The sequence below is a fragment of the Streptomyces angustmyceticus genome, from assembly GCF_040701845.1.
Classification (GTDB): Bacteria; Actinomycetota; Actinomycetes; order Streptomycetales; family Streptomycetaceae; genus Streptomyces; species Streptomyces angustmyceticus_A.
Map to the genome: position 1 here is coordinate 57,672 of NZ_JBFBHQ010000015.1, position 55,841 is coordinate 113,512.

Below are 55,841 nucleotides of genomic sequence, written 5' to 3' on the forward strand. Positions count from 1 at the left end.
CGGGCGGCAGCTCCCGGCGCTTGAGGGAGGGGTAATGGGCGGGGACGAAGAACTGGGATCCGAGCGCATCACCCACGGAGAGGCCGCGCAGGCTCGCCAGAGCTCGCGCACAGCGGGCTGCGTCACGGTGGTCGGGGGTCATCGCTGTGCACTCTAACCGGTGACGCCATAAGACTCGGGTACACACCAGCGCTCGAAGGGGCGGTCGAGGGTGTAGCGGCCGTCCGGGCCGAGCAGGAGGGTGCGCCGCTCCGCATTGCCGGGATTGGACAGCGACTCGAAGTCGGCCACCGTCCAGTGGAACCACCGCATACAGAACAGCCGCATGGTGAGACCGTGCGTGACGATGAGGACGTTCGGCGGGTGGCCCGGGTCCTCGAAGCTGCGCCACAGGCTTTCCAGGAACGCCCCGACCCGGTCGTAGACATCTGCCCCGGACTCGCCCTGGGCGAAGCGGTAGAAGAAGTGGCCGTAGGCGTCGCGGTAGGCCTTCTGCCGTCGCACGTCGTCGCGGTCCTGCCAGTTTCCCCAGTCCTGCTCGCGCAGCCGGGGCTCCTCGCGCACCCGGACCCTGGCGGGGTCGAGGCCGAGCGCGCGGAAGGTCTGGTGGGTGCGGCGGTAGGGCGAGACATAGGCGGAGATCCGCTCCTCGCCGAACATCTCGCGCAGCGGCCCGCCGGCCTCGTTCGCCTGCCGCAGCCCGGTCTCGGTGAGGGCGAGTGCATGATCCGGCTCCCGCTCGTACACGGTGTCGTCGACATTGCCCACCGACTCTCCATGGCGGATGAGGACGATGCGTCGGGGCCGGGCCATGCCGCCAGCCTAAATCCGCCGCTTTGCCCATGCCGCACGCGGCCGGACGACCACAGCAGGGCGGCGAGCTTCACCACCGCACCGGCAACTCCCCGGAGGCGCGCGGCGAGCAGCCCCAGCAGCCGGCCGCAGGACCGGCCGACGTCGCGTAATGAGATTCGAGCGGACATTCTCCCTCCCCACGCAAATGCAACCCTCGTCGCATTACGATGAGAATGGCACACGCACCGAGCTAACGCAACAGGAGTAGCAATTGCCTGACGAGACGGCGCACGAGAACGGACACGGGGCCGCCGATGCCACACCCACCCCCGGCACCCGGCGCCCCGGCGGCCGCACCGCCCGCACCCGCGACGCCGTCCGCGACGCCGTGCTGGCAGGACTCACCGAGCACGGCTATCCGGGGTTGACGGTCGAATACGTCGCGGCGCACTCCGGCGTGCACAAGACGACGCTGTATCGCCGCTGGAAGGACGTGGAGGGTTTGGTGGCGGACGCCCTCGATCTCGCGGGCGAGGACAGCTGGACCCCGCCCGACACCGGATCCCTGGAAGGCGATCTGCGCGCCCTGGCCCGCGAGGTCGTCGCGTCCTTCACCGACCCGGCAGTGGCCGCATCGGGCTCCGCGATGATCGCCGCCGCCTTCCAGTCGGAGCGGGCGGCCGTAGCGCTGCGTCACTACTACGCCGAGCGCTTCGCGCGCTGCGAGGTCATCGTCGAACGCGCCGTGGCACGCGGGGAATTGCCGGTGCACCCGGGCGCCGCGCCGGACACTCCGGAAGCCACCCCTCCGCACGCCGCCTCCGGCACCGCCCCGGGCAGCATCATCGACGCCGGCGCCCTTGTCCGTGCCGTCTCCGCGCCGCTCTTCTTCCGCCTGTTCATCACCCGGGAGCCGGTGGACGACGCGCTCGCCGACCAGGCGGCGGCGGTCGCCCTGACCGCGGCCCGCGCCGGGGCGTTCACCACCGGCAGTACGGCCAGCACCTCTCGCGGTACGACCTCTTGACGGCGCTCCCCCTCACACCGTCCAGGACGGTTCGAGCTGCACCACATCGCCCGCGATCGCCCGGACGTCGGCGGCTATCTGGGCCCGCAGCGCCAGCCGCTCCACCCGTTCGGGCCGGTACTTCCCCCGCTCGGCCGCCGACTGCCACATCGACAGCACCAGGAACTCCTCCCCCGGCGCCCGCCCCAGCATCCCCCGCAGCATGCCCGGCGAACCCGCCATCGCGGGGTTCCAGACCTTCTCCTGCATCAGCATGAAGTGCTCCACCCGGTCGTGGTGCACCTGGCAGTGCGCCAGCCGCAGCACATCCACGTCACCGAACGACGGGCTGAAGCCCACCTTCACATCGAACTCGTGCTCGAAGAGCCGCACTTGGGCGTCCTTGTAGGTGCCGACCTGGGCGGCCGCCAGCCGGTCGTGCGAGCGCGCCATGAACGAGTCGTAGAAGGCCCGGCTCTCCCAGAAGCCCACCAGATGCGCGACGCCCGGCCGTCCACGGCTCCACCCCCCGCCCTGCCCTCGAAACCCCGGCTCACCCAGCAGCCCCGCCCATTTCCGCTGCCCCCGCTCGAACCCTCGACGGTCCACGACGGTGAGGCGAATCCACTTGACCAGCACCGCGCCATCGTACGGCCCAAGGGCGGGGCGGGATCACTGCGCGTCACCTTCCGACCGGCCCGAATTTCCTTACGGGCACGGGCGGATCGACGTACGCCTCGAGCCGCAACCCGACCACCTCGGCCGCCTCGACCGCCTCGACCGCCTCGACCACCTCCAGGCACCGCTCCTCCCGGCAGGAGCGCACGATGATTTGCACGCCGTACGGAAGCTGCTCCACCACCCCGGTGGACACGGCCACTACAGGCAGCCGATGCGCACCGCGGCACCACGGGCGGAGGCGGGAGGTACACCGGGCCGTACCCCTACACGCCCGGGCGCCGTAATCTGAGCACCGATACATACGCATCGGTAAGACGGAGTGCGGGCATGCCCAAGCAGGTCGACCACGAGAGCCGGCGCCGGCAGATCGCCGCGGCCGTGTGCCAACTCGCCGACGAGAGCGGGCTGGAGGGCGTCACGCTCCGCGATGTGGCGGCCCGTGCGCAGGTGTCCATGGGGGCCGTCCAGCGCTGTTTCGGGACCAAGGAGGAGATGCTGGTCTTCGCGCTCGGCCACATCGGCGAGCGGATCACCGCACGGGTGTCGGCCCGGCTCGCCGCGTCGCCCGCCCAGTCGGCCCGTACGGCAGTGGGACACGCAGTGACCGAGGTGTCGCTGGTCCACGAGGAGCATCGGGCCGAAGCGCGGGTCTGGCTGGCCTTCGTGGCCCAGGCCGCGGTCAGCCCGCCCCTGGCCGGAATTCTGCGCACCAATTACGCGCACCTGCAGTCGCTGTTCGCCCGGCTGATCGCCGAGAGCTCCGGCACCCCCGCCCCGGACCGGGCGGCCCGCGCCCTCCTCGCCCTGGCCGACGGCCTCACCACCCACGTCCTGGTCGGCCACCTCTCCCCCACCGGGGCCCTGGACATCCTGGACGACCACCTCAACCGCCTCTGGAACGAGCAAGCGCACTGAGCGGACCCTGCCGCCCATGACACCCGACAGGCCCCCGACAGGGCACTTTCCGGCCACCCGGAACCGTTCCAAACCGCGGGTGACCAGGGGCAGTTCCCTCCGCCCAGGGGCCACCGGGCGTGGCACGATGGGCAGTCAACGGGAAGTCCCGGGGAGGGGCCGCGCGCCCGCGCCGCGTCCCCGGGAGATGACGGGAGGGAAGTCCGGTGAGCACGTTCAACAAAGGGATCGAGAAGGTCGAGGTAACGCTCAAGTGGGACCCCAGCCCGCTCGGGACCCCGGACAATGACCTCGACATCGTCGCGGCGACGTATACGGCCGACGCGCCCCACGGCGACCCCGCCTACCTGGTGCACTTCGACAGCCGGTCGCCCGACGGGACCATCACCCTCAACCGGGACAGCAGGACCGGCCAGGGGTTCGGCTTCGACGAGATCATGACCCTGGAGCTGGACCGGCTGTCCGAGACCTACACCCGGGTGATCGTGGGGGTGGCCATCCAGCAGGGCGAGGGCCGCAAGGTCTTCGGTGACATCGAGGGCACCGCCGTACGGATCCGCGAGGGCTACACCGACCTGGCCGAGAACGACTTCGCCGAGGTCGCGGGCGCCACCGCGGCGACCGTCGCCGAATTCCTCCGGGACGAATCGGGGCAGTGGCGCATCCACCCTGCGGTCCGGGGGTTCGACACCGACCCGGACGGGTTCGCCTCCCTGATGGGCCGATGACGAGCCGCTGACGGGGAGCGGTACGCCCCTGGAACAGAAAGAGGAGGGGACCGGCACTCGGCCGGTCCCCTCCTTCATGCCGCGAGCCACATCAGCCCGGGGCGCGGTCCGCGCGGGAGGACGCCTCCCGCGCGGACCCGCTCACGCTCAGCTGCAGCCGCTGGTCGACCCGCAGCCCTCGCACAGGTAGCAGCTGCCGGCGCGCTGCATCTTCGTCCCGCAGGAGAAGCACAGCGGCGCGTCGGCGTTGATGCCCAGCTGCATCTCGACGAGCTCGGCGTTGGTGTGCGCCTGCTTGGGGGCCGGTTCGGCGACCTCCTCGACGATCTTCGCCGCGGGGGCGGACTCCGTCTGGCGGGGCGCCGACTGGGCCAGGCCCTCGACGTCGACCTCGTCCTCGGACGGCTCGTACGAGCCGGTCTCCAGGTGACGCTGGCGCTCCTCGACGGAGTGGATGCCGAGCGCCGAGCGGGTCTCGAACGGCAGGAAGTCCAGCGCCAGGCGGCGGAAGATGTAGTCGACGATCGACTGCGCCATCCGCACGTCCGGGTCGTCCGTCATGCCGGCCGGCTCGAAGCGCATGTTGGTGAACTTCGAGACGTAGGTCTCCAGCGGCACGCCGTACTGGAGGCCCACGGACACCGCGATGGAGAAGGCGTCCATCATGCCCGCGAGGGTCGAACCCTGCTTGGACATCTTCAGGAAGACCTCGCCGAGACCGTCGTCCGGGTAGGAGTTGGCGGTCATGTAACCCTCGGCGCCGCCGACCGTGAAGGAGGTGGTGATGCCGGGACGTCCCTTGGGAAGGCGCTTGCGCACCGGGCGGTACTCGACGACCTTCTTCTCCACCGGGGCCTCGGCCTCGACCTTGGCCTCCTCCTTCTTCTTGGCGGAGAGCGGCTGGCCGACCTTGCAGTTGTCGCGGTAGATCGCGAGCGCCTTCAGGCCGAGCTTCCAGCCCTCGAAGTAGACCTCCTCGATCTCCTCGACAGTGGCCGTCTCCGGGACGTTGACCGTCTTGGAGATCGCACCGGAGAGGAAGGGCTGCGCGGCGGCCATCATGCGCACATGGCCCATGGCGGAGATCGAGCGCACGCCCATGGCGCAGTCGAAGACCTCGTAGTGCTCGGTCTTCAGGGCCGGGGCGTCGACGACATTGCCGTGCTCGGCGATGTGGGCGACGATCGCCTCGACCTGCTCGGGCAGGTAGCCGAGCCGCTTGAGCGCCTTGGGGACCGTGTTGTTCACGATCTGCATGGAGCCGCCGCCGACCAGCTTCTTGAACTTGACCAGCGCCAGGTCCGGCTCGACGCCCGTGGTGTCGCAGTCCATCATCAGGCCGATGGTGCCGGTCGGGGCCAGCACGGAGGCCTGGGCGTTGCGGAAGCCGTTCTTCTCGCCGAGGCGCAGCACGTCCTGCCAGGCCTCGGTGGCCGCCGCCCACACCGGGGTGTCCAGGTCGTCCATGCGCACCGCGGTGCCGTTGGCGTCCGAGTGCTGCTTCATGACGCGCTTGTGGGCATCCGCGTTACGGGCGTAGCCGTCGTACGGGCCGACGACCGCGGCCAGCTCGGCGGAGCGCTTGTAGGAGGTGCCGGTCATCAGGGAGGTGATGGCACCGGCCAGCGCGCGGCCGCCGTCGGAGTCGTAGGCGTGGCCGGTGGCCATCAGCAGGGCGCCGAGGTTGGCGTAGCCGATGCCCAGCTGGCGGTAGGCGCGGGTGGTCTCGCCGATCTTCTGGGTGGGGAAGTCGGCGAAGCAGATGGAGATGTCCATCGCGGTGATGACCAGCTCGACGACCTTGGCGAAGCGCTCGGCGTCGAAGGACTGGTTGCCCAGGTCGTCGTCGCGCAGGAACTTCAGGAGGTTGAGCGAGGCGAGGTTGCACGAGGAGTTGTCCAGGTGCATGTACTCGCTGCAGGGGTTGGACGCGGTGATCCGGCCCGACTCCGGCGAGGTGTGCCAGTGGTTGATGGTGTCGTCGTACTGGATGCCGGGGTCGGCGCACGCCCAGGCGGCCTCCGCCATCTTGCGGAAGAGACCCTTGGCGTCGACCTGCTCGATGACCTCGCCGGTCATCCGGCCGCGCAGCCCGAACTTCGAGCCGGCCTCGACGGCCTTCATGAACTCGTCGTTCACCCGGACCGAGTTGTTGGCGTTCTGGTACTGGACGGACGTGATGTCGTCGCCGCCCAGGTCCATGTCGAAGCCCGCGTCGCGCAGCGCGCGGACCTTCTCCTCCTCCTTCACCTTGGTCTCGATGAAGGCCTCGACGTCCGGGTGGTCCACGTCCAGGACGACCATCTTGGCCGCGCGGCGGGTGGCGCCGCCCGACTTGATCGTTCCGGCGGACGCGTCGGCGCCGCGCATGAAGGAGACCGGGCCGGAGGCGTTGCCGCCGGAGGAGAGCAGCTCCTTGGAGGAGCGGATGCGGGAGAGGTTCAGGCCGGCGCCGGAGCCGCCCTTGAAGATCATCCCCTCTTCCTTGTACCAGTCGAGGATCGACTCCATGGAGTCGTCGACGGAGAGGATGAAGCAGGCGCTGACCTGCTGCGGCTGCTGGGTGCCGACGTTGAACCACACCGGCGAGTTGAAGCTGAAGACCTGGTGGAGCAGGGCGTAGGCCAGCTCGTGCTCGAAGATCTCGGCGTCCGCCGGGGAGGCGAAGTAGCCGTTCTCCTCGCCGCTCTTGCGGTAGGTCTTGACCACCCGGTCGATGAGCTGCTTGAGGCTCGCCTCGCGGGTCGGGGAGCCCACCGCACCACGGAAGTACTTGCTCGTGACGATGTTGACCGCGTTCACCGACCAGAATTCGGGGAACTCGACGCCACGCTGCTCGAAGTTGATCGAGCCGTCGCGCCAGTTGGTCATGACGACGTCACGAGACGCCCACTCCACCTCGTCGTACGGATGCACGCCGGGTGTGGTGTGGATGCGCTCGATACGCAGACCCTTGCTCGCCTTGCTGCCCTTGGCGCGGGAGCCTCGTGCCGGGCCGCTCGTCGTCTCTGTCATGCCGCCTCCCTGTATACGGGCAAACGCCCATATGTGCACACTCATTCCGTGGCACGGTGTATGTCTTTCTGCACCGGGGCGCCCTGCTCTCGCCCCGGTTCAGGTCCTGGATGCGCGCCGAGCTCAGTCGGCGGCGGTGGCGGGCACCGGAACGGCCGGGCCGCCGGCCTCCCCGTCGGTCCCGCATTCCTGCCCGGGCGGTCCCTGCTCGCGCTGCTCGCGCAGCTCGGCGATGGCCGCCTCAAAGTCCTCAAGTGAATCGAAGGCCCGGTAAACGGACGCGAAGCGCAGGTACGCGACGAGGTCGAGTTCCTGCAGCGGGCCCAGTATGGCGAGCCCGACGTCATGGGTGGACAGCTCGGCGCTGCCGGTGGCGCGCACCGCCTCCTCGACCCGCTGGCCGAGCTTGGCGAGAGCGTCCTCGGTGACCGGGCGCCCCTGGCACGCCTTGCGCACCCCCGCGATGACCTTGTTGCGGCTGAAGGGCTCGGTGACCCCGCTCCGCTTGATCACCATCAGCGACGCCGTCTCGATGGTCGTGAAACGGCGGGAGCAGTCGGGGCACTGGCGGCGCCGGCGGATCGCCGCCCCGTCATCGGTGGTGCGGCTGTCGACGACCCGGCTGTCCGGGTGCCTGCAGAAGGGGCAGTGCATGGCTCCACCCTCCTCACCCTTGATATACGGACGTACGTACGCCAACGAGCCCGGCGTACGGCGACAGACCTCCGGCTGGTCCGTACGGGCCCTTCGGAGCAGGCTCCAGCATAGGCGATTCCCGACCCCCTGAAGGACCAGGCACCACAACTTCTGGGTAACCGATCGCATCTAACCACTAGATGTGGTGTCGGGGCGCTTACATCCGCCTACCGCGTGTCGCGGCGGCGACGGGCCGGACGGTCGCCCACGAGAGTACGGGAAGCCACCCGGCCGGCGGCGCGGCGGGGCCGGGGTGACAGAATCGGCGGGGCCGCGCGGCCGGCCACCGCACCCCTCCGCACGCCGGCCGTCCGACACACCCGGGGCCGGGACATCCGGGCGGCTGCGCCCCGCCAGGACCGGCAACAACGCTCGGCCATACACCCAGCCACTTGATCCGGGCACCCATTCGCCGAATATTTCACTCGAACGTGTGTTTGGCGCAACCTTTCGAAAGCAACTACCGTTGGCTAACTAGGGAGAACATTTCGAGAGGGGCCGACGTGACCACCACCGCAGACAGCGCGACCATCGCCGCACAGAGCCACTCCCAGAGCCGGTTCGATGCGCAACAGGCACAGCGGCCGCCGATGGACGACGCCACGTCGGACTCCGAAGAGCCGAAGCCGGCCCGCTCGCTGCCCGGCCGCCCCCCAGGGATCCGGGCCGACAGCTCCGGACTCACCGACCGGCAGCGCCGGGTCATCGAGGTGATCCGGGATTCGGTCCAGCGGCGCGGCTACCCGCCGTCCATGCGCGAGATCGGCCAGGCAGTCGGACTGTCCAGCACCTCGTCCGTGGCCCATCAGCTCATGGCCCTGGAGCGCAAGGGCTTCCTGCGGCGCGACCCGCACCGCCCCCGGGCGTACGAGGTCCGCGGCTCGGACCAGACCACCGCTGCCGCGACGGAGACCGCCGGCAAGCCCGCCGCCTCCTATGTCCCCCTGGTCGGCCGGATCGCCGCCGGTGGCCCGATCCTCGCGGAGGAGTCGGTCGAGGATGTCTTCCCGCTCCCCCGCCAGCTCGTCGGCGACGGCGAACTGTTCGTCCTGAAGGTCGTCGGCGATTCCATGATCGAGGCCGCGATCTGCGACGGCGACTGGGTCACGGTCCGCCGCCAGCCGGTCGCCGAGAACGGCGACATCGTGGCCGCCATGCTGGACGGCGAGGCCACCGTCAAGCGCTTCAAGCGCGAGGACGGCCATGTGTGGCTGCTGCCGCACAACTCCGCTTACCAGCCGATCCCCGGCGACGAGGCGACCATTCTCGGCAAGGTGGTGGCGGTGCTGCGCCGCGTCTGACCCACCCCTCACCACCGAGCCCCGGAACCACTGCGCCGGTTCCGGGGCTTGGTCTTGCCCGTCCCGGCGGCTTGCCGTGCCCGCTGTGCCGCTGCACCGCGACCGCCCCCGCGCAGTGGCGGCGAGGACCGCGCCGGGTCTGCCCACCGGGTGGTCACGGGGCAGACCTGCTCGCTACGGCGTCTCCGCCGACGGCTCCGCGGTTTCCGGGGCCGACGCCGCCTTTGCCGCCGCATCGATGGCGGCAAGGGAGCGGCGGACCTGGTTGCGGTCGGTGGTGTACCAGAACTCGGGCATCGACTTGCGGAGGAACGAGCCGTAACGGGCCCGCTCCACACGGGGGTCGAGGACGGCCACCACGCCGCGGTCGCCGGTCGCGCGGACCAGACGGCCGGCGCCCTGGGCCATCAGCAGCGCGGCGTGGGTGGCGGCGACCGCCATGAAGCCATTGCCGCCGGCCTCCTCCACGGCCTTCTGCCGGGCGCTCATCAGCGGGTCGTCCGGGCGCGGGAACGGCACCCGGTCCATGACCACCAGCTGGCAGTTCGCCCCCGGGACATCGACGCCCTGCCACAGGGACAGCGTGCCGAACAGGCAGGTACGGGCGTCGGCGGCGAAGGACCGGATCAGTTCGCCGAGGGTCTCCTCGCCTTGGAGCAGGATCGGCACGTCCAGCCGGCCGCGCAGCTCCTCGGCCGCGGCCTGGGCGGCGCGCATGGAGGAGAAGAGGCCGAGGGTGCGGCCGCCGGCGGCCTCGATCAGCTCGGCGAGTTCGTCGAGCATGTCGGTGCGGCTGCCCTCGCGGCCCGGCTGGGCGAGGTGCTTGGCGACGTAGAGGATGCCCTGCTTCGAGTAGTCGAAGGGGGAGCCGACGTCCAGGCCCTTCCAGGGCGGAACGTCCTCGCCCTCGGTGCCCTCGGGGGCCAGGCCCAGCGAGGCCGCGACGCCGTTGAAGTCGCCGCCCAGCTTGAGGGTGGCGGAGGTGAGGGTCACCGAACGGTCGTCGAAGAGCTTCTCCCGCAGCAGGCCCGAGACGGACAGCGGGGCCACCCGGAGGGACGCGCCGAAGCGGTCGTGGCGTTCGTACCAGACCACGTCGTACTCGGAACCGTTGGCGATCCGCTCGGCGACGGCATGGACGTTCTCCACCGCGGCGAGGGCCTGCTTGCGGACGGCGTCCTCGTCCTGGACCGACTTGTCGCGGGTCGAACCGAGCGCCGAGACGACCGTACGGGCCGCGTCCCGCAGCGCCATCAGGCAGTAGCCGAGGTCCTCGGGGATCTCTTCGAGGCGGCCGGGCAGGGCCAGCTCCATGAGGCGCTCGAAGGTCTCCGACGCGGTCTGGAGCTGGTCGGCGGCCTTTTCGTTGACGAGTTTGGCGGCCCGGCGGACGGCGCGGTTGACCTGGCCGGGGGTGAGCTCGCCGGTGGCGACGCCGGTGACCCGGGAGACCAGCTCATGGGCCTCGTCGATGATCAGGACCTCGTGCTGGGGGAGGACCGGGGCGCCCTCGATCGCGTCGATGGCGAGCAGCGCGTGGTTGGTGACGACGACATCGGCGAGCTTGGCGCGCTCCCGGGCGGCCTCGGCGAAGCACTCCGCCCCGTAGGCGCACTTCGAGGCGCCCAGGCACTCCCGGGAGGAGACCGAGACCTGGCCCCAGGCACGGTCGGAGACACCGGGGGTCAGCGCGTCGCGGTCGCCGGTCTCGGTCTCGTCCGCCCAGTCGCGCAGCCGCAGCAGGTCCTTGCCGAGCTTGCTGGTCGGCGTCGCCTGCTCGAAGACGTCGAAGAGCCCGTCCTCCTCTTCCTGGGGAACGCCCTCATGGAGGCGGTGCAGGCACAGGTAGTTGGAGCGGCCCTTGAGCATGGCGAACTCGGGGCGGCGGCGCAGCAGCGGATGCAGCGCCTCGACCGTGCGCGGAAGATCGCGCTCGACGAGCTGGCGCTGCAGCGCCAGGGTGGCCGTGGCGACCACGACTCTCTCGCCGTGCGCGAGCGCCGGCACCAGGTAGCCGAGGGACTTTCCGGTGCCGGTGCCGGCCTGCACCAGCAGATGGGACTGTTCGTCCACGGCCTCGGCGACGGCCTCGGCCATCGCCACCTGGCCGGGGCGCTCGGTGCCGCCGACGGCGGTGACGGCGGCATGGAGCAGATCGGGGAGAGAGGGCTTTGTCATAGCGCTGCAAGCCTACGCGGGACCACTGACAGCCGGGTCCGGTCACGGGTGGTGGAGCGGATTGGGGACCGTGCCGTGCACGGCCGCGTGCGGGCGGTCGCGGCGGTCCCGGTAACCGTCCACATGCAGACGGTTGCGGTTCAGGCACAGCCGCTCGATGCGCGGGGTGAGCAGGTCGAAGGTCTCGTACCGCTCCTTGAGGGCGGGGAAGCGCTCGTGGTGGCGCAGGATCTCGGCCCGTACGAGGGACCAGAACGCCGTCTCGGGGACGTCCAGTTGGTCCGCGCACAGCGGCGCGAGGTAGCGGAAGACGCCGACGAACAGCCCCGAGTGGATGAACTGGGTGAGGAAGGAGGGCGGTTCGGTCAGCAGCACCGCCCGTACGTCGTCCGGCATGGAGTCGTGTTCGGGGAGCGGCCGGGAGCTGGTGTTGACGTCGTCGACGAAGTCCTTGACCGCGAGGCGGGTGGGGACGTCGTGCTCGTCGAAGACCACGATGGCGTTCTCGCCGTGCGGGGAGAAGACCGTGCCGTACTGGTAGAGGAAGTGCAGCAGGGGCGGCAGCAGGGCGGCGAACAGCCGTGCCAGCCAGTCGCGGGGGGCCAGCCCCGAGCGGCGCACCAGCTCCGTGGTCAAGGCGCGCCCCTGGGGGTCGGTCTGCAGCAGCGCGGCCAGCGTACGGGCGCGTTCACCGGGGTCCAGGTGCCCGCTGAGCGGCTCGCGCCAGATGCAGCCGAGCAGCTCCTTGAACTGGTACGGGACGCCGGGAAGCCGGTCGTAGAGGGGGTGCTCGACGGTGACCGAGGCGGTCTCGCCGAGGAGGATCACCCGGGTCTCGTCGCGCAGGTAGGGGTCGGCGTCGCGCAGGCCGTGCACCCAGCGGGTGACGGCGGGGGCGGCAAGGGTGCGCTCGGTGGGCAGTCCGCGCCAGACGAGGGTGTTGAGGATGGACAGCGGCAGTTTGACCGTACGGGCCCGTGGGCGGCTGATGTTGAGGAAGGTACGGATCGACTGCTGCGGCAGGCGGAGGTCGTTGTCAGTGGGTAGCGCGATGATGGATCTGTCGGCGAGCTGCGGGGCGAAGAGCGGAGCGATGGTCTCGTCCCACTGCCAGGGATGGACGGGGAGGTAGAGGTAGTCGGCGGGGTCCAGGCCCTCGCCGGTGAGGGTGCGGGCGAAGGTGTGCCGGGTGGCGGGGTCGAGCTCCTCGCCGTAGAGACGGTCGGGGGTGGCCAGCGTGGGGATACCGCGGTAGTGGGCGATGCTGTGGTGGGCGGCGAGCCAGGGCAGGCGCTGGGGGGTGCGGGCCTCCGGGGCCCAGGTCGCCGCGTCGCGGGCGGAGAACCCGAGCCGGCCCTTGTTCGCGACGAGCCAGGGGTGGCCGGTCTGGTGGCCTTCGAGGGTGGCGTAGTCCAGGTCGGCGAGCTCGGCGGCGCTGAGGGCCGTGGCGTCGAGCCGGGTGTCGGCGGCGAGGGTGGCGGTCAGCTCGCGGATGAGGTGGCCGGTGGTGTCGCCGGAAAGCCCCAGCACGGTGTCGTGCGCGTGGGTCAGGAAGCGGAAGAGGTCGGCGTCCGGGGTCAGCGAATCGGGGTCGACGCGCCAGTGGCCGTAGGCACCGCGGCGGGCGCGGAAGCGGTAGACGAGGCCGTCGGTGACCGGCAGCCGGTATCGCGGGGTGCCGTCGGGCGCGGTGCCGTCGGGCTCGGGGGTGAGGACTTCCTCGTACGCGAACTCCGCCAGGGTCTTGGCGAACAGTCGGCGCGCGGCGTGCTGCCAGGCGCTGTGCGAAGGCTGGGGCTCAGGCGACAAGGCGGGCTCCTCGAAGCGGGAACGCCCCGGCACGTACGGGGGACAACCGGGGCAGCGGGGGTGGACGGCGGACCGGGGCGGGACCGACGACGGACGGCGCCGGGGTCAGAGCAGGTGGCGGTGGGCGCGGTCGCGGACCATCAACGCCGCGCGTTTGCCGGGCAGTTCGATCTCGTCGCCGTAGCGGAATCCCGCACTCAGGAAGGCGGCGACGGAGGCGGTGTTGCGCAGATCCGGCTCGGCGAGGACGCGCGCGCACCGCGGCCGGTGGTCGAGTACGAGATCCGCGGTGGCACGCAGCAGCATGCCGCCCAGCCCGCGTCCCCGGTCGCCGGCACCGCCGATGAGCAGGTGGACACCGGTGTCCTGGGGCCGGGCCGGGTAGTAGCGGGCGAGGGGGTCCAGATCGGCGCGGTAGATCTCCCAGTAGCTCATCGGGACCCCGGCCAGCACCCCCAGGCAGGGCACGCTGCGGCCGTCGCCGTCGAGCTGGGCGCGCAGGTGGGCGGCGGTGGTCTCCGGCGGGCCCGCCAGCTCCCAGAAGGCCGCCACGGCCGGATCGTTCATCCAGCCGGCGATCCGGTCGAGATCGCGGGCGGGCCGGACGGGGACGAGCTCGAACGGCCCGGCGGGGGTGTCGGCAGCTCCCCAGCCCGCCAGGTTGTCGAGCAGCGGGCCGGCGTCCGGGACCCCCGGGGACTCCGGCCCGCGCCCCTCGGCGAACAGCGCGCTGAATTCGGGCGGGAGTTGCAGGTCGAGGGTGTCTTCGGAGCTGGAGCCGAGGCCGGAATCGGTGGGTGGCACGGCGACACTCTCCTCTCGTGGCCGCGTGCCGCGTGGCCTGGTGGGTCGCGGGGCGCCGGCGCCGGGGGGCGGAAGGCTGCTGTCGGAGGCTGCGGTGGGCGGCTACGGGGCGAGGGGGTTGGGGAGGGTGACGTACACGGACTGGGTCTCGACCGGGCCGACGAGTTCGTCCAGGCCGTGCAGCCGGGTCGCCAGGTTGGCCTTGCAGCGCAGCGTGCGGGCGGCGAGCAACTGCTCGGGGAGCGGCGAGCGGTGCGCCCGGGGGGCCGCCGCGGCATCGGCGAGGAACCGCCGGAAGGCGGCGAGGAGGATCTCCTCCCGGGCCAGGCGCTGGGAGCCGAAGGCGCCGATGAGGCCGAGGACGTTGTTGATGCCGAGGTAGTAGGCGAAGCGTTCGTCGGTGACGTCGTCGGCGACGAAGCTGTCGCTGTCCGCGCCGATACCGGGCAGCCGCCGCTCCAGTTCGGCGCGGCGGGAGGTGCGGAAGTAATAGCCCTGGTTGTCGCGATAGCGGCCGCCGACCGGCCAGCCGTCGGGGTCCAGCAGCACCACGGTGTTCTGCTGGTGGGCTTCGAGCACGACGCCGGCCGTGCCGTCGAGCCACAGCACGGGCCGCACGACCGCTTCCAGATAGCGCAGGAACCACTCGGTGGCCACCGCCTCCAAGGGGCGGCCGGTGCGGGCGGCGAGCGTGGCGACGAGGTCCCCGAGCCGGGAGCGCACGCCCGAACGGCCGGGCCAGGGCCGCAGGGAGGTGAGGCCGGCGATGCACACGGCGTCGTCGGTGGTGCTGAAGGGGTTGTGGCGGATGACGACGTCCAGGCCCTGGACGGGAGCGCCGTCGGGGCCGTCGACGGCGAGGTAGGCGGGGTCGCGCACGATGTCGAAGCCGGGGTGGACGGTCTGCCACTGCTCGGCGAGGCCGGTGCGCAGCAGCCGGTGCACCTCCACTCCGCGGGCCAGTTCCTTGCGGAGGTTCTCCCGGCGGGAGTTGGTGATGCGCAGTCCGAGGGAGAGCTTCAGCATGGCGACCGCGTCGGGGCGGTAGACCGTGCGGACCGAGGAGGTGGGGTGCCAGCGCGGGCCGTGGACCCCGAGGTCGTGCAGCAGACCGGCCTCGCGGAGGGCGGCGACGTCGGGGCGGTCGGCGAGTTCCCTGGCCTGCCAGGGGTGCAGCGGCAGCGGCACGGTGCCGGCGGGGAGCCGCAGGCCGTCCCCCGCGAGCTCCCTGGCCAGCTGCTCGGCCGGTACGGGCTTGCCGCGTTCGGTCCAGGCGGAGTCGGCGGCCAGGACGGAGCGGTGCACGGCCGTCCAGTGCAGCGGGAAGGCGCCGCGGAGTTCGGGCGAATAGGCCCGGGTCTCGGCGTCGGACAGGCCCTCGCGGCTCTTGGGGGTGGGGTGCAGCGGGTGGCCGAGGAGAAGGGACTGTTCGGCTTCGAGGAAGAGGGCGCCGTGGTCGTCGGCGGGCCGGGCGCGCCGGTCGGTGAGGAAGACGGCGACATTGCGCACGGAGTTGGCCACCCGGCCGATGAGTTCGGCACCGTCGCCGTCCGGGGCCTGCTGCCCTGCGTCGTCCGGGGCCGGTCGCTCGTCGGTGTCGGCGACCCGGTGTTCGCCACCGTCGGAGGCCCGGCGGTCGCCGTATGCGGCTTCCCGGCGCAGCAGCGCGGCGAGGGTGACGGCGTCCAGCGGGGCGGCGCCGGGCGGGGCGCCGTCGAGGGTGGGAGCGCCCAGGCGGTGCCAGCCCGTGGGCGACCAGTAGCGGACGGGGATGCGCAGGGCGCCCGCGGCGGCGCGCAGGGGGAGGTGCAGCCCGCCCTCGGCCGGGCGGAGGGTGCCGCTCTCCCGGATCCAGCAGCGCAGCAGATGCTCGATGCCCGCGGCGTCGGCGGCGACCGCGGGGTCGGGGTGGTCGAGGGGGTCTCGGTCACCCGTCCGGAGGCAGTCGTACGGGCCGGGGGCGCCGTGGGGGACGGCCGGGTCCGGGGTCTCGTGGGTGTGGCAGGTGTCGCCGGGGGCGCGCCGCTGCTGGCGCGGGACGGACTCGATGGTGCCCGCGCCCTGGTGGGCGGGGACGCGCTCGGCGGGCTGGCCGCCGTCGGGGCCGGGGCGTTCGTTCATGGGGTGGTGCCTCGCAGTGTCGTGGGGGACGAGCCCGTCGGCCCGGGGGTGGTGCGGACCGCCGCCGTGATGGCGTCGGCGAGACGGTCGAGGATGGCGTCCGCCTGTTCGTCGGTGATGGTGAGGGGCGGCAGCAGCCGGACGACGGCGGAGTGCCTGCCGCCCAGTTCGACGATCAGGCCGCGGTCCAGGCAGGCGTGCTGGACGGCGGCGGCGAGCTGGGGGTCGGCCCGGCGGGCGCCGGTGGCGTCGGGGCCGGCGGTGCGGTCGACGAGTTCGACGCCGAGCATGAGCCCGCGGCCGCGTACGTCGCCGATGCAGTCGTGGGCGGCGGCGAGGGAGGTGAGGCGGTCGAGCATCCGGGCGCCGAGCTCTCCGGCACGGCGGTCGAGGCCGTTGGCGCGGACGTAGGCGAGGGTGGCCGCGCCGGCGGCCATGGCGAGCTGGTTGCCGCGGAAGGTGCCCGCGTGCGCGCCGGGCTGCCAGGCGTCGAGCTCCTCGCGGTAGACGATCACGGCGAGCGGCAGGCTGCCGCCGATCGCCTTCGACAGCACGAGCACATCGGGCACGATGCCGCTGTGGTCCACCGCCCAGAAGGCGCCGGTGCGGCCGACACCGGTCTGTACCTCGTCGACGATCAGCGGGATCTGCCGGGCGGCGGTGATCTCCCGCATCCGCCGCAGCCAGCTGTCCGGCGCGGGGATCACGCCGCCCTCGCCCTGGACCGGCTCCAGGATCATCCCGGCCGGATGGGACACCCCGCTCTTGTGGTCGTCGAGGAGGCTCTGGGTCCAGCGCGCGGCGAGTTCGGCGCCGCGCTCGCCGCCGGTCTGGAAGGGGCAGCGGTAGTCGTAGGGGTAGGGCAGCCGGACCACGCTGGTGTGCTGCGCTCCCCCGGAGGCGGCGAGCGCTTCCGCGGTCATGCCGTGGTAGGCGCCGGAGAAGGCCATCAGGCCGTCCCGGCCGGTCGCGGTGCGGACGAGTTTGAAGGCGGCCTCGACGGCGTCCGTGCCGGCCGGGCCGCAGAACTGGATGCGCCCCTTTTCGGCCAACTCCCCCGGCAGGGTGGCGAAGAGCTCGGTGGTGAAGGCGTCCTTGACGGGGGTGGCCAGGTCGAGGACGTGCAGCGGCGCGCCGGAGTCGAGGACCGTCCGGATCGCTTCGAGGACCACCGGGTGGTTGTGGCCGAGCGCCAGGGTGCCGGCGCCGGAGAGGCAGTCGAGGTAGCGCCTGCCGTCGGCGCCCTCGATCGTCAGCCCGCGGGCGCGCACCGGGACGATGGGCAGCGAGCGCGCGTAGGTACGGGCAGCGGACTCGCGCAGGGACTGCCGCCGCAGGATCCCCTCATGGGCCGGCGGCGCGGCCGCCGGCACGGTTTCGGTCAACGCCACGGGAGTTGTGCCCTCCTGCTGGTGAGCTGCTGAATGCCGCGCGGGCTGGGGGCAGCCCGGGGCCGTCCCCCGTACGTACCAACGACGGCGGCGACCCGGGATCACGGCTGTGGGCAAGATCCTTGATGGCCCGGAACCGGGGACCCGAGTACCGCCGTCCCCATCGTCACCGGCATAGTGGGGTGTTGCGCCGAGATCTTGAGGTTCATGACAAAGAACAGACCGGCGCAACACCGCACAAGCCGCACCGGCTCAGTCGATTCACCAGGGGGAGCTCACCCATGCGATCCATACGTCGGCCAGTCCTGGCCGCCGCCGCCCTCACCGCCGTCGTGGCACTCACCGCCACCGGCTGCGGGCCCGAGAGCGACAACGCGGACGCGAAGCCCAGCCAGTCCGCGGCCCAGGACACCACGGGCGGGGGCGGCTTCCAGATTCCGCAGGACATCCAGGACAAGCTCAAGGAACACGGCTTCGACCTGGACAAGTGGAAGAACGGCGAGTGGAAGAACTGGAACCGGGACAAGTGGCTCCGGGAAGCCGGTGAGTTCATCAACCCGATCATCAAGGACTTCTGGGACAAGGACAAGATCGACAAGGTCAAGCCGCCCCAGGACCCCAGCAAGCCCGAGGACATCTCCGAGGACCAGGGGAAGACCGACCCCGAGCCCGCCGCCGTCCCGGCCCAGGCCGTCAAGACCCCGTACACCTCGACCGCCCCCGGCGTGGGTCTGCTGCTGTTCAGCACCCCCGAGGGCGGGTCGCGCTGCTCGGCCACCGTCGTCAAGGACCCGGCGCACCCCGGTAAGTCCAACCTCGTGTGGACCGCGGCGCACTGTGTGCACGCCGGCAAGAACGGCGGTTGGTACCGCAACATGATGTTCGTGCCGAACTTCAACAAGACCGGCGGCACCGAGGGCCAGTTGAAGGGCAAGCCGTACGAGGAGCGTGTCCCCTCCGGCAAGTGGTGGGCGGACGACATGGCGACGTCCCAGCAGTGGATCAAGGCCGGCGGCGCGGTTCCCGGTGTGCCGATGGCGCCGTACGACTTCGCGCTGATGCATGTGAAGCCCGAGGAGAGCACGGGCGGCAAGTCGCTGGAGGAGGTCGCCGGCGGTGCGTACGACGTCGACTTCAACGCCCCCGCGATGGCCAAGATCCCGAGCCTGACCGCGCAGGGCTACCCGGCCGAGGCGCCGTTCGACGGTGCGGCGCAGCAGCAGTGCACCGACAAGCCGACCCGTCTGTCGATGGACGCCAAGAAGCCGACCATGTACCGGATCGGCTGCACCATGACCGGTGGCTCCTCCGGCGGCCCCTGGTTCATGAAGGGCTCCGACGGCAAGCCGGTGCTGATCTCCAACATGTCGATGGGGCCGCGTCCGGCCCGCTGGTCCGCCGGCCCCCACCTGGGCCCCGAGGCCAAGAGCATGTTCGACACCATGAGCAAGAAGTGGGCGAACAAGCAGTAGACGCATGAGGCGGGCGGCGCCGGGACGGTGCCGCCCACCCCGCGCACACGAGCATGACGAAGGCCCGCCCCCGGGAAACCGGAGGCGGGCCTTCGTGCCGTTCGGTGCCGCGCGGCCGCTACGCCGCGGGGACGAAGCGCTGGAGTTCGGCGGCCAGCTCCTCGTGGACCCGCGCCTTGAGGACGGTGCCGTCCGCGGTGTGCTCCTCGGAGATGACCTCGCCCTCGGCGTGCGCCCGCGAGACCAGGGCGCCGTGGGTGTACGGCACCAGCACCTCGATCTCGACCCGCGGCCGGGGAAGCTCCTCGTCCAGCAGGGCCAGCAGTTCGTCCATGCCCTGGCCGGTCCGGGCCGACACCGCGAGGGCGTGCTTCTCCTGGCGCAGCAGTCGCTGCAGCACCAGCGGATCGGCCGCGTCGGCCTTGTTGACGACCACGATCTCGGGCACGTCCGTCGCGCCCACGTCGCGGATGACCTCGCGTACGGCGGCGAGCTGCTCCTCGGGCACCGGATGCGAGCCGTCGACCACGTGCAGGATGAGATCGGACTCGCCGACCTCCTCCATCGTGGAGCGGAACGCCTCGACGAGGTGGTGCGGGAGGTGGCGGACGAAGCCGACGGTGTCGGCGAGGGTGTAGAGCCGTCCGCTGGGCGTCTCGGCCCGCCGGACGGTCGGGTCCAGGGTGGCGAACAGCGCGTTCTCCACCAGCACACCGGCACCGGTGAGGCGGTTGAGCAGGGAGGACTTGCCGGCGTTGGTGTAACCGGCGATGGCGACCGAGGGGACCTTGTGGCGCCGGCGCTCCTGGCGCTTGATGTCCCGGCCGGTCTTCATCTCCGCGATCTCCCGGCGCATCTTCGCCATCTTCTCGCGGATCCGCCGCCGGTCCGTCTCGATCTTGGTCTCACCGGGACCACGGGTGGCCATACCGCCGCCCGCCGAACCGGAGCCACCGCCACCCATCTGCCGGGACAGCGACTGGCCCCAGCCGCGGAGCCTGGGGAGCATGTACTGCATCTGCGCCAGCGAGACCTGCGCCTTGCCCTCCCGGGACTTGGCGTGCTGGGCGAAGATGTCGAGGATCAGGGCGGTCCGGTCGACCACCTTGACCTTGACGACGTCCTCGAGGTGGATCAGCTGGCCCGGGGAGAGCTCGCCGTCGCACACCACGGTGTCCGCCCCGGACTCCAGCACGATGTCGCGCAGCTCCAGGGCCTTGCCGGAGCCGATGTACGTGGCGGGGTCGGGTTTGTCGCGGCGCTGGATGACGCCGTCGAGCACCATGGCGCCGGCGGTTTCGGCGAGGGCGGCGAGCTCGGCGAGGGAGTTCTCGGCCTCCTGGACCGTGCCGGAGGTCCAGACGCCCACGAGCACCACGCGCTCCAGACGGAGCTGGCGGTACTCGACCTCCGTGACGTCCTCGAGCTCGGTGGACAGGCCCGCCACACGGCGCAGCGCGGCACGGGCCGAACGGTCGTACTGGTCGCCGTCACGCTCCCCGTCGATCTCGTGGCTCCAGGCGACGTCCTCTTCCATCAGGGCGTTGGCCCGAAGGCTCTCGGGGAGGCGCTGCCGGTCCTGCGGAAGGGAAGAAGAGGAGGTCATTTGATCCTTTGCGTCGTCGGGTGGCCTCGCGGGAGCTGGGGTTCCCGCCGGGACCGTGGGTCGTGCGGCGACCGCCGCGGAGCTGCCGCTGCCGTCGCTGGTGTCAACGTCCGAGCCGTCCCGGAGATTCCCGGGACGGCCGGCGCCGTCCCCTAGATGGTCCCACGCCCCGCGAAGGCCGTCACACGGGTTTTCCGGCCGGTGCGACGGCCCGCTGGGGAGCGGGTTTCACGGCTGCCGCCTTGGGCGCGGGGTGCACCGGCGCTCCCTTCGGCGCAGGGTGCACGGCCGCCGGCTTGGGAGCGGGTTTCGCAGCCGCTCCCTGGGGTGCCGGGTTCACCGGTGCTCCCTTGGGAGCGGGTTTCCCGACGGCCCCCTTGGCCACGGGGTGCACCGGCGCCCTCTTCGGCGCGGGGTTCACCCTCCTCGCCGCGGGGTGCACCCTCTTCGGCGCAGGCTTCACCGCCGCGCCCTTCGGTCCGGGGTTGCCGGGGCTCGTGACCACCCCGTGCGGTCCGGGCTTCACGGCCACCCCCTTCGGCCCGTGGACCACTCCGGCGCCCTTGGGGTGCCCCGGCTTTGCGGCGGCTTCCTTGGGCCGCCACTCCGGGTGGCCCGGCATCGGCGGGGTCCGCTCGCCGTAGAGCCAGTCCTGGAAGAAGCGGGTGAGGTCCTGCCCGGCGACCTCGGAGGACAGCTGGACGAAGTCGGAGGTGTCCGCCACGCCGTCGCGGTGCCGCTCGACCCAGGCGCGTTCCAGGCGGTCGAAGGCGGCGGGGCCGATCTTCTGCCGCAGGGCGTACAGGACCAGCGCGCCGCCGTCGTAGACGACGGGGCGGAAGATCCCGATCTTCTGGCCCGCGTGGGGGGCCTTGGGCGCGGCGGGCGGCCCGCCGTCGGCCCGCCAGCCGTCGGACTCCTGGTACGCATGCCGCATCCGGGCTTCCATGGAGGCCCGGCGGCCGCCCCGCTCCTCGGCGTAGAGGGACTCGTACCAGGTGGCATGGGCCTCGTTGAGCCAGACGTCGGACCAGCGGCGCGGGCTGACGCTGTCGCCGAACCACTGGTGGGCCAGCTCGTGCACCATCACCGACTCCACGTACCAGGCGGGCAGCTGCTCGGTGGTGAACATCGCCTTCTCGAAGAGCGACAGGGTCTGGGTCTCCAGCTCGAAGCCGGTCCTGGCGTTGGCGATCAGCACGCCGTACGCCTCGAAGGGGAACGGGCCGACCTTGCGCTCCATCCAGGACATCTGGGCCGGGGTCTTCGCCAGCCAGTGCGCGAGGGCGGCGCGGTGCGCGGTCGGTACGACGTCGCGCAGCGGCAGGCCGTGCGGCCCGTGGCGCAGCACCACGCTGGACCTCCCGATGGAGACCTGCGCCAGCTCGGTGGCCATGGGGTGGGTGGTGCGGTAGGTCCAGGTGCGGCGCCCCGCGCGGACGCCGGGGCTCATCGGCAGCCCGTTGGCGACGGCGGTCAGCTCCTGCGGCGCGGTGATGCGGAAGGTGAAGAGCGCCTTGTCGGAGGGGTGGTCGTTGCAGGGGAAGACGCGGTGTGCGGCGTCGGCCTGGTTGGCCATCGCCAGGCCGTCGGCGGTGCGGAGCCAGCCGCCGTCGCCCCTGGCGCGGGGGTCGCTGGTGTGCGCAATGGAGATCTTCACCTCCTGGCCCCGGGAGACGTGGAAGGCCGGGGTGAGCACGAGATCCTCGCCGTGCTGCTCGTGAGCGGCGGGCAGGCCGCCGATTTTGACGGAGCGTACGGTCCCGCGGGCGAAGTCGAGGTTGACGTGGTCGAGCTCGGTGGTGGCGCGGACGGTGATCTCGGTGAGGGCGTTCATCGGCCGGTCGTTGTGGCCGGAGTAGTCCAGGGAGACGTCGTAGGACAGGGCGTCGTAGCCGGTGTTGCCGAGCATCGGGAAGAGCCGGTCGCCGAGGCCTTGCGGCCCCCTGGCGGGCGGTTCGGCCATGCCGAGGGTGGCGAGCACGGCCAGCCCGAGGGCGGCGGCCCGCCGGCCGGTCCCACGCAGTCGCCCGCTCGGGCCGCGGGGCAGGGCGCGGACGGGAACGGGGCGACCGGGGTCGCGGGACGGGCGGCGCAGGGGAAGGGGCATGCACTACCGCTACCAACGCGGCCCCCTCCCCCGCGGGTGACCGGGCAAACGGCACCCGAACGGGCGGCGGATCGTGCGTCCGTCTTACGCCGCCGGGCGGAGCGTTCTCCGACGGACCGTCACCCGGCGGGCCCCCGCGGCCGTTAGGGGCGCAAGGCCGCGGCCTGCCGGGTGCGCCCGGCGCGCAACACGTCGAAGACACCGGGCACTTGACGCATGGCCCGCATCAGGGACGGCAGCCCGGCGGCGTTCGGCAGGTGCAGGGTGTAGGTGTGGCGGACCCGCTGTTCGTGCGGGGGTTCGACGGCGGCGGACACCACGGCGGCGCCCTGGGAGGCGATGGCCTCGGTGAGGTCGGCCAGGAGGTGCGGCCGGCTGAAGGCCTCTGCCAGGAGGGTGACCCGGCAGCCGTGGCCCCCCTGGTCCGCGCCCCGCCAGCGCACTCCGACCGGCTGCCGGCCGGTGGCCGCCATGCGCGCCACAGCCGGGCACAGGGCGCGGTGGACCGTGACCGTGCCGCCCCGTACGGCGAATCCGGTGACGGTGTCCGGCGGCACCGGGGTGCAGCAGCCGGCCAGCCGCACCGCGGCACCGGGCAGGTCCGCCACCACGAGCACCGACGCCGCGACCGGGTCCGCTCCGGGCCGGTCGTCGTCCGCGGCCGGGCGGTCGGCGGGGGGCGTCGCGGCGGGCCCCTCACCGGCGCTCGCCGGGCGGGCGCCGGGCTCCTGGGGCCCGGCCAGCCAGCGGGCGATGGCGAGCCGGGCGGCGGGGGTACGGACGTGGTCGAGCCATTCGGGCGAGGGGCCGGCCGCGGAGTCGGGGGCCATCAGCAGCTGCAGGCTGTCGCCGTCGTGCAGGACGGTGGCGAGCGTGGCGAGCCGCCCGTTGACGCGGGCGCCGATACAGCAGTGCGCGGCCTCGCCGTGCCGTTCGTAGGCGGCGTCCACGCAACTCGCCCCGGCGGGCAGACCGATGGCACCGACCGCGACCGGGGACGAGCCGTCCGACGGGGCGTCGGCGCAGAAGACGGTGATCTCCCGGTCCTGGGCGAGGTCGTCGCGCAGCGAGGTCCAGAACGTGTCGGGGTCGGGGGTGGTGCGCTGCCACTCCAGCAGCCGGGAGAGCCATCCGGGGCGGGTCGGGTCGGCCCGCTCGCCCTCGGGGGCGTCCGCGCCGTCCGTGGGGGCGTAGGGGTTGCCCAGCGCGATCACCCCGGCCTCGGCGACCCGGTGCATCTGGTGGGTGCGGATCAGCGTCTCGGCGATCTCCCCGGACGGGCCGGTGATCGCGGTGTGCAGCGACTGGTAGAGGTTGAACTTGGGGGCCGCGATGAAGTCCTTGAACTCGGAGACGACCGGGGTGAAGCAGGTGTGGAGCTCGCCGAGGACGGCGTAGCAGTCGGCGTCCTCCCCCACCAGCACCAGCAGCCGCCCGAGGTCGGCGCCGGTCAGCTCGCGGCGGGCGAGGCGTACCCGGTGCACGGAGACGAAGTGCCGGGGGCGGACGAGGACTTCGGCGTCGATGCCCGCCTCGTCGAGGACCGTGCGCACCCGCTGCGCGAGCGCGGTCAGCGGGTCGGGCCGGGTGGCGTACTCCATGACCAGGGCCCGGGTGGTGGCGTACTCCTCGGGGTGCAGGATCGCGAAGACGAGGTCCTCCAGCTCGGCCTTGAGCGCCTGGACGCCGAGGCGTTCGGCGAGCGGGATCAGCACATCGCGGGTCACCTTGGCGATCCGGGCCTGCTTCTCGGGGCGCATCACCCCGAGGGTGCGCATGTTGTGCAGCCGGTCGGCGAGCTTGATGGACATCACCCGGACGTCGTTGCCGGTCGCCACCAGCATCTTGCGGAAGGTCTCCGGCTCCGCGGCCGCGCCGTAGTCGACCTTCTCCAGTTTGGTGACGCCGTCGACCAGGTAGCAGACCTCGGCGCCGAACCGCTCCCGGACCTGATCCAGCGTCACTTCCGTGTCCTCGACGGTGTCGTGGAGCAGTGAGGCGGTCAAGGTCGTGGTCTCCGCGCCGAGTTCGGCGAGGATGAGGGTCACCGCGAGCGGGTGGGTGATGTACGGCTCGCCGCTCTTGCGGAGTTGGCCGCGGTGCGAGGACTCGGCGAGCAGATAGGCCTTGGCGAGGGTGTTCAGGTCGGCGTCCGGGTGGTGGCCGCGGTGCACCTTGGCGACGTGCTCCAGGGCGTGCGGGAGGCCGTCGCGCGGGGCGGGGCCGAGCAGCGCGGCCCGGCCGATACGGCGCAGCCCTCTGAGCTCCAGCCGGCGGCGGCCGCGCTTGCGGCCCGCTGCTCCAGGGTTACCAGGGTTAGTGGCCTCTGCGCTCATGGGCACCTCCGGCAGCGTCGACCGGCGGTGGGACGCGTCAGTTCGGGCGTCCGGGCCGGTGCTTGATGCTACCGACCCCATCACGCAGCGCTGTCCACCTCTCGCGCACAGTGATACGGATCACCCGTTCGAGCGAATCTGCCGACCGGGACCGTTGCGGGCGGGCGGCCCGCTCCCCGGGCGCCGGGGAGCGGGTCAGGCGAGCACGGCGGCCAGCCAGGCGGGGTCGAAGGTTCCCTCGGCGACGATCTCGGCCGGGCCGGTCATCTCGACGGTGCCGTCGGGCAGCTCGGTGATCGAGAGGCTGCCGCCGAGCACGTCGACCCGGTAGGTGACGGGTGCGCCGGTCCGTGCGGGGGCCGCGCCGTCCCTGCGGGCGGTGGCGACGGCGACCGCGCAGGCGCCGGTGCCGCAGGAACGGGTCTCGCCCGAGCCGCGCTCGTGGACCCGCATCGCCACATGGCGCGGACCGCGGTCGGCGACGAACTCGATGTTCACGCCGTCGGGATAAACCGAGGCTGGGCTGAACGGCGGTACGGCCCGCAGGTCGCCGGCGTGGGCGAGGTCGTCGACGAAGACGACGGCGTGCGGATTGCCCATGTTCACGTTCCGGGCCGGCCAGCTGCGGCCGTCGACCGTGACGACGACGCCGTCCTCGAAGAGCGCGGCGCTGCCCATCGAGACCGTGACATCGCCGGTCTTGGCGACGTGCACGCGGCGTACGCCGGCGCGGGTGGCGATGGCGAGGTCACCGGCCTCGACCAGGCCGGCGTGCAGCAGGTAGCGCGCGAAGACGCGGACGCCGTTGCCGCACATCTCGGCGATCGAACCGTCGCCGTTGCGGTAGTCCATGAACCACTCGGCCTCGTCGGCCTGGGCGCGCGCCTCGGGGTGCGCGGCGGACCGTACGACGCGCAGCAGGCCGTCGCCGCCGACTCCGGCCCGCCGGTCGCAGATCCTGGCGACGGCGGTCGCGGGCAGGTCGAGGCGGCCGTCCGGGTCGGGGACGATCACGAAGTCGTTCTCGGTGCCGTGGCCCTTGAGGAAGGCGAGGCGCTGCGTGCTGGTCACCTCTGCATCGTACGGGGGCGCCGGTGCCCTCGGCGTCACGGGGCCGGGCGGGGCCCGTCGGGCGCGGGGCGCCGTCCGGTTCAGCGCAGCCGGGCCACGCGCAGGATGGCCAGCGAGGCCGGGATCGCCACCACCACTGCGTAGAGCAGCACCACGCGCCAGTCGGCACGGCGGCCGGAGCCGGGCACCGGGAGGCCGGGCCAGGTGTGGCCGACGCGGCGGGCGGCCATCATGCCCCAGCCCGCGGCGCAGCAGCACAGCAGCAGGCCGAGCATGGCGATCACCGCACCGCCGCCGCCGATCTCGAAGGCGAGGGGGAAGGCGAACATCAGCGAGCCGAGCGCGGCGAGCGCGACGATCGGCGCCAGCTGCCACAGGCGCAGCCGGCGCGGCGGGCGGAGTTCCCGGAAGGACTCGCCGCCGCCCTCGCCGGGCCCGCCGGTGCCGGAATCCGGGGCGTCGGAGTCGTCCAGGGCGTCCGGGTCGGTGAGGGGGACGGGGCCGTCGGCGGGCAGGCCGTCGTCGGGGCCCGGGCCGTCGTCCGTCAGGGGTGCCGTGTCAGCGCCGTTGTCCGGTTGCTGCGCTCGGTTGCGAGGGCCGGCCTCCATTGCCACGCGCCCTCCCCACTGCAGACTGCACGCCTCGATCGAAGGTCGATGATGACACGCCCTCAGGGGCCCGGATGACGGCCGGAGCGTCCCGATGCCATGACGTGATCAGGCTGTGACCGGTCGTTCGAGCAGGGCCAGCGCCCGGGCGGGAAGTTCGGCCCGGTGCTCGGCGGCGCCGCTGAGCCAGTGGACCCGCGGGTCCCGTCGGAACCACGAGTCCTGGCGGCGTGCGAAGCGCTTGGTGGCGCGCACCGTCTCGTCGCGCGCTTCCTGCTCGGTGCACTCCCCCGCGAGCTGGGCCAGCACCTGCTGGTAGCCGAGCGCCCGGGAGGCCGTACGGCCCTCGCGCAGCCCCGCGCCCTCCAGCCGGCGCACCTCGTCGACCAGGCCCGTCTCCCACATGCGGTCGACGCGCAGGGCGATCCGCTCGTCGAGTTCGGGGCGCGCGACGTCGACGCCGATCTGCAGGGTGTCGTAGAACGCTTCGTGACCGGGGAGGTTGGCGGTGAAGGGGCGGCCGGTGATCTCGATGACCTCCAGGGCGCGCACGATGCGGCGGCCGTTGCTCGCCAGGATCGCGCGGCCGGCCTCGGGGTCGGCGGCGGCCAGCCGGGCGTGGAGGGGGCCGCTGCCCAGTTCGGCGAGTTCGGCCTCCAGGCGGGCGCGCACCTCCGGGTCGGTGCCGGGGAAGTCGAGGGAGTCGATCGCGCCGCGTACGTACAGGCCGGAGCCGCCGACGAGGACCGGGGTGCGGCCCTCGGCGAGCAGCCGGTCGATCTCGGCGCGGGCCAGCCGCTGGTACTCGGCGACGTTGGCGGCGCGGGTCACGTCCCAGATGTCCAGGAGGCGGTGCGGGACACCGTGCCGTTCCTCGGGCGTGAGCTTGGCGGTGCCGATGTCCATGCCGCGGTAGAGCTGCATGGAGTCGGCGTTGATGACCTCGCCCCCCACATGCTGTGCGAGAGCGACGCCCAGATCGGACTTTCCGGCCGCGGTGGGACCGACGACGGCGATGACCCGCGGAGCGGGAACGACGGTTTTCACCCCGTCAGTCTCGCAAACCTCACGCCCCCATCTCGAACGAGCGACGTGACGGGCAACCGATGGGTTCGTTGCCTGTTGCGAGGTCCCGAGAGGCCGGTGGGTCCCACCGGCGCCCGCGGGCGGCGCCAAGGTCCGCTCCCGGCGGCAGGGGATCTCGCCACAGGAAGAGCGTAGGAGCAGTCATGGGCGTGTTTTCGCGGTTTCGCCGCCGCAGGGCGGCGGCGTCGGCGGAGGAAGAGGAAGGTGCCGCCGCGGCGGTGACGGCCGGGGCGGAGGAGCCGGCGCAGCCGGCCGTCGCAACGGCCGCCGAGGCCGGGGAGGCCACGGCCCCGGACGGAGCCACGGGCTCCGGCGGGACCGAGGGGGCCGAGGACGACGCCGCGCCCCCGGTGGAGGCGGCAGCAGAGGCGGCCGTGCCGGAGGCGTCCGCGGAGACGGCGGCCGGCGACGGCGCACCGGCGGAGAAGGCCCCCGAGAGCGCCGGGATCCCCCGGCAGCAGTCGGCGGAGGCCGCCGCGGACAGCGAGAGCGCACGGCAGTAGCCCGCCGTGCCCGCCGGAGACGGTGCGACGGCCGCGGGGCGGAGCGCCTCGCGGCCGTCGGCGTACCGGCCCCCGGTGCCGCGCTACGACCAGGCGGCCACGAAGTAGCCCACGCCGTACGGGGCCTCCTCGCGCAGCAGCCGCCCGCTCAGGCCCGCGCCCTCGCCCGCGCCCGCCAGCACCTGCCAGCAGGCCCGTCCGGACGCCAGGAGGGCCGCGGCCGGCTCCTCGTCCAGCGCGGCCAGCGCCGCGGTGTCGGCGGCGCCCAGGGCACGGGCCGCGGCGGCGTCGAAGGCCTCGGCCCGCTCGTCGAAGTAGCCGGGCGCCTTCACCGTCCGGCAGGCGCTCCCGTCGCCCATCACCAGCAGTGCCACCCGGGGCGCCGAGGCCGCGAGTTCCCGGCCCGTCGCCGCCGCGCGGTCGGGGGGCAGCGACTCGGCGACCCCCAGCGCCTCCACGGGGGCGTCTGCCCAGTCGGTACGCGACAGCAGCCAGGCGCCGACCGCCAGCGACGGCGGGAGTTCCCGCTCCGGAGCGGTCTTCGCCGCGCCCAGCCGCACCTCCAGGTCCACCCCGAAACCGCGGAAGGAGCCGGCGGCACCCTGCGGGTGCGCGCCCCGGCCGGCCTCGTCGGCCGGGCCGACGACGACCAGCCGGTCGGGGCGGGCCGCGGCCAGCACGCCGATCGCGTCCAGGCAGACGGCGCGCAGCGCGTCGAGTTCGGGAGCCGCCCCGGCGGCCACCTCCGGGACGAGGAGCGGCGGGCAGGGGCAGACAGCGGCGGCTACGAGCATGCCACGCAGCGTAACGCCCCTGGTGCGAGGCCGGTCGTGGCGCCCTGCGGGGCGCCCGGCGCGCGGCCGGTCAGTCGCAGCCGCAGCCGGCGGCGGGCGCCGGGCTCGGCGCCGGGGCGCCGATGGTGGGCAGGCCCAGCAGCACGCCCTGGGGCTTCTCCGCCGGGGCGGCGTTGCGCTTCTCCCAGGCGTCGCCGGCACGGGTACGGCGGACCGCCTTGGCCGGGCCCTCCGCCAGGAGGTGGTGCGGAGCGGCGTAGGTGACCTCGACGGTCACCATGTCGCCGGGGCGGACCGGCTCCTCGGGGCGCGTGAAGTGCACCAGGCGGTTGTCGGGGGCCCGCCCGGACAGGCGGTGGGTCGCCTCGTCCTTGCGGCCCTCGCCCTCGGCGACCATCACTTCGAGGGTGCGGCCGACCTGCTTCTTGTTCTCCTCCCAGGAGATCTCCTCCTGGAGGGCGACCAGCCGCTCGTAGCGCTCCTGGACCACGGCCTTGGGGATCTGCCCCTCCATGTCGGCCGCCGGGGTACCGGGGCGCTTGGAGTACTGGAAGGTGAAGGCCTGGGCGAAGCGGGACTCGCGGACCGTGTGCAGGGTCTGCTCGAAGTCCTCCTCGGTCTCGCCGGGGAAGCCGACGATGATGTCCGTGGAGATGGCGGCGTCCGGCATGGCGGCGCGCACCTTCTCGATGATGCCGAGGAAGCGCTCCTGGCGGTACGAGCGGCGCATCGCCTTGAGCACGGTGTCCGAGCCGGACTGCAGCGGCATGTGGAGCTGCGGCATGACGTTGGGCGTCTCGGCCATGGCGGCGATGACGTCGTCGGTGAAGTCGCGGGGGTGCGGGGAGGTGAAGCGGACCCGCTCCAGGCCCTCGATCCGCCCGCAGGCGCGCAGCAGCTTCGAGAACGCCTCGCGGTCGCCGATGTCGGAGCCGTAGGCATTGACGTTCTGGCCGAGCAGGGTGATCTCGCTGACGCCCTCGGCGACCAGCGCCTCGATCTCGGCGAGGATGTCGCCGGTCCTGCGGTCCTTCTCCTTGCCGCGCAGCGCGGGGACGATGCAGAACGTACAGGTGTTGTTGCAGCCCACCGAGATCGAGACCCAGGCCGCGTACGCGCTCTCGCGCCGGGTGGGCAGGGTCGAGGGGAACGCCTCCAGCGACTCGGCGATCTCGACCTGCGCCTCTTCCTGGATGCGGGCGCGCTCCAGCAGCACCGGCAGCTTGCCGATGTTGTGCGTCCCGAAGACCACGTCGACCCAGGGGGCCTTCTTGACGATGGTGTCGCGGTCCTTCTGGGCCAGGCAGCCGCCGACGGCGATCTGCATGCCGGGCCGCGCGGCCTTCTTCGGGGCGAGCTGGCCGAGGTTGCCGTAGAGCCGGTTGTCGGCGTTCTCTCGCACCGCGCAGGTGTTGAAGACGATGACGTCGGCGCCCTCGCCGTCCTTGGGCTCGGGGACGTATCCGGCCTCTTCCAGCAGGCCCGACAGCCGCTCGGAGTCGTGGACGTTCATCTGGCACCCGTAGGTGCGGATCTCGTAACTCTTGTTCACGCCCACTGCCTGGCTCCGGTCGCTGCTGGTCATGCCACAAGGGTAGGCGGTAGCGGAAGTACCTCCCGCCGCCCCCGGAGTCCTCGGGCGGGATCCGGCCCCGGGCGGGCCGGTACGCGGGCCGCCGGCCTCACAGGGCCAGCACGATGGCGGCGCCCACACCCCCCGCCACCAGCGCGAAGGCCGCGCTGCCGAGTCCGCCGTGCCCCCAGCGGAAGGGGCGGTCGAGAGCGAAGCGGCCGGGTCCGGTGGCCGCGACGGCCAGCGCGACGACCGCGATGGTCAGGGGATATTCGATGCCGCCGGACATCGCCCAGAGTCCCTGGGACGCCGAGGTGGCCATGGCGTTGATCATCACCCCGATGAGGGCGGCGGCGGCGAGCGGCGTGAGCAGCCCCACGGCCAGGCCGAGGCCGCCGAGGAGTTCCGAGACCCCGGCGAGGCAGGCGAAGAACTCTCCGGGGTGGTAGCCGAGGGCCGCGAAGCCCTTGCCGGTGGCGGCCAGGCCGTGGCCGCCGAAGATCCCGAAGAGCTTCTGGGCGCCGTGGCCGGCGAGGATCAGTCCCACGGTCAGGCGCAGGAGGAGCAGGCCCAGGTCGGCGCCGAGCGGGGGTGAGCGGAGGGCGTCGGGCCGGGCCCGGGCCTCCGTCCGCGGCTCGGTGTGCGGTTTCAGCGGTTTCATGGGGGCTCGCTTCCCGCACCGGCGCGTCAGAGGGGCCGCGTGTCGGGCAGCGGCGCCGGTGCGCTCATGGTGGAGGGGATCGCGTGTGGTGCGCGCCGGACGGCGCGCTGTGGGAGACGTGCCAGGTCCCCGCGACGTCGAGCGGAGGGGAGAACCCTCCACTCCCGATCGTGCTACGCCGAGCGCCGTCTGCAAAGGGCGGGCCCCGCACCGGGACGGCCGCCCCGGGCCGCGCACCCCTCGGCGAGAGCCCCGCCTTTTCCACAGGCGAGCCCCGGGACTTTCCACAGGAAGACCGTGCCCCTCCCTTTCCGGCCGCGGTCCTGGCAGGATCCCGCCCATGGTCACAGCACTCTCCCGCACCGGCCGCCGGGCCTTCCAGGCGGCGCTCGCGGCTCTGGTCGCCCTCGGGCTGGCGCTGTGGTGGCTGCTGGCGATGAACGGCGACCCCGCGCCCCGTGGCCGGCTGACCCTGGCGACGGGCGTGCCGACCGGCGTGTACGCACGCTACGGCGAGCTGCTCAAGCAGGATCTGGCCCACGACCTGCCGGACATCGATCTGCGGCTGGCCCGCAGCGAGGGCTCCATCGACAATCTGCGGCAACTGGTCTCCGGGCGCGCGGAGTTCGCCATCGCGACGGCGGACGCGGTCGCCACGTACCAGATAAGGGGCGAGGCCGGCGCGGACCGGCTCCGGGCCTGTGCGCGGCTGTACGACGACTATGTGCAGCTGGTGGTGCCGAAGAAGTCCGCGGTGCGCTCGACGAAGGACCTGCGGCGGCTGCGGGTGGGGGTGGGGACCGACGACTCCGGCGTCCAGCTGATCACCCGGCGGCTGCTGGAGGCGGCGGGGCTGGACTTCAACAAGGACATCGAGCCGGTGCGGGTCGGCATCGACCGGATGCCGAAGCTGCTGGAGCAGCACAAGCTGGATGCCTTCTTCTGGTCCGGCGGGCTGCCGACGACCGCCGTGCAGCGCCTGGCGCGGCATTTCCCGGTGCGGCTGGTCCCGCTCGGGGACCTGAGTCCGGCGCTGCACCGGCAGGGCGAGCGCACCCGCTACTACCGGGCGGCGGTGATGCCCGCCGACGCCTACCCGGCGGCCCAGGACGGCCAGGCGGTGAAGACGATCGCGGTGGCGAATCTGCTGGTCACGACGGACCGCGAGGACGCGGCGATGACCCAGGGCATCACCCGTACGGTCATCGACAGCCGGGACTGGATAGGGCGGCAGGTGCACGCCGCACAGAAGGTGGATCTGCGGACGGCGGTGTTCACCGACCCGCTGCAACTGCACGAGGGCGCCCGGCGGTACTACGTGTCCCAGAAGCCGTGATCTGGAAGCCGTGGGCCGGCAGTCCTGAGCCGGCGGTGCTGCCCCGGAGGCCCCGGGGCGCCCCGGGCCGGGTGCGCGAACGGACCGGGGCCCGCACCGGTCGATTCGGTGCGGGCCCCGGTCACGGGACGCAAGAGCGTCAGGCGGCGACGATGTTCTCCGCCTGCGGGCCCTTCGGGCCCTGGGTCACGTCGAAGGTGACCTTCTGGCCCTCGAGGAGCTCACGGAAGCCCTGCGCGGCGATGTTCGAGTAGTGGGCGAAGACGTCGGGGCCGCCGCCGTCCTGCTCGATGAAGCCGAAGCCCTTTTCCGAGTTGAACCACTTGACGGTGCCGGAAGCCATGTTTTTCTCCTTCATGGGGCAAGCCGGAGACCACACTGCGCGGCCTCCTTGTCGCCGAGATGATTGCCCCACACCGGAACAGGTCCGGAAAACAGGGAACGCCCGGGGCTTCAGCCTCCGGGCGCACACAAAGTTCATCATGGGTACCACAACTGCAACAGCATTCACGCTAACACAGGTGCCAGGGAGAGCCCAGCACGCCGCGCCCGCCGCCCCTCACGGCTCGGAGCGCGGCACGGTGACCGTGACCTTCAGCCCGTGCGGCGGATGCGGGGCGTAGGCGATGGTGGCGCCGCCCGCGGTGAGCAGGGCGCGGGTGATCGACAGGCCGAGCCCGGAGCCGGAGACGTTCTGGTGGCGGCCGCTGCGCCAGAAGCGGTCACCGATCCGCGCGAGCTCGTCGTCGGTGAGGCCGGGCCCGCGGTCGGCGACGGTGACATGGACGCGCTCGCCCTCCGGCGTGACGCCGACGGTGACCGGCCGGCCCTCCGGGGTGAACTTCAGGGCATTGTCGACGACGGCGTCCAGCGCGCTGGACAGCGCGACCGGGTCGGCCCAGCCGGTGACGGCGGGCTGCCCCTCGTAGGTGAGGAGGACACCCTTGTCGTCGGCCAGCGGGCGCCAGGAGTCGACGCGTTCGGCGGCCAGCGCCGCGACGTCGGTGAGCTGGAGGTCGGCGGCGGAGTGCTCGGCGAGCGCGAGGTCGAGCAGATCGTCCAGGACCCGGGCCAGCCGCTTGCCCTCGGTGCGGACCGAGGCGATCTCCTCGTTGCCGTCGGGGAGTTCGAGGGCCAGCAGCTCGATGCGCAGCAGCAGCGCGGACAGCGGGTTGCGCAGTTGGTGGGAGGCGTCGGCGACGAAGGCGCGCTGCTGTTCCAGGACGTCCTCGACGTTGTCGGCCATCTCGTTGAACGAGCGGGCCAGCCGGCGCAGTTCGGGCGGGCCCGCGGTGGCCGCCACGCGGGCGTTCATCCGGCCGGTGGCGATGTCGTGGCTGGCCGCGTCCAGGACCCGTACCGGCCGCAGCACCCAGCCGGTGAGGCGGAAGGCCGCGGCGACGGCGACGAGCATGGCCGCGCACTCCCCGGACGCGATCAGCAGCCAGCTGCGCAGGACGCGGAAGCGCATCTGCGCGGTGGGCGAATCGGTCATGACGACGGCGACCACGTCACCGTCGCGGACCACCGGGGAGGCGACCGGTATGCGGCCGGTGTCGTCCCAGGGCCAGATCTGGTGCGGGTCGTGGCTGCGCCGGCCGGCCAGCGCCTCGCTGAAGGCCTGGGCGGCCTCACCGTCCTGGGGTACCGGCATACCGGCCGGGGCTGCGGCCATCGGGGTGCGGTCGCGGTAGAAGACGCCGGCACGTATGCCGTAGAGGTCGTAGTAGCGCGCGAGCTCGGTACGGAGGGTGGCGCGCCGCTCGTCCTCCTCCGGCGTCTTGTCGGCCTCCGTGACGGGCCGGGCGGTGACGAACTGGGCGAGGGAGGCGAAACGGGCGGCGTCGTCGATCCGGTCGATGACCACCCGCTGCTGCTCCACACCGGCCGTGATGACGCCCAGCGGGATGCCCAGCGCGAGCAGCACACCGGCCATGAGGACGATGAGCAGCGGCAGGAGTCGGGTGCGCACGTGGTCGCGGCGGCCTTCAGGAAGCCGGGGAGGCGGGCAGCCGCGGCCCCGCGCCGGCGGCCGGGACGACCAGGCGGTAGCCGACGCCGCGGACCGTCTCGATCAGGGCGGGCATCCGCAGTTTGGCGCGGAGCGAGGCGACATGGACCTCCAGGGTCCGGCCGGTGCCCTCCCAGCTCGTGCGCCACACCTCGCTGATGATCTGCTCCCGGCGGAAGACCACTCCGGGGCGCTGGGCGAGCAGTGCCAGCAGGTCGAACTCCTTGCGGGTGAGCGGGACCGCAAAGCCGTCCACGGACACCTGGCGGGTGGGGAGTTCTACGGTGACCGCGCCCAGCCGCAGCGCCTCGTCCGGGGCGCCCTCCTCGACGGGCTGTTCGGCACCGCCGGGCGCGGTGCGGCGGCTCACCGCATGGATACGGGCCAGCAGCTCACCGGTGTCGTACGGCTTGACGACATAGTCGTCGGCGCCGAGGTTGAGGCCGTGGATGCGCGAGCGCACGTCGGAGCGCGCGGTGACCATGATGACGGGGGTGGCGCAGATCTTGCGGATCCGGCCGCACACCTCGAAGCCGTCCTGGTCGGGCAGCCCGAGGTCGAGCAGCACCACGGCGAACGGCTCCGCATGGTCGGGCAGGAGCGCCTTGAGGGCCTCCTCGCCGTTGCGCGCGTGCACGACGGCGAGGCCGTGCTTGGCGAGCACCGCGGACAGGGCCGCGGCGACATGATCGTCGTCCTCGACGAGCAACAGCCTCATCGGGCCTCCTCTCCGGGTGCGTGTCTACAGGCCACAGGGCATCTACGGTGATGCGAGGCACGCACGTCAAGAGGAGGTCACCTCCCGGCCGCCATCCGTTACCCAGCCGGTACGCCGGCGGCGGCAGACCGTCGTCGCCCTCCGGGTACCCCGCTTGACGCAGAGTGTCCGTTTGCGGCCGGATCGTTATCCTCAAGTTCCCCTCAGAACTGATGACGCTGCTCTCAGGGCGTTACTAGGGTCCTCCCAACCGAGGAGGACGGAGCTACACGCCGATGAGCGAAGTATCGGTGACCAAGAACGCCGAGGGTCCCGCGGCGACTGGGGACCAGCTGGTCGTGCTGGACAACGTGAACAAGCACTTCGGCGCGCTGCACGTGCTCCAGGACATCGACCTGACGATCCACCGCGGCGAAGTCGTCGTCGTGATCGGGCCTTCGGGCTCCGGCAAGTCGACGCTCTGCCGCACGATCAACCGCCTGGAGACCATAGACACCGGCAGCATCACCATCGACGGGAAGCCGTTGCCGCAGGAGGGACGGGAGCTGGCCCGGCTGCGCGCCGACGTGGGCATGGTCTTCCAGTCGTTCAACCTGTTCGCGCACAAGACGGTGCTCGAGAACGTGATGCTGGGGCAGACCAAGGTCCGCAAGACGGACAAGGCCGCCGCCACGGAGAAGGCCCGTGCGCTGCTCGACCGGGTCGGCGTCGGCACCCAGGCGGACAAGTACCCCGCACAGCTCTCCGGTGGTCAGCAGCAGCGGGTGGCGATCGCCCGTGCGCTGGCGATGGACCCGAAGGTGATGCTGTTCGACGAGCCGACGTCCGCGCTGGACCCGGAAATGATCAACGAGGTGCTGGACGTGATGCAGCAGCTCGCCCGGGACGGCATGACGATGATCGTGGTCACCCATGAGATGGGCTTCGCGCGCTCCGCGGCGAACCGGGTCGTCTTCATGGCGGACGGCCGCATCGTCGAAGAGGCCGAGCCGAACCAGTTCTTCAACAACCCGCGCAGCGACCGCGCCAAGGACTTCCTGTCGAAGATCCTCCATCACTGAGGCCGTAGTCGGGCCACCATCATTGCCAACACTTGTTGAACCAAAGGATGTTCACCATGAGGATGCGTAAGACGGCTGCGGCCGGTGCAGTGGTGCTCGCGCTCGCGGCCACGGCGACGGCGTGCGGCGGCGAGAAGGGCACGGCGGGCGACAAGCCGGCCGGCGGTGACGTCTTCAGCGGCACCTACAAGGTCTCGACCCCGAAGATCGACTCGGCGGTGCTGAAGAAGGCGCAGAAGGCCAAGAAGATCGTCGTCGGCGTCAAGGCGGACCAGCCGTTCCTGGGCTTCAAGGACCCGGCCACCGGCAAGTACTCCGGCTTCGACATCGAGATCGCCAAGATGGTCGCGGCCGACCTGGGCTTCTCCACGAAGCAGATCAGCTTCCAGACGGTCGACTCCAACGTCCGTGAGACCACCATCTCGCACGGCCAGGTCGACTACTACGTCGGTACGTACACGATCAACGACGAGCGCAAGAAGCAGGTCGGCTTCGCGGGCCCGTACTACACGGCCGGCGCGGACCTCCTCGTGCGCAAGGACGAGAAGGGCATCACCGGCCCGGACTCGCTCAAGGGCAAGAAGGTCTGCTCCATCGTCGGCTCGACTCCCCTGCAGGAGATCAAGAAGCCGAAGTACGGCGCCAAGACCAACGAGATGTCGAAGTACTCGGACTGCGTGAAGTCCCTGCTCGACGGCCAGGTCGACGCGGTCACCACCGACGACGCGATCCTCAAGGGCTACGCCGCCCAGCGCCCGGAGAAGCTCCGGGTCGTCGGCAAGCCCTTCACCAAGGAGCCCTACGGCGTCGGCATGGACAAGGACGACAAGGCGCTGCGTGACGCGATCACCACCGCCCTGGAGAAGCACATCAAGAACGGCGACTACCAGAAGGCGTACGAAGGCACGCTCGGCAAGTCGGGCTCGAAGTTCGTCGCCCCGCAGACGCCGCTGCCGCGCTACTGAGGCGCCGGCAGCCTCATGACTGCGCCGCCCCGCACGCCCGCCGTGGCCGGGTGTGCGGGGCGCGCTGTCTTCCCCCGCCCCGCGTCCCTCTTCCCGCCGTCGACCTGACCGCAACTGCGGAGACCCCATGAACGTACTCCTCGATCATCTGCCCGAGTTCCGTGACGGGTTCCTCGGAACCCTGGCGATCACTGGGGCCAGTGCGCTGCTGGCTCTGGTACTCGGCGTACTCATAGCCAGCTTCCGGGTCTCTCCGATACCGCCGCTGCGGGCCTTCGGGACGGCCTGGGTGACGCTGCTGCGCAACACGCCGCTGACCCTGCTCTTCCTCGTCGCGGTGTTCGTCGTACCGCAGGTCCTGGTGCCGGGGGCGAGCCCGTTCGTGCTGGCCACGCTGGCACTCGGCTTCTACACCTCGGCGTTCGTGTGCGAGGCGGTGCGCTCCGGCATCAACACCGTGCCGCTGGGGCAGGCCGAGGCCGCCCGCTCGATCGGCATGACCTTCTCGCAGACGCTGCGCCTGATCGTGCTCCCGCAGGCGACCCGCACCGTCCTGTCGCCGCTGAGCAGCATCTTCATCGCCATGACGAAGAACTCCGCGATCGCGGGCGCCTTCAGCGTCGGCGAGATGTTCGGCGTCGCCAAGCTCCTCAGCGACGAGGGCTACGCCATCGCCTGGATCTTCCTCTGGGTCGCCCTCGCCTACCTCGTCATCACCTTCTCCATCAGCGGCCTGTTCCGGCTGCTGGAGCGCCGGCTGGGAGTGGGCCGATGACCGGGCACGACAGGCGGAACGGCATGACGAGGGCGCCACGCACGGGCGCGGCGGAACGAAGTGAGGTAAAGGCATGAGCGGGGCCAGCGTTCTCTACGACGTACCGGGGCCGAGGGCCAAGGTGCGCAACCGCGTCTACATGGTCTTCGGTTCCGTCGCGCTGCTGGCGTTGCTCGCCTTCATCGTGCTGCGGCTGGACGCCAAGGGCCAGTTCGACGCCGCGAAGTGGGACATCTTCAACTACGCGGGGGTGCGCACCAGCATCCGCGACGGCGTGCTCGCCACTCTGCAGGTCTTCGCGATCGCCGCGGTGCTGTCGCTGGTGCTGGGCGTGGTGCTCGCGGTGGCCCGGCTCTCGGACCACAAGCCGGTCCGCTGGGTGGCCACCGGCTTCATCGAGTTCTTCCGCGCCGTCCCCCTGCTGATCACCGTCTACGCGCTGTGGGTGATCATCCTCAGCAACCGGGAGGACCTCGGCTTCTCCGGCAACGAGGCGCAGTTCTGGGCACTGGTCCTCGGGCTGACGGTCTACAACGGCTCGGTGCAGGCCGAGGTGCTGCGGGCCGGCGTCAACTCCGTGCCCAAGGGCCAGAGCGAGGCCGCCTACGCACTGGGCATGAGCAAGACGCAGGTCATGTCGACGGTGCTGATCCCGCAGGCCGTCCGCGCGATGCTGCCGACCATCATCAGCCAGCTCGTGGTGACCCTGAAGGACACGTCCCTCGGCTACATCATCCTGTACGAGGAGCTGCTCTACAACGCCCGTTCGATCAGCACCAACATCATCGTCGACGGTGACGACACCTACGTCCCGGTGCTGATCGTCACCGGCACCATCTACGTCGCGATGTGCCTGGCCCTGTCCGCCCTCGCCAACTGGATCGAGCGGCGCGGCCGCCGGACCAAGACCGGCATCGGCGTCTCCGCCGCCGCCGAGCCGGTGACCGCCACCGACGCCCTGGAGGTCGGCGACGCCGTCCCCACCGCGCCGGGGCAGAAGGAGAACTGACGGGGCGGCGCGGTGGAACCCCTCGTCCCGGACGGCGGCGGTGCCTTTGGCGCCGTCGCCGTCCGGCGTGTGCGGGGACTTGTCGTCCGGGGCCGGCAGCGGGCTTGTCGTCCGACGTGTGCGGGGGCTTGCCTCTGCCGCTCCTCGTTGCGGGCCGGCGCGGCGCGCGAAGTTTCCCGGTCCGGGCCGGCGGCCGTGCGGGGGAGGACGCCGACGCGGCCCCGGACCCGTCGGCGAGCGCCCGGGACGAGCGCCTGTCCCCGCGCCCCCGCGCACGCCTGACGGCCCGGCAGCCGTTCCGCGGCCGAGATGAGACCGTCCGGAGGGGGTGGCATCGTTGCCACCGCCTCCGTCACTTGACGCGAGCGGTCGCAGTGGGTTGCATACGCTGTGTGATCACGCACCGGGCTCCAACTGCCAGTTCCCGCCTGTCCCGTACGCAGCGGCCCGGGGGAGCTGCGCCGTGGACCCGGTGATCGTCGTCGGGGCCGGCCCGGTCGGTCTCTCCCTCTCGCTCGCCCTGACCCGTCTCGGCGTGCCCTGCATCGTCCTCGACGAGAGCACCGGCCAGGAGGACACCCGGCCCGCCCGCACCGCCGTGCTCCGCCAGGACACCGCCGCCTTCGTCGGGCGGCTCGGCTGCGCCGACACCCTGGAGAGCGCCGGCACGCGCTGGACGGCGTGGCGCACGATGCGCCGCCGGCGCCTGGTGGAACGCGTCGCCTTCGCCCCGCAGACCACGGACGGCGCGGCCGCCCCCGCCGCCGTGTCCCCCGTCCATCTCCCGCAGCACGCGCTCACCCGCGCCCTGCGCGCCGCACTCGCCCACGAGAAACTCGCCGAGGTCGTCACCGGCAGCCGGCTCGCCGCCCTCGAACAGGACGAGCACGGCGTCAGCGCCCAGACCCGCGGGCCCAACGCGACGTGGTGGCGCGGGAGTTACCTCATCGGCTGCGACGGTCCGCGCTCGACGGTCCGCAAGCTGCTGGACATCCGCTTCCCCGGCCGTACGGCCGTCGAACGGCACGCGGTGGCCGCGCTGCGCTGCGAGCTCCCCTGGCCCGGCGAGGCACTGCTGCACCGCTCACCGCCCCGGCACGGCGGCGGACCGGGCAACGAGGTCTCCGCCCGTCCGCTGGCCGACGGCGTCTGGCGGCTGGACTGGCTGCTGCCCCCGGGGCGCGAACTGGTCACACCGGACGCCCTGGTCGCCCGGATCCGCGACTCGCTCGCCGGCTGGACCACCGAATCCCCGGCGGACACGGCCGGCGAGAGCGGCCCGGACGGCGGCGGAGCGCCCGCACGGGGACGCGGCCACGCCCGGCTCGTCCCGCCGTACGACCTCCTCGACACCGGCGTGCACACCGTCCACCACCGGCTGGCCCGGCGCTGGCGGCAGGGCCGCGCCTTCCTCGCCGGGGACGCCGCCCACCTGCTGGGCGCACTCGGCACCCAGGGCCTGGACGAGGGGCTGCGGGACGCCGAGAACCTCGCCTGGAAACTGGGGCTGGCCTGGCACCACGGCGCCTCCGAGGTCCTGCTCGACAGCTACCAGGCCGAGCGCCGCGGCGCGGTCGCGGCCCGGCTGCGCGCCGCGGACCAGGCACTTCCGCTGCTGCGCGACGGCCGTTCGGCCCGCTGGCGGACCGTGCTCCCGGGCGCGGTACGCGGCCGCAGCACCCTGCTGACGGACGGCCACCTGGGCCGCGGCCCGCTGGGCGCGCCGCCGGTGTACGCCCGCACTCCCCTCGCGCCGCCCGTCACCGGGGGTCCCGCCGTCGAGACGCTGCCCGGCGCGGCCGTCACGGATGTGCCGGTGACCGCCTCCGACGGCTCGGTCGTCCGGCTGCACGACCGGCTCGGCAAGGGCCTCCTGGCAGTGCTGGTGGCACCCGGCACCGGCGTCTGGGACCGGCGGCACTGGCAGTCGGCGGGTCTGATGCCCCGGCTGTCCGACGCGGTCGAGGCGCTGCCGATGGCCGCCGAGATCCTGGTCACCGAGGCCTATCCCGGCGCGGCCGCCCACTCCGTGCTGCTCGTACGGCCGGACGGCCATCTGGTCACCGCGCTGTCCGGTGTCCGCCCGGCCGAGATGGCCGCCTGCGCGGACGCGGTACGGGGCAGGGCGCACGGTCAGGAGTACGACAGCGAGAGCGAGTACGGCAGCGGACACGGCGCCGAGTACGGCAAGGAGTACGGGCAGGAGGCGACGGCGGGGCGGGGCCGGCGGGCCGAGGGTGTCGGGGGTTCCATGGGGGCCGGGAGCACCGTGGAGGCCGGGAGCACCGTGAGGGCCCGGGACGAGGGGGCCGGTGCGGGTGGCGCCGGCGCGGGCGGCCCCGGGGCGGGCGGCCCCGGCACGGGCGGAGCTGGAGTGGACGGAGCCGGGGCGGCCGGCAGGTCCGAAGGGGTCGGGTCCGGGGAAGGCGGGCCCGGGGAAGCGGGACCCAGGGAAGGGCGGCCCGGAGAAGCCGGACCCAGGGAGGGCGGATCCGGGGAGGCCGGGATCAAGGAAGACCGGCCCTTTGCGGTTGACCCTGTGCGAACGTCCATGTTTCACTCCGAGGATGACTGATCACAGCTCGCGATTCTGGCGGAGGGTCCATCTCGACCTGCTCCGCTACGCGGGCTGCATGTGTCGTCCGTCCTGTTGATCCGCATTTCCTTCCCCGCGCGGCCTGCCCTTCTCCGGCAGCCGCGCCTCTTCGCGATCACCCAGGACGGTTCCCGTGCCCGACGTACGTACCCCTGAGCGCCCTGCTGCCGCCGACCAGGACGGTGGGCCCAGTGCCTCCGCACTTCTCGACTTCGTCCGCCGCATCGCCGCGGACCCCGCACTCATCGCGTCGCTCCCGCTCGACCCCGAAGGCCGTACCTGGATCCGGCTGAACGGGCCGGGCGGCAGCGAGGCATGGCTCATCGGCTGGCCGCCCGGCACCGGCACCGGCTGGCACGACCACGGCGGCTCGCACGGCGCCTTCGCCACGGCCTCGGGCGAGCTGACGGAACAGTCGCTCACCGCTCAACTCCCCACCGAGGGCTGGAAAACGCTGGAGCTCGCCGACGACGTGGACCGTCAGCGCAAACTCAGCGACGGCCGCGGCCGGGCGTTCGGCCCGCACCATGTGCACCAGGTGCTCAACCTCTCCGCGGAGACCCATGCGGTGTCGGTGCACGCCTACTACCCGCCGCTGCCGTTGATGCGCCGCTACAGCCGCAACGGTCCGGTACTGCGGCTCGAAGCGGTCGAGCAGCCGGAGGAGTGGGCATGAGCGCGGTCGACGAACTGCTGGCCCGGGCCCGGCGCGAGCTGGGGCACCGGGCGGACCCCCGGGAGGCCGCCGCCCTCCAGGAGGCCGGCGGGCTGCTGGTGGACATCCGCTACGCCGAGCTGAGGGAGCGCGACGGCCTCATCCCCGGCGCGCTGGTCGTGGAACGCAACGAGCTGGAGTGGCGGCTCGACCCGACCGGCGAGCACCGCGCCCCGGAAGCGACCCATCACGCCCTGCCGGTAGTCGTCGTCTGCAACGAGGGCTACGCATCGACCCTCGCGGCGCTCTCCCTACGCGAACTGGGCCTGCACCGCGCAACCGACCTGGAGGGCGGCTTCCAGGCGTGGCGCAGCGCGGGGTTGCCGGTGGTGTGAGGGGACACGGCAGGGGGCTGGGGGTCGGCAGAACTCCACCGTCTCTCCCCCGCCCCGTCCTCATACCGCGCGTGGCTGCGGCGGACGACCGGCCCGCCCCCGGCACGCAGGCCCCACCGTCCCATCCCGCCCGGCTCCGGCGCCGTGGCGAAGACGATCCGCTGCGGCAGGGTCCGCATCCGTCGCCGCAGTGCCCGTGTGAGCTGCCGTGTCGTGGTGCCGGACGCCTCACGTGTCCGGCAGGTAGTGCTGCTCCAGGAGTTCCGGGTCCTCGCCTTCCTCCTCCAGGGCTCGTTTGACGACCCTGAGGGCCAGGCCCTCCGGGTACCCCTTGCGGGCCAGCATTCCGGCCAGGCGGCGCAGACGCTTTTCGCGGTCCAGGCCTCGGGTGGAGCGCAGTTTGCGGTCGACCAGTTCGCGGGCGGTGGACTCCTCCTGTTCGGAGTCGAGGCGGCCGACGGCCACATCGATGAGGGCAGAGTCCACACCCTTGGTGCGCAGTTCACGGGCCAGCGCGCGGCGGGCCAGGCCGCGCCCGTGGTGGCGGGACTCCACCCAGGCGTCGGCGAAGGCCGCGTCATCGATCAGTCCGACGTCCTCGAAGCGGGAGAGCACCTCCTCCGCGACTTCCTCGGGGATGCCCCGCCGGTGCAGGGCGTCCCCGAGCTGCTTGCGCGTACGCGGGCTCCCGGTGAGCAGGCGCAGGCAGATGGCCCGTGCCTGCTCCTCGGGCGTACGCGGTGGTCCCGACTCGGCCCTCGACGTGTCGGGGCCACCGCTGTCCTCCCGGCCATGACGGCCCCTGCGACCGTGACGGGGCTCGGCGTCGCCGGCAGCGCTGCTGAGGTCGTCCTCGCTGCCCGGCCATTCCGTTCGCCGCGTCATGGCGGGCTAGCTCTTGGCCGCGGCGGCCTTGGAGCCCTTGGCGCCCTTGGCTGCCGGTGCCGGAGCCGGAGCCGCGACAGCCGGTTCGCCGGCCGCCACCGCGGCGTCCGCGCCGGGCTCCGCCGCCGGGTCCTGCGGCTTCACGCCGATACCGAGCTTTTCCTTGATCTTCTTCTCGACCTCGTTGGCGAGATCCGGGTTGTCCTTGAGGAAGTTGCGGGCGTTCTCCTTGCCCTGGCCGAGCTGGTCGCCCTCGTAGGTGTACCAGGCGCCGGACTTGCGGATGAAGCCGTGCTCGACGCCCATGTCGATCAGGCCGCCCTCACGGCTGATGCCCTGGCCGTAGAGGATGTCGAACTCGGCCTGCTTGAAGGGCGGGGAGACCTTGTTCTTGACGACCTTGACGCGGGTGCGGTTGCCGACCGCGTCCGTGCCGTCCTTGAGGGTCTCGATGCGGCGGATGTCGAGGCGCACCGAGGCGTAGAACTTCAGCGCACGGCCACCGGTCGTGGTCTCCGGCGAGCCGAACATCACGCCGATCTTCTCGCGGAGCTGGTTGATGAAGATCGCGGTGGTCTTGGACTGGTTGAGCGCGCTGGTGATCTTGCGCAGTGCCTGGCTCATCAGCCGGGCCTGGAGGCCGACGTGGGAGTCGCCCATCTCGCCCTCGATCTCGGCCCGCGGCACCAGGGCGGCGACGGAGTCGATCACGATGAGGTCGAGCGCGCCGGAGCGGACCAGCATGTCCGTGATCTCCAGGGCCTGCTCGCCGTTGTCCGGCTGGGACAGGATCAGGGAGTCGGTGTCCACACCGAGCTTCTTGGCGTACTCGGGGTCGAGGGCGTGCTCGGCGTCGATGAACGCGACGGAGCCGCCGGCCTTCTGGGCGTTCGCGACGGCGTGCAGGGTCAGGGTCGTCTTACCGGAGGACTCCGGTCCGTAGACCTCGATGACGCGGCCGCGGGGGAGGCCGCCGACGCCGAGCGCGACGTCGAGGGCGGTGGAGCCGGTCGGGATGACCTCGATGGGCTCCCTCGACCGCTCCCCCATGCGCATCACGGCGCCCTTGCCGAATTGCCGTTCAATCTGTGCGAGCGCGGCGTCCAGCGCCTTCTCGCGGTCGGTGCCTGCCATGGGTTCCACCCGATTTGCTTGAGTCGATCGCTTCACGTCCATGACGCTAACGCCTGCCACTGACAATGCGCCCGGACCCGGCTCCGACCTGTGGATAACTTCGCGAAAAGCCCGAGGACACAGGTCGGATCTCCCATAAGAATGGATGTTCGATTTTGGTGTCAAGCGGTACCGCGCGTCGGCGGCGGGTCGCCGCCGGGCCGTCGGGCGGGCCCCTCACGAGCAGTGGTGCACCGCGCTCCGTGGCCCTGCACCTGCCGGGTCAGCGGACGCTCTCGCCGTCCTCCGGGACGCCGCCGGCCGTCTTGCGGTCCTCCAACGGGGCCGAGGGCTGCTCGTCGTGCAAGGTCCGGCGGACGCGGGCCAGCACCCTTGCCCCGCGCTGCCGCCTGCCGCGGACCCGCAGGTCGTCGGTGACCTCGTACCGCTTGACGTACGCGCCGAGGAACGCCTGCAGCGTCGCCGTGGCCGGGATCGCGATCAGTGCGCCCACCGCGCCCATCAGGGCCGTGCCGGCGACGACCGAGCCGAAGGCGACGGCGGGGTGGATGTCCACCGTCTTGGCGGTGATCCGCGGCTGCAGGAGGTAGTTCTCGAACTGCTGGTAGATCACGACGAAACCGAAGACCCACAGGGCGTACCAGGGGTCGACGGTGAACGCGATCAGGATGGGCAGGGCGCCCGCGAGGTAGGTGCCTATGGTCGGGATGAACTGGGAGACCAGGCCCACCCACATGGCCAGTGCCGGGGCGTAGGGCACTTCCAGGATCTGCAGCAGGACGTAGTGCGCGAGGCCGGAGATCAGCGCCATCAGGCCGCGGGAGTAGAGGTAGCCGCCGGTCTTGGCGACGGCGATCTCCCAGGCGCGCAGCACCTCCGCCTGGCGGTGCGGCGGGAGCACGGAGCACAGGGCGCGGCGCAGCCGGGGGCCGTCGGCGGCGAAGTAGAAGGAGAACAGGGCCACCGTCAGCAGGTTGAACAGGCTGCCCAGCACCGTCGCGGAGACGGCCAGGACGTTGTTGGCGCTGTCCTGGACGTACTTCTGCAGCCAGTCGGACTTCAGAAGGTTGTTCTGCACCTCGACCCGCGAGAGGTGGGTGTGCAGGGTGCTGTTGATCCAGCTGATGACGGAGTCCAGATACTGCGGGAACTCCTCCACCATGTTGGCGATCTGGCCGGCGAGCATGGAGCCCAGGAGGGTGAAGAATCCCACCGCGGCGACCAGGATGCTCACGAAGACCAGGCCCGTGGCCAGCCCGCGCCGCATGCCCCGGGCCGCCATCCAGTCGACGGCCGGTTCGATGGCCAGGGCGAGGAAGAAGGCGATCAGCACATTCAGCAGCAGGGTGATCAGCTGGTGGAATCCCCAGGTGGCGAGCTGGAAACAGGCCACCAGGGCGAGCGCGAGCACCATGGCACGCGGCAGCCAGCGCGGCATCCGCGCGTCGGACCGGTACGCGGACCGGTCCTCGCGCCGCCCCTCGGGCAGGCCGGGCCGGTCCTCGGAGCGTGGCACGTCGTTGCTGGTGATCTCATCTGACTCGGGCACGGAGCCAAGTGTCGCGCACGACGACGACATCCCGGGCCCGGCCCCGTGCGCGCAGCCCCCGACACCCGGCCGTCGCGTCCGCTTCCTCCCAGGTCAGAGCCTTGGTCGCGGTCCCGCTCAGCGCTTTTCCTGCGGTACGTCCATCACCGAGCAGACCACCCGCCACACCTCTTTGGCGCTCCATCCCGCGTCCAGCGCCTCGTGCACGGTCCGGCCGCCGAGGTCCGCCATCACATGATCGCGCGCGAAGGAGTCGGCATACGCCGCACCGAAGTGGTCCGCCATCCGCTGCCAGAAGATCGTCAACCGCATGAGTTCCACTCCGTACCCGCTCTGACCTGCATGTTCCCTGCCCGTACGCCCCGTGCGCCCCGAAGGGCGGTGCCGAGGAGCGCGCCTCCCTGTGGAATCAAGCATCCCTGGTGGCGCGAGCCGGTGCGCCCCTCGCCCATGACGCAGGGGGAGGGACGCAGGGTAAGGAGAGTAAGGCCCGGGGCGGCATGCCGGGGCGGGCATCCCGGGGACGAAGCAGAAAAGGGGGAAAGGGGAGCAGTCGGAGCGGCCGGAGTACGGAAATCTACGGGGCGATCTCCGGGCCTGAAGAATGAGGCCCCGAAGAACGGTCCCCCAATTCCCGGAGATTTCCGTTGCCCCGGATACCGCCTTTCCGGGTGCCGGCCCGGCCGTCGCCCCCGTGGAAGGACCGCTCACACGCGGGTGGGGACCGGACATCGGTGTCCGGTCCCCACCCGCGTGATGAGGGTGTCGTGCGTAAATTCACCAGCGATACCACCGGCCCCGCTTGCCGCCGGCGCCCGCCGAGCGCAGCACGAATCCCAGCAGCCACACGGCGAGCACGATGACCGCCACGATCCACAGGGCCTTCAAGGCGAACCCGGCGCCGAAGAGAAGCAGTGCGAGAAGGAGTACGAGAAGAAGGGGAACCATATTTATCAACCTCCGAGGCATCGTGTGCCCCGCGGAATTCCGGTCAACCTTTTGAATTTACGTGTTTCTTACGCGGTTTCCGGGGCATCAGGACCGGCCCGTCCGCGGCAAGACCCATGACCGTGCCCCTCTGCACTGCCCGGACCACCCTTTCCCGCAGTATCCGACGCACGCTCAATTCCCTTGCGGAATGCGGGTGGTGGAGCGGAAGGAGAGCGAACCGGCCCGGAGCAACCCGGGCCCGGGCCCGAAACCGGACCCGATCCCTGGGCGCCCCGGGCCCGTTCGCCCGCTACACGTGCCAGCTCAGCGTCCCGGTCTGGGACGACAGCACCACGACCAGCGCGATGTCGAGGGCGCCGAACGCCAGGCCCAGACACGCGCGCAGGCGGCGGACGGTGCCCCGGTAGAGGGCCGCGGCGCCGAGAAGCAGGGCGCAGGGGCCGAGGAGGATGTTGAACACCAGGACGCCCAGCAGTCCGCAGACGAATGCGGCGACGGCCATGCGGTCGGCCTGGGGGTGCGGTCCGGTCCTGAGCGGTATCCGGGTGGAGGTCATCGGCCGCCTCCCTTCGCCGCCTTACGGCGTTCCTTGGTGAAGAAGACCGCCAGCCAGGCCAGGATGGCGAGGCCGGCGACGACGGTGACGGGTACGGGGACGTGGCCTGCGGTTCCCATCAGGACACCGAAGAGGAACAGCGCTACGACCAGGAAGAGCATGATGCACCTTTCCCATACGTGGGACGGCAAGGAGGCGGCGAGCCGTCGTGGGCTCCCACTGCGTCTTTGCGGTGCCGCTTGGGCCCGCGTACCCCGGCAGGACGCCCGACGAACCCGACTCACCGGTCCCCGCTCGTGCACGAGGGGATCGGTCCGGCGATGGCCGAGCCCATCCGGGACATCGCCCCCCGAGACACTGCGGCGGATCGGGGCGCTGCCCGGCCAGGAGCCGGAAGGGAGCCCCGGGGTGGGCGGCCGGCCGGGCCGAGGGGACCGAACCCGGCCGAACCAGGTGGCAGGAACCAGGTGGCAGCAACCTGATGCCAGGTGTCCCCTACGGCTTGCCGAACCAGTCGACGCACAACACCAGGGAGTCGTCCAGGGGTTCCGCGGCACGGAATTCGGCCAGGTCACGGAGCACGGCGCGCGGCACGGTGGCGGCCGGCAGGAGCATGCTGGCGTGCAGGGCCCGGGCCAGGGCGCGCTGTGCGTACCCCTCCCCCTGTGGCGAGACCGCCGCGTACACCCCGTCGCTGACGATGAGGAGCCGGTCCCCGGGCAGCACCTCGAACTCCTTCGCCACGTAGTGGGTCTCCTCGAACATGCCCAGCGGCATCTGGGGATCGAGGTCGATCAGCTCGACCGTCCTGCCCCGCATCCGCCACAACTGCGGCGAGCCCGCGTCCACGGCCTGCACCCGGCCGGTCGCGAGATCGAACCGCAGCAGCAGGCTGGAGACGTGCGCGGTGCCGCGGTACTGGGCGTAGAGCGCCTGGTCGGCCAGGGCCGCCTGGTCCTCGAGGCCGATGCCGGCCCGGCGGGCGTTGCGCAGGGCGTTGACGGCGAGGTGGGTGAGCAGGGCGGCGTTGACGCCGGTGCCCATGCCGTCGGTGACGGCGAGGGTCAGCTCGTCGGCGTCCGAGGCCCAGTCGTAGTTGTCGCCGTGGATGGCGTAGGCCGGCTCCAGTTGGGCGCCGATGGCGTATTCGGCGGCGGTACAGGCCCGGGCCGGCAGGAGCTGCCACTGCATCTCGGCGGCGAGGGTGAGCCGGCTGATGCGCCGTGCCCGCTGGTAGACGTCGGTGTCGCGCTCGGCCACCAGGAGTTCGTGGCCGAGCAGATCGGCCGCGTGGACGAGGGCGTCGACCGTGTGCGGAACGGACCGTTCGACGGGCAGCCGCACGGTGAGGATGCCGGTGCGCTCGCCGCGGACCGACACCGGCAGGTGGTGTTCGACCACGTCGCCCTGCCGGACCTGCCGGCGGGGCTCCTGGCTCCCGAAGGCCCTGCCCTCGGCGCTGTTCGCCACCGGGACCGCGGCGCCGGGCGTGCCCAGCGCGTCGAAGGGGGTGAGCGCCGTCGCCCCGTAGTCGGCGAGCAGCAGTTGCACGGAGAGCGCTCCGTACGATGCGGTGAGCACCTCACGGAGCGTGTCCACCAGAGCATGCGGGGCCGACGCCCGCAGCGCTCGTTCTACATCACAGCGTTGAGTCACGGTCTCTCAGGATTCTTCGTCCACGGACGACGCAAAGGCGGGGCCGACGGGGTCCGCGCCGGATGACAGAGTGGCCGGGTGCCCCCTTCCACTGGCTCGCCGCCTTCCCGCGGGCGCGCGAGTGCGGCCGCCCGCGCTCCGGGCCGCCGGGGCGCTGCGGGGCGGGGCCGGAAGAGGTCCCGCCGGGCGGAGGTCTTGCCGTCACAACTGCGGGCCCTCGGGCTGACCGGGCACCACGAAGACGTCGCGCGCGGGGAGACGGCGGCCGTCGCACACCGTGCGGCGGGATGCGAAGCGTTCCACTCGCCGGCGTCCTCCCCCTCTTGCTGATGAGGGTGACGGCCCACTCGTCGTCGGCGGCCACGCTCGTGTGTCTGACAGCGCGTAGCGGGTCTCAGGCCGCTTCTCGTTCCCCGGCCGCGCCGGGCGCGGCCGTCTTGCCAGGTGTCGAGAACAGATTGTTGCCTTACGGTGAATGTTGTCAAACGGCAACTATCGCTTCTATCCTTGGTGGTGCCGTACCCCGAGGACCTGTCCCCTCACGACGCGTCACCCCTACAGCGAGGTTCATCGTGCTGTCCCAGCCCCATGGCGGCCGGCCCATACGTATCGACACACGACAGGACCGCGGGGCGGTGATCCTCTCCGTGACGGGACCGCTCGACCTGGACAGCGTCGCGCCGCTCGACGAGGCACTCCAGCGGGTGGCGCAGGACGGCGCCGAGCAGGTCGTCGTCGACCTGTCGGCCGTCACCTTCGCGGACTCCAGCACGATCAACGTCCTGATCCGGGCGTACGACGCCCTGGGCCCCGCCCTGCGTCTCGCGGCACCCTCCGCCGTTCTGGAGCGGCTCTTCGCGCTCACCGGTCTCGACACGGTGCTGCCGCTGTACCGGGCGGTCGAAGCGGCTCTCGACGCCTGAGCTTCAGCTCCGCTCGGCCCCCATGGCGGCGACCGCGAGGACCAGTTCGCCCAGCGCCGCCACCAGCGCGCCCCGCTGGTCGGCCGGCATCCGGCGCAGCACCGCGGCCATCCGGTCCACCCGGGTCCGGCGGAAGCGGTCCAGGAACGCGCGGCCCTCCGGGCTCAGTTGCAGCCCGATCGCGCGGCGGTCGGCGGCCGTCGGGCGGCGGAGCAGCAGACCGGCGGACTCCAATGCGGCGCACACCCGGCTGGCGCGCGGCAGACCGAGGCCCGCGGCGGCGGCGACGCTGGTGAGGTTCCGCCCCGGGCGGGCCGAGACCACGGCCAGCACCTTCAGGCCGTGCGGGGTGAGCCGTGGTTCCACCGGTGCGGCCGCGTCCCGCATCAGGGCGGCGATCGCCTCGCCGGCGGCGGCCAGTTGTTCCGCCGCCTCGCGCAGTGTGTCCGCCGGCCCTTCGGCGCTGTGGCGTTGCATGGACGCATCCCGTTCCCGCGGTCCGACGACGGCTGTGGCGCACCCTGCGGGCATGGCCGGGCGGCATCCGCATGCGCGCGCTCCCCTGTGCCCTGCCCGCTTCTCCCCCGGCCACACGGCGACACGCACGTCAACGGCCGTGTGCCGGGCGGCCCTTCAGCGCGCAAGGGCGGCATGCACGATCTTGCCGCCGCCGGGGCGGGGCCGGATGGTGACCTCGCGGGCGAGGGTGCACACCATGGGCCACCCGAAGCCGCCCCCGCGGCCGGTCAGGTCGGGGCTGCGCCCCTCCGGCCGGGCGGGACTGGGGTCCTCGACCTGGACCTGGATGCTCTCGTGGTCCGCGGTCAGGCGCAGCGCGGTGACGGCACCGGCGTGCCGCAGCGCGTTGGTGACGAGTTCGGAGACCAGCAGGAGCAGGTTCTGGGTGGTCCGGGCGGCCGGTGCCGGGTGGAGCAGGTCGGCGAAACTCCGGGCGAAGTCCCGGGCGTCCGCCGCCGTTCCCGGCTGGCAGGCGCCCTGCGCCGGCTGGTATGAGGGGTCGTCCGTCGCAAGCGAGTGGTGCATAGGCTTTTTCACCCCGGTGAGTGGAACTCCTCGTTCGGCTGGTGTGCGGCAAGCGTCATCAGGTGTTCGTGAGGCGTGTACCCAACAGAACCCCGGCGGAACGGGACAGTTGGCGTGTCCGGCCCCCGGGCCGGTCATCCCCCGGCATGCGTGCCCGCCCCCGGGGCGTCCCGCCGGGCCCGGCGGACGGCGAGGGCCAGGGTGTCGTCCGAGTGCAGGATGACGGTGTGCATGTCCTCCGCGACGGCACCGGGGATTTCGCCGACCGGCCGGCGGGCGTGGGCCCGGGCGCTCTTGACCAGCCGCGCCTCGCCCTCGATGGGGTCGCGCCGGCTCTCGGTCAGGCCGTCGGTGTAGAGCATCAGCAGGTCGCCCTCGTGGAGCGTGGCCTCCCGCACGGCCTCGCTGCCCGGCAGCGGGAACCCGATGCCCCGGCCGCGGACCTCCAGGTACTCGGAGGTTCCGTCGGCCCGCAGCAGCAGGGCCGGCGGATGGCTGCCGTTGGCCAGGCGCAGTGCGCCGGTTTCGGGGTGGATACGGGCGAGCAGCACCGTCGCCATGATCTCCGGGTCGAACGGGGCGAGGATGTCATGGGTGTGGGCGACGATGGATTCGAGCGGGTGACCCTCCAGCGCCAGGGTGCGCACGGCGTGGGTGACGTTGAGCGCGCTGCGGGTGCTGCGCACACCATGTCCCAGGGCGTCGACGACGGTGATGTGCACGGTGCCGTCGGGAAGGCAGAGCCAGTCGTAGAAGTCGCCGCCCGTGGGGGCGTCGGTGTCGGCGGGCTCGTAGTGGACGGCGAACTCCAGGCCGTCGACGGTGATCGGCGAGGGACGCAGGGCGTCCTCCAGCTCGCGCAGGATCTGGCCGTGGGCCCGTCGCAGCTGTTCGTCCCGCTCCTCCAGCTGGACGTAGAGGGCGAGCACCCCGCTGTTGGTCTCGGCGAGTTCGTCCTTGAGGCGGTGCAGCTCCATGGTGAGGGTGTCCACCCGGGAGAGCGCGGCGGCGAGGTCGCCTTCGAGCGCCGCGAGCTGTGCCTCGTACACCTCCGCGGTCTCCGTCTCGCGCGCACGTCCCTGGAGGGGCACCGCGCCGCGCGGGGCGGGAGCGGGCGGCGCGGCCTCCGGCGCCGCGCCGAGCGGCAGGTGCCAGGCGACCACGCCGTCGGACGTGGCCCGGCCCGGCAGCGGGAGGTGGGCCGGGCTCGGCGGCGCCGGCGTCGGTCCGGCGTGCAGGGTGACGGCCAGCAGCGTGCTGCCGCCCGGAGCGGCCTGCTCGGCGGCCTCCAGGCGGACCGGGCCGCCGGCGCTCAGGGCTGCGCCGGCCACCTCGGCCACGGAGAGCACCAGGCGCCCCCCGGTGCGGGAGGGAAGCCGGTGCGCCTCGCAGATCCGCCGTACGGCGCGGCGGAGGGCCGGCAGGTCATGGAAGGTGTGGGGGTTCACGGAAGTCTCTGGCGGGGACGGGCGGCGAGCACGGTCGCATCGTCGCGGGGCAGGCGGTGACTGTGGACGAGGGACGCCACGAGCAGTGGCGGGGGCAGGCGGTGCACGAAGGCCGAGGGCGCCTGGGCCCAGCGGTGGTCGATGCCGTCGGAGTGGAGCAGCACCGTGCCGCCGGGCGGTACGGGGAAGGTGCGCACATGCGGCGGCGTCATGTTCAGCCCGGCGATGCCCGGCTGACCGCTCAGGCGGTGGCCCAGGTCGAGCGGCGTCAGCGTCACCACGCGGACGTTGCCGACCCCGCAGTACTCCGCCTGCCCGGAGTGCAGCCGCAGCAGGCCGACGGCCGCCCCGCGGGTGCGCCGCAGCGCCCGGTGGAGACCCGAGAGGAGCTCCGGCAGGGGGCTGTCGGGGCCGCGGTGGAAGGACCGCAGGGCCACCTGGGCGGCCTCGGCGGCCTGCGGGCCGTGGCCGAGGCCGTCCACGACGAGTGCGGTGCGCACGGGGCCGTGGTCGACGACGGCGCAGGCGTCGCCGCTGTCCTGTTCGCGGTCCGCCGGGACGCAGAGGGCGCCCACCTCCTGGTCGGCCGCGGCCTTCTCGTCGGGCGCGGTGAGGCGGGCGCAGACGAGGGTCCCGGCCCCGGGCCGGGTGCGGATGGTGAGGGTGGTGGCTATCCGCTTCACGGCTCCCAGGCCGGCACCGAGGGTGTTGTTGGTGGTGTAGCCGTCCGCGAGGCACTGCTGCAGCTCGCCGATGCCGGGCCCGTGGTCGGCGGCGAGGATCTCCATGCCGCCGCCCAGCGGCAGGGCCTGGATGAACAGCGCGCCGTTGGTCGCGTGATTGGCCAGATTGCTGGCCAGCTCCGAGGCGATGACCGCGGCCCGGTCGGGCAGCGCACCCGGCAGACCACACTGCCCGGCGACCGACCGGGCTGTTTCGGCGGCCAGGTGTACGGCGCTGTAGTGGTCCACCGCGACGTGCGCCGTCGGCCGGTTGCGGGGGAGCGTCAACGACTCGCCCATCGCGTGGCGATCACCGTCGTGCCCTGCCCGGGCGCGGAGCGGACGTCGAAGTCGTTCATCAGCCGCCGGGCGCCGCCCAGGCCGTGGCCGAGGCCGGCGCCGGTGGTGAAGCCGTCGGCCAGCGCGGCGCCGATGTCCGCGATGCCGGGTCCGTCGTCGGTGATCGTCAGCCGGAGCCCGGCGGTGCCGCGTGCCATGAGGTGGTCGATGGTCACCGTGCCCCCTCCGCCGTGGATGTAGGCGTTGCGTGCCAGTTCACTGGCCGCGGTGACCACCCGCGTCTGGTCGACGATGCTGAAGCCGGCCCGTACAGTGGCCGCCCGCACGGCGTGACGGACGGTCAGCAGGTCTTCCTCGGTCCGCACCTGGTGCACCGATGTACTGCCCTCCGCCTCGGCGACGTCTCGGACGACCGTGCCGAGGCCCGACGCGTGGTCGCTACTCCGTGCGGAACTCACGCAGCACCCCTCCGGAAGGCTGCAGGCTCTGGTGCCAGCCCAGCGCGGCCATGCCCTGCTCGGCGTTGAGCGCCGTCTCCACCCCGGTCAGCTGCAGCCCCAGCTCGACCAGGGTGATGGCGACCGGCGGCCGCATCCCGGCGACGATCACCCGGGCACCCAGCAGCCGCGCCATGGTGGTCAGCTCCATCAAAGTACGGGCCACGAAGGAATCGACGATTTCCAGCCGGGAGATGTCGATGAGGACACCGCGTGCCCGGTCGCTGGTGATGCGGGCGGTGAGTTCCTCGGTGAAGGCCACCGCCGACTTGTCGTCGAGCTCGTTGAGGAGCCCGGTGACCAGCACGTCGCCCAGTCGCAGGATCGGCACACCGGCCGAGGCGGGGACGTTCACCGCTGCGCCAGGGGTGCGGCCTGCGAGGGCGCCGCGTCGGTGAGCTTCACGGCCTCTCCGAGGGCGTCGGCCAGGGTGGCCCGGGTCATGATGGTCGACAGGTCGATGCCGAGCTGGGCGATCGTCTGGGCGATCGGCGGCCGGATCCCGCTGATGATGCAGTCGGCGCCCATGAGACGCACCGCGTTGACGGTGTGCATCAGGTGCTGGGCGACGGCCGTGTCGACGGTGGGCACACCGGTGATGTCGATGATGGCGACCAGCGCCTCGTGCTCCTGGATGGCCTGGAGCACGTTCTCCATCACCACCTGGGTGCGCGCGGTGTCGAGGGTGCCGATCAGCGGGACGGCCAGGACCTGGCGCCACAGCCTGACGACCGGGGTGGAGACCTCCAGCAGCTGCTGGCTCTGCCGGCGGATGATCTCCTCCCGGCCCTCCACGAAGATCTCGAAGGACAGGGCGCCGGCGCTGTCCAGCAGCCGGTTGATCAGCACCGCGCTGTGGAAGAGGTCCTCGCCGTCGCGGGTGTGCCGCTGGACGGCCTTGAGCAGGGCCTCCTTCAGCGACAGCACGGCGAGCGAGGTCGCGGTGGGCGAGACGCCTCGGCGGGCACGCCGCAGGGAGATCTCGGAGACCGCCTGGTGGATCTCCTCGTGGGAGCTGACCACGTGTTCCACCGGCAGACCGCGGTCCAGGCCGGAGAGCAGGGCGCTGAGCAGCCCGTCGGCCTCCTCGCCCAGCTCGGCCTCGGTCACCTCTCCGTCCATCCCCGGCTGCGCCAGCTGCAACTTCACCCAGCGGTCCGAGATCTCGTCGGCTTCTTCACGCAGCACGTTCGTGACGCGCTCGCGTGCGGCAACTTCTGCGGATCCCAACTCATCGTCCTTTCGGTTCGTCCGGCCCGGATGACTGCGTCGGGCGGGTCCGCCCTGCGGTTGCGGCCGGGCCGGTCCGCACACCGTTAACAGTTGTCGCCCGGCAAATGTTAGCGAGCACGATCAAGGCCCGGTACCCGCGGCCCCGCGCATCACCCGCCGGCG

54 protein-coding genes (1 of these 54 only partly in view) are annotated in these 55,841 nt (G+C 72.2%); 16 read left to right on the plus strand and 38 right to left on the minus strand.

Annotated features, from left to right (window positions below; genetic code table 11):
* Window positions 1-142: the 5' end (the start) of an ADP-ribosylglycohydrolase family protein gene (locus tag AB0411_RS25940; RefSeq protein ID WP_366419680.1), read on the minus strand. 767 nt of this gene lie to the left of the window's left edge; only the first 142 of its 909 coding nucleotides appear in the window; the start codon lies at window positions 140-142; its stop codon lies off the left edge, out of view.
* An 11-nt stretch (window positions 143-153) separates the two neighbouring features.
* Window positions 154-813: a histidine phosphatase family protein gene (locus AB0411_RS25945; protein ID WP_366419681.1), complete on the minus strand. Its 660-nt coding sequence runs from the start codon at window positions 811-813 to the stop codon at window positions 154-156.
* 253 nt (window positions 814-1,066) lie between these two features.
* Between AB0411_RS25945 and AB0411_RS25950 the strand changes: the two genes are divergently transcribed.
* Window positions 1,067-1,822, plus strand: a complete 756-nt coding sequence (locus tag AB0411_RS25950) for a TetR/AcrR family transcriptional regulator (protein WP_366419682.1) — start codon at window positions 1,067-1,069, stop codon at window positions 1,820-1,822.
* Window positions 1,823-1,834: 12 nt separating this feature from the next.
* Here AB0411_RS25950 and AB0411_RS25955 read toward each other — a convergent pair whose 3' ends face one another.
* A complete protein-coding gene (locus AB0411_RS25955; protein ID WP_366419683.1) occupies window positions 1,835-2,440 on the minus strand; it encodes a YdbC family protein in 606 nt (201 codons plus the stop codon).
* Window positions 2,441-2,483: 43 nt separating this feature from the next.
* Window positions 2,484-2,681: a hypothetical protein gene (locus AB0411_RS25960; RefSeq protein ID WP_366419684.1), complete on the minus strand. Its 198-nt coding sequence runs from the start codon at window positions 2,679-2,681 to the stop codon at window positions 2,484-2,486.
* Between the two features lie 128 nt (window positions 2,682-2,809).
* Here AB0411_RS25960 and AB0411_RS25965 point away from each other — a divergent pair, with 128 nt between their 5' ends.
* Together AB0411_RS25965 and AB0411_RS25970 are read left to right on the plus strand one after the other, a co-directional pair.
* Window positions 2,810-3,397, plus strand: coding sequence for a TetR/AcrR family transcriptional regulator (locus AB0411_RS25965; protein ID WP_366419685.1), 588 nt, complete (start codon window positions 2,810-2,812; stop codon window positions 3,395-3,397).
* A 206-nt stretch (window positions 3,398-3,603) separates the two neighbouring features.
* Window positions 3,604-4,125 (plus strand): TerD family protein, encoded by a 522-nt coding sequence (locus tag AB0411_RS25970; protein WP_366419686.1) that lies wholly within the window; start codon window positions 3,604-3,606, stop codon window positions 4,123-4,125.
* A 147-nt stretch (window positions 4,126-4,272) separates the two neighbouring features.
* Here AB0411_RS25970 and AB0411_RS25975 read toward each other — a convergent pair whose 3' ends face one another.
* Window positions 4,273-7,140 (minus strand): vitamin B12-dependent ribonucleotide reductase, encoded by a 2,868-nt coding sequence (locus AB0411_RS25975; protein ID WP_366419687.1) that lies wholly within the window; start codon window positions 7,138-7,140, stop codon window positions 4,273-4,275.
* Between the two features lie 123 nt (window positions 7,141-7,263).
* Window positions 7,264-7,794, minus strand: a complete 531-nt coding sequence (gene nrdR / locus AB0411_RS25980; protein WP_366419688.1) for a transcriptional regulator NrdR — start codon at window positions 7,792-7,794, stop codon at window positions 7,264-7,266.
* A gap of 545 nt (window positions 7,795-8,339) precedes the next feature.
* Here nrdR and lexA point away from each other — a divergent pair.
* Window positions 8,340-9,137, plus strand: a complete 798-nt coding sequence (lexA, locus tag AB0411_RS25985; protein ID WP_366419689.1) for a transcriptional repressor LexA — start codon at window positions 8,340-8,342, stop codon at window positions 9,135-9,137.
* Window positions 9,138-9,311: 174 nt separating this feature from the next.
* Here lexA and AB0411_RS25990 read toward each other — a convergent pair whose 3' ends face one another.
* The 5 genes from AB0411_RS25990 to AB0411_RS26010 all read right to left on the minus strand — a co-directional run bounded on the left by AB0411_RS25990 (window position 9,312) and on the right by AB0411_RS26010 (window position 17,440).
* Complete coding sequence (locus tag AB0411_RS25990; protein WP_366419690.1) at window positions 9,312-11,315, minus strand: ATP-dependent DNA helicase; 2,004 nt, start codon at window positions 11,313-11,315, stop codon at window positions 9,312-9,314.
* 42 nt (window positions 11,316-11,357) lie between these two features.
* Complete coding sequence (locus tag AB0411_RS25995) at window positions 11,358-13,124, minus strand: IucA/IucC family protein (protein ID WP_366419691.1); 1,767 nt, start codon at window positions 13,122-13,124, stop codon at window positions 11,358-11,360.
* Between the two features lie 105 nt (window positions 13,125-13,229).
* Window positions 13,230-13,928 (minus strand): GNAT family N-acetyltransferase, encoded by a 699-nt coding sequence (locus AB0411_RS26000; RefSeq protein WP_366419692.1) that lies wholly within the window; start codon window positions 13,926-13,928, stop codon window positions 13,230-13,232.
* 102 nt (window positions 13,929-14,030) lie between these two features.
* Window positions 14,031-16,049 (minus strand): IucA/IucC family protein, encoded by a 2,019-nt coding sequence (locus AB0411_RS26005; protein WP_366419693.1) that lies wholly within the window; start codon window positions 16,047-16,049, stop codon window positions 14,031-14,033.
* The gene (locus AB0411_RS26010) at window positions 16,046-17,440 is read right to left on the minus strand and encodes a diaminobutyrate--2-oxoglutarate transaminase family protein (protein ID WP_366419694.1); all 1,395 of its coding nucleotides are present in this window, start codon (window positions 17,438-17,440) and stop codon (window positions 16,046-16,048) included. The genes AB0411_RS26005 and AB0411_RS26010 overlap by 4 nt, the downstream gene beginning before the upstream one ends.
* Before the next feature lie 281 nt (window positions 17,441-17,721).
* Here AB0411_RS26010 and AB0411_RS26015 point away from each other — a divergent pair, with 281 nt between their 5' ends.
* On the plus strand, window positions 17,722-18,912 hold the full coding sequence (locus AB0411_RS26015) for a trypsin-like serine peptidase (RefSeq protein WP_366419695.1): 1,191 nt from the start codon (window positions 17,722-17,724) through the stop codon (window positions 18,910-18,912).
* Between the two features lie 118 nt (window positions 18,913-19,030).
* On the opposite strand, the gene hflX is transcribed toward AB0411_RS26015, so the two are convergent.
* From hflX to miaA, 6 genes are all read right to left on the minus strand, one after another.
* Window positions 19,031-20,518, minus strand: a complete 1,488-nt coding sequence (gene hflX / locus AB0411_RS26020; RefSeq protein WP_086720015.1) for a GTPase HflX — start codon at window positions 20,516-20,518, stop codon at window positions 19,031-19,033.
* 181 nt (window positions 20,519-20,699) lie between these two features.
* Complete coding sequence (locus AB0411_RS26025; protein WP_366419696.1) at window positions 20,700-22,628, minus strand: M1 family metallopeptidase; 1,929 nt, start codon at window positions 22,626-22,628, stop codon at window positions 20,700-20,702.
* Window positions 22,629-22,771: 143 nt separating this feature from the next.
* Window positions 22,772-24,964 (minus strand): RelA/SpoT family protein, encoded by a 2,193-nt coding sequence (locus AB0411_RS26030; RefSeq protein WP_366419697.1) that lies wholly within the window; start codon window positions 24,962-24,964, stop codon window positions 22,772-22,774.
* Window positions 24,965-25,159: 195 nt separating this feature from the next.
* Entirely contained in the window at window positions 25,160-26,035 is an 876-nt protein-coding gene (gene dapF / locus AB0411_RS26035) for a diaminopimelate epimerase (protein WP_366419698.1), read from the minus strand.
* An 80-nt stretch (window positions 26,036-26,115) separates the two neighbouring features.
* Window positions 26,116-26,643, minus strand: coding sequence for a hypothetical protein (locus tag AB0411_RS26040; protein WP_366419699.1), 528 nt, complete (start codon window positions 26,641-26,643; stop codon window positions 26,116-26,118).
* Between the two features lie 108 nt (window positions 26,644-26,751).
* On the minus strand, window positions 26,752-27,690 hold the full coding sequence (gene miaA / locus AB0411_RS26045; RefSeq protein ID WP_366419700.1) for a tRNA (adenosine(37)-N6)-dimethylallyltransferase MiaA: 939 nt from the start codon (window positions 27,688-27,690) through the stop codon (window positions 26,752-26,754).
* A gap of 182 nt (window positions 27,691-27,872) precedes the next feature.
* Here miaA and AB0411_RS26050 point away from each other — a divergent pair, with 182 nt between their 5' ends.
* Window positions 27,873-28,232 carry a hypothetical protein gene (locus AB0411_RS26050; protein WP_366419701.1) on the plus strand — a complete coding sequence of 120 codons (360 nt, stop codon included), beginning with the start codon at window positions 27,873-27,875 and terminating at the stop codon, window positions 28,230-28,232.
* 83 nt (window positions 28,233-28,315) lie between these two features.
* Here AB0411_RS26050 and AB0411_RS26055 read toward each other — a convergent pair whose 3' ends face one another.
* The 3 genes from AB0411_RS26055 to AB0411_RS26065 all read right to left on the minus strand — a co-directional run bounded on the left by AB0411_RS26055 (window position 28,316) and on the right by AB0411_RS26065 (window position 31,260).
* A complete protein-coding gene (locus tag AB0411_RS26055; RefSeq protein WP_366419702.1) occupies window positions 28,316-29,026 on the minus strand; it encodes a class III extradiol dioxygenase subunit B-like domain-containing protein in 711 nt (236 codons plus the stop codon).
* A 70-nt stretch (window positions 29,027-29,096) separates the two neighbouring features.
* Complete coding sequence (gene miaB / locus AB0411_RS26060) at window positions 29,097-30,611, minus strand: tRNA (N6-isopentenyl adenosine(37)-C2)-methylthiotransferase MiaB (RefSeq protein WP_366419703.1); 1,515 nt, start codon at window positions 30,609-30,611, stop codon at window positions 29,097-29,099.
* A 97-nt stretch (window positions 30,612-30,708) separates the two neighbouring features.
* The gene (locus tag AB0411_RS26065; protein WP_437043371.1) at window positions 30,709-31,260 is read right to left on the minus strand and encodes a DoxX family membrane protein; all 552 of its coding nucleotides are present in this window, start codon (window positions 31,258-31,260) and stop codon (window positions 30,709-30,711) included.
* A gap of 340 nt (window positions 31,261-31,600) precedes the next feature.
* Here AB0411_RS26065 and AB0411_RS26070 point away from each other — a divergent pair, with 340 nt between their 5' ends.
* Window positions 31,601-32,596 carry a TAXI family TRAP transporter solute-binding subunit gene (locus AB0411_RS26070; RefSeq protein ID WP_366419704.1) on the plus strand — a complete coding sequence of 332 codons (996 nt, stop codon included), beginning with the start codon at window positions 31,601-31,603 and terminating at the stop codon, window positions 32,594-32,596.
* Window positions 32,597-32,735: 139 nt separating this feature from the next.
* On the opposite strand, the gene AB0411_RS26075 is transcribed toward AB0411_RS26070, so the two are convergent.
* The 3 genes from AB0411_RS26075 to AB0411_RS26085 form a co-directional block, all read right to left on the minus strand.
* A complete protein-coding gene (locus AB0411_RS26075; RefSeq protein WP_006602702.1) occupies window positions 32,736-32,939 on the minus strand; it encodes a cold-shock protein in 204 nt (67 codons plus the stop codon).
* 216 nt (window positions 32,940-33,155) lie between these two features.
* On the minus strand, window positions 33,156-34,568 hold the full coding sequence (locus AB0411_RS26080; protein WP_366419705.1) for a sensor histidine kinase: 1,413 nt from the start codon (window positions 34,566-34,568) through the stop codon (window positions 33,156-33,158).
* Between the two features lie 16 nt (window positions 34,569-34,584).
* The gene (locus AB0411_RS26085; RefSeq protein ID WP_366419706.1) at window positions 34,585-35,325 is read right to left on the minus strand and encodes a response regulator transcription factor; all 741 of its coding nucleotides are present in this window, start codon (window positions 35,323-35,325) and stop codon (window positions 34,585-34,587) included.
* Window positions 35,326-35,600: 275 nt separating this feature from the next.
* Here AB0411_RS26085 and AB0411_RS26090 point away from each other — a divergent pair, with 275 nt between their 5' ends.
* The 8 genes from AB0411_RS26090 to AB0411_RS26125 all read left to right on the plus strand — a co-directional run bounded on the left by AB0411_RS26090 (window position 35,601) and on the right by AB0411_RS26125 (window position 42,781).
* Window positions 35,601-36,386, plus strand: coding sequence for an amino acid ABC transporter ATP-binding protein (locus AB0411_RS26090; RefSeq protein WP_366419707.1), 786 nt, complete (start codon window positions 35,601-35,603; stop codon window positions 36,384-36,386).
* A gap of 56 nt (window positions 36,387-36,442) precedes the next feature.
* On the plus strand, window positions 36,443-37,351 hold the full coding sequence (locus tag AB0411_RS26095; protein WP_366419708.1) for a glutamate ABC transporter substrate-binding protein: 909 nt from the start codon (window positions 36,443-36,445) through the stop codon (window positions 37,349-37,351).
* Between the two features lie 127 nt (window positions 37,352-37,478).
* Window positions 37,479-38,126 (plus strand): amino acid ABC transporter permease, encoded by a 648-nt coding sequence (locus AB0411_RS26100; protein WP_260635468.1) that lies wholly within the window; start codon window positions 37,479-37,481, stop codon window positions 38,124-38,126.
* 73 nt (window positions 38,127-38,199) lie between these two features.
* Window positions 38,200-39,135, plus strand: a complete 936-nt coding sequence (locus AB0411_RS26105; protein WP_366419709.1) for an amino acid ABC transporter permease — start codon at window positions 38,200-38,202, stop codon at window positions 39,133-39,135.
* Window positions 39,136-39,598: 463 nt separating this feature from the next.
* Window positions 39,599-41,710, plus strand: coding sequence for an FAD-dependent monooxygenase (locus AB0411_RS26110; protein ID WP_366419710.1), 2,112 nt, complete (start codon window positions 39,599-39,601; stop codon window positions 41,708-41,710).
* A complete protein-coding gene (locus AB0411_RS26115; RefSeq protein ID WP_311624691.1) occupies window positions 41,703-41,789 on the plus strand; it encodes a putative leader peptide in 87 nt (28 codons plus the stop codon). Before AB0411_RS26110 ends, AB0411_RS26115 begins: the two co-directional genes overlap by 8 nt.
* Before the next feature lie 75 nt (window positions 41,790-41,864).
* On the plus strand, window positions 41,865-42,407 hold the full coding sequence (locus AB0411_RS26120) for a cysteine dioxygenase (protein WP_366419711.1): 543 nt from the start codon (window positions 41,865-41,867) through the stop codon (window positions 42,405-42,407).
* Window positions 42,404-42,781 (plus strand): rhodanese-like domain-containing protein, encoded by a 378-nt coding sequence (locus tag AB0411_RS26125; protein ID WP_366419712.1) that lies wholly within the window; start codon window positions 42,404-42,406, stop codon window positions 42,779-42,781. Before AB0411_RS26120 ends, AB0411_RS26125 begins: the two co-directional genes overlap by 4 nt.
* Window positions 42,782-43,009: 228 nt before the next feature.
* Here the strand turns inward: AB0411_RS26125 and recX are convergent, their stop codons facing one another.
* The 8 genes from recX to AB0411_RS26165 form a co-directional block, all read right to left on the minus strand.
* On the minus strand, window positions 43,010-43,666 hold the full coding sequence (gene recX / locus AB0411_RS26130; protein ID WP_366419713.1) for a recombination regulator RecX: 657 nt from the start codon (window positions 43,664-43,666) through the stop codon (window positions 43,010-43,012).
* Window positions 43,667-43,672: 6 nt separating this feature from the next.
* Window positions 43,673-44,800, minus strand: coding sequence for a recombinase RecA (recA, locus tag AB0411_RS26135; protein WP_366419714.1), 1,128 nt, complete (start codon window positions 44,798-44,800; stop codon window positions 43,673-43,675).
* A gap of 262 nt (window positions 44,801-45,062) precedes the next feature.
* Entirely contained in the window at window positions 45,063-46,349 is a 1,287-nt protein-coding gene (locus tag AB0411_RS26140; protein WP_437043382.1) for an AI-2E family transporter, read from the minus strand.
* Between the two features lie 117 nt (window positions 46,350-46,466).
* Complete coding sequence (locus AB0411_RS26145) at window positions 46,467-46,661, minus strand: DUF3046 domain-containing protein (protein ID WP_366419715.1); 195 nt, start codon at window positions 46,659-46,661, stop codon at window positions 46,467-46,469.
* Between the two features lie 465 nt (window positions 46,662-47,126).
* A complete protein-coding gene (locus tag AB0411_RS26150; RefSeq protein ID WP_086716166.1) occupies window positions 47,127-47,297 on the minus strand; it encodes a hydrophobic protein in 171 nt (56 codons plus the stop codon).
* Between the two features lie 292 nt (window positions 47,298-47,589).
* Window positions 47,590-47,856 (minus strand): DUF4190 domain-containing protein, encoded by a 267-nt coding sequence (locus tag AB0411_RS26155; protein ID WP_366419716.1) that lies wholly within the window; start codon window positions 47,854-47,856, stop codon window positions 47,590-47,592.
* A complete protein-coding gene (locus tag AB0411_RS26160) occupies window positions 47,853-48,017 on the minus strand; it encodes a hypothetical protein (protein WP_366419717.1) in 165 nt (54 codons plus the stop codon). The genes AB0411_RS26155 and AB0411_RS26160 overlap by 4 nt, the downstream gene beginning before the upstream one ends.
* A gap of 334 nt (window positions 48,018-48,351) precedes the next feature.
* A complete protein-coding gene (locus AB0411_RS26165) occupies window positions 48,352-49,512 on the minus strand; it encodes a PP2C family protein-serine/threonine phosphatase (protein WP_366419718.1) in 1,161 nt (386 codons plus the stop codon).
* A gap of 572 nt (window positions 49,513-50,084) precedes the next feature.
* On the opposite strand from AB0411_RS26165, the gene AB0411_RS26170 reads away from it, so the two are divergent.
* Window positions 50,085-50,435 (plus strand): STAS domain-containing protein, encoded by a 351-nt coding sequence (locus AB0411_RS26170; RefSeq protein ID WP_366419719.1) that lies wholly within the window; start codon window positions 50,085-50,087, stop codon window positions 50,433-50,435.
* 3 nt (window positions 50,436-50,438) lie between these two features.
* On the opposite strand, the gene AB0411_RS26175 is transcribed toward AB0411_RS26170, so the two are convergent.
* The 7 genes from AB0411_RS26175 to AB0411_RS26205 all read right to left on the minus strand — a co-directional run bounded on the left by AB0411_RS26175 (window position 50,439) and on the right by AB0411_RS26205 (window position 55,676).
* Window positions 50,439-50,912, minus strand: coding sequence for a MarR family winged helix-turn-helix transcriptional regulator (locus tag AB0411_RS26175; protein ID WP_366419720.1), 474 nt, complete (start codon window positions 50,910-50,912; stop codon window positions 50,439-50,441).
* A gap of 156 nt (window positions 50,913-51,068) precedes the next feature.
* Window positions 51,069-51,479: an ATP-binding protein gene (locus AB0411_RS26180; RefSeq protein WP_366419721.1), complete on the minus strand. Its 411-nt coding sequence runs from the start codon at window positions 51,477-51,479 to the stop codon at window positions 51,069-51,071.
* Window positions 51,480-51,613: 134 nt separating this feature from the next.
* Entirely contained in the window at window positions 51,614-52,927 is a 1,314-nt protein-coding gene (locus AB0411_RS26185; protein WP_366419722.1) for a PP2C family protein-serine/threonine phosphatase, read from the minus strand.
* Window positions 52,924-53,949, minus strand: coding sequence for a SpoIIE family protein phosphatase (locus AB0411_RS26190; protein WP_366419723.1), 1,026 nt, complete (start codon window positions 53,947-53,949; stop codon window positions 52,924-52,926). Before AB0411_RS26190 ends, AB0411_RS26185 begins: the two co-directional genes overlap by 4 nt.
* A complete protein-coding gene (locus AB0411_RS26195; RefSeq protein ID WP_366419724.1) occupies window positions 53,934-54,407 on the minus strand; it encodes an ATP-binding protein in 474 nt (157 codons plus the stop codon). Before AB0411_RS26195 ends, AB0411_RS26190 begins: the two co-directional genes overlap by 16 nt.
* A complete protein-coding gene (locus AB0411_RS26200) occupies window positions 54,388-54,801 on the minus strand; it encodes an STAS domain-containing protein (RefSeq protein ID WP_086716184.1) in 414 nt (137 codons plus the stop codon). The genes AB0411_RS26195 and AB0411_RS26200 overlap by 20 nt, the downstream gene beginning before the upstream one ends.
* The gene (locus tag AB0411_RS26205; RefSeq protein WP_366419725.1) at window positions 54,798-55,676 is read right to left on the minus strand and encodes an STAS domain-containing protein; all 879 of its coding nucleotides are present in this window, start codon (window positions 55,674-55,676) and stop codon (window positions 54,798-54,800) included. Before AB0411_RS26205 ends, AB0411_RS26200 begins: the two co-directional genes overlap by 4 nt.
* Between the last annotated feature and the right edge of the window lie 165 nt (window positions 55,677-55,841).

Excerpts from the sequence above, each read along its gene's own strand:
- AB0411_RS26180 (WP_366419721.1), bottom strand. The coding sequence starts at position 51,479 with ATGCACCACTCGCTTGCGACGGACGACCCCTCATACCAGCCGGCGCAG.
- AB0411_RS26190 (WP_366419723.1), bottom strand. The coding sequence starts at position 53,949 with ATGGGCGAGTCGTTGACGCTCCCCCGCAACCGGCCGACGGCGCACGTC.
- AB0411_RS26115 (WP_311624691.1), top strand. The coding sequence starts at position 41,703 with ATGACTGATCACAGCTCGCGATTCTGGCGGAGGGTCCATCTCGACCTG.
- AB0411_RS26125 (WP_366419712.1), top strand. The coding sequence starts at position 42,404 with ATGAGCGCGGTCGACGAACTGCTGGCCCGGGCCCGGCGCGAGCTGGGG.
- recA (WP_366419714.1), bottom strand. The coding sequence starts at position 44,800 with ATGGCAGGCACCGACCGCGAGAAGGCGCTGGACGCCGCGCTCGCACAG.
- AB0411_RS26040 (WP_366419699.1), bottom strand. The coding sequence starts at position 26,643 with ATGGAGGCCGGCCCTCGCAACCGAGCGCAGCAACCGGACAACGGCGCT.
- AB0411_RS26105 (WP_366419709.1), top strand. The coding sequence starts at position 38,200 with ATGAGCGGGGCCAGCGTTCTCTACGACGTACCGGGGCCGAGGGCCAAG.
- AB0411_RS26175 (WP_366419720.1), bottom strand. The coding sequence starts at position 50,912 with ATGCAACGCCACAGCGCCGAAGGGCCGGCGGACACACTGCGCGAGGCG.
- AB0411_RS26075 (WP_006602702.1), bottom strand. The coding sequence starts at position 32,939 with ATGGCTTCCGGCACCGTCAAGTGGTTCAACTCGGAAAAGGGCTTCGGC.
- AB0411_RS26070 (WP_366419704.1), top strand. The coding sequence starts at position 31,601 with ATGGTCACAGCACTCTCCCGCACCGGCCGCCGGGCCTTCCAGGCGGCG.
- AB0411_RS26030 (WP_366419697.1), bottom strand. The coding sequence starts at position 24,964 with ATGAGCGCAGAGGCCACTAACCCTGGTAACCCTGGAGCAGCGGGCCGC.
- AB0411_RS25965 (WP_366419685.1), top strand. The coding sequence starts at position 2,810 with ATGCCCAAGCAGGTCGACCACGAGAGCCGGCGCCGGCAGATCGCCGCG.
- AB0411_RS26160 (WP_366419717.1), bottom strand. The coding sequence starts at position 48,017 with ATGCTCTTCCTGGTCGTAGCGCTGTTCCTCTTCGGTGTCCTGATGGGA.
- AB0411_RS25990 (WP_366419690.1), bottom strand. The coding sequence starts at position 11,315 with ATGACAAAGCCCTCTCTCCCCGATCTGCTCCATGCCGCCGTCACCGCC.
- AB0411_RS26150 (WP_086716166.1), bottom strand. The coding sequence starts at position 47,297 with ATGGTTCCCCTTCTTCTCGTACTCCTTCTCGCACTGCTTCTCTTCGGC.
- AB0411_RS26100 (WP_260635468.1), top strand. The coding sequence starts at position 37,479 with ATGAACGTACTCCTCGATCATCTGCCCGAGTTCCGTGACGGGTTCCTC.
- AB0411_RS26065 (WP_437043371.1), bottom strand. The coding sequence starts at position 31,260 with ATGAAACCGCTGAAACCGCACACCGAGCCGCGGACGGAGGCCCGGGCC.
- AB0411_RS26095 (WP_366419708.1), top strand. The coding sequence starts at position 36,443 with ATGAGGATGCGTAAGACGGCTGCGGCCGGTGCAGTGGTGCTCGCGCTC.
- hflX (WP_086720015.1), bottom strand. The coding sequence starts at position 20,518 with ATGACCTCCTCTTCTTCCCTTCCGCAGGACCGGCAGCGCCTCCCCGAG.
- AB0411_RS26005 (WP_366419693.1), bottom strand. The coding sequence starts at position 16,049 with ATGAACGAACGCCCCGGCCCCGACGGCGGCCAGCCCGCCGAGCGCGTC.
- recX (WP_366419713.1), bottom strand. The coding sequence starts at position 43,666 with ATGACGCGGCGAACGGAATGGCCGGGCAGCGAGGACGACCTCAGCAGC.
- AB0411_RS25945 (WP_366419681.1), bottom strand. The coding sequence starts at position 813 with ATGGCCCGGCCCCGACGCATCGTCCTCATCCGCCATGGAGAGTCGGTG.
- AB0411_RS26145 (WP_366419715.1), bottom strand. The coding sequence starts at position 46,661 with ATGCGGTTGACGATCTTCTGGCAGCGGATGGCGGACCACTTCGGTGCG.
- AB0411_RS26015 (WP_366419695.1), top strand. The coding sequence starts at position 17,722 with ATGCGATCCATACGTCGGCCAGTCCTGGCCGCCGCCGCCCTCACCGCC.
- miaB (WP_366419703.1), bottom strand. The coding sequence starts at position 30,611 with ATGACCAGCAGCGACCGGAGCCAGGCAGTGGGCGTGAACAAGAGTTAC.
- AB0411_RS26155 (WP_366419716.1), bottom strand. The coding sequence starts at position 47,856 with ATGACCTCCACCCGGATACCGCTCAGGACCGGACCGCACCCCCAGGCC.
- AB0411_RS26085 (WP_366419706.1), bottom strand. The coding sequence starts at position 35,325 with ATGAGGCTGTTGCTCGTCGAGGACGACGATCATGTCGCCGCGGCCCTG.
- AB0411_RS26050 (WP_366419701.1), top strand. The coding sequence starts at position 27,873 with ATGGGCGTGTTTTCGCGGTTTCGCCGCCGCAGGGCGGCGGCGTCGGCG.
- AB0411_RS26055 (WP_366419702.1), bottom strand. The coding sequence starts at position 29,026 with ATGCTCGTAGCCGCCGCTGTCTGCCCCTGCCCGCCGCTCCTCGTCCCG.
- AB0411_RS25975 (WP_366419687.1), bottom strand. The coding sequence starts at position 7,140 with ATGACAGAGACGACGAGCGGCCCGGCACGAGGCTCCCGCGCCAAGGGC.
- nrdR (WP_366419688.1), bottom strand. The coding sequence starts at position 7,794 with ATGCACTGCCCCTTCTGCAGGCACCCGGACAGCCGGGTCGTCGACAGC.
- AB0411_RS26025 (WP_366419696.1), bottom strand. The coding sequence starts at position 22,628 with ATGCCCCTTCCCCTGCGCCGCCCGTCCCGCGACCCCGGTCGCCCCGTT.
- AB0411_RS26090 (WP_366419707.1), top strand. The coding sequence starts at position 35,601 with ATGAGCGAAGTATCGGTGACCAAGAACGCCGAGGGTCCCGCGGCGACT.